Here is a 55,710-nt window from a genome sequence, read left to right as displayed (position 1 = left end):
AGGCCAACAAATCAAGGATGGGCCGTGGCAGCCAAGAGTCAACTGACCTTCCGAGTTATCTGTCTCGCTCGCGGCTAGCGAGTTTCACAACCCACTCGGGTCGTTGTGCGAGGCGCGTCGCACCAGCCGGGCGCGTCGGCTTCGATCGATGTTCGGGTCGTTCCTGGGTCAGAAGCCGCACGTCCTCTTGCCTCGGGGAAGGTCCGGAAGAGGTCGTACTCGGTCGTTCAGAGTGACTGGATTTTGACCCTAGTCCAAAGTAGGCGGAAGCTTCCGCTCAGCCTGTCAGATGTACCACATCACTGCGTGTCGGCATGGGCTCTCAATTCTGCCCTCTTCTCGTCGGAGACGACGGCGAGGTCGAGCACCTTCTGCAGTTCGGCGGCATGGTGGAATGACGGTTCGGCCTGCACGCCGTTGCGCACCGCATCGACAAAGCGCTGGTAGTTGGTCGGCACCGTTCCGGCGTCGAGAACCTGCCATTTGGCGTTCTCGATATCCTCGCCCATGCACGCTCTCAGCTCCGAGCCGGTCAGATTGTGCACGACTTCGATGCCGCCCTTGTCGCCATAGATGCGCAGCCGCAATTCATTGAGATGGCCGGTTGCCCAGCGGCTGGCATGGACGACGCCGAAGGCGCCGTTGCTGAAATCCAGCGCCATGGTGAAACTGTCGTTGGCGTCGAGCTCGTACTCGCCGATCCGGTTGCCGGGCGCCTTGTCGAATGACCTGAGGCGGCAGAACACATGATCGATGTCGAGCGCGGCGCCATAGCTGGCGAAATCGAGGATGTGGATGCCGACATCGCCCAGCACGCCATTGGAGCCGTGGCCGCGCGACAGCCGCCACAGCCATTTCGGGTCAGTACGCCAGTCGCCCCAGAATTTGGAAACCAGCCAGCTCTGCAGATAGGACGCCTCGACATGCCTGATCTGACCGATCTCGCCGGCAAGCACCATGGCGCGCGCCTTCTGCAACGGCGCGACGTTGCGATAGGTCAGGTTGACCATGTTAATGATGCCGGCTTGCTCGGCGGCATCGGCCATCTCGCTGGCCCTCTGGTAATTTTCGGCCAGCGGTTTTTCGCACAGCACCGGCTTGCCCGCCGCGACCAGCATCATGGTGGTCGGATGGTGGATGCGATCCGGCGTCACGTTCGCCACTGCGTCGAACTTGTCCCATGCGAGCGCGTCTTCCAGCGACGCGAACCGGTTGGGGATACCGTAGCGGCCCGAAAACTTGTCGACACGCGCGCGGTCGAGATCGACGGCGCCGACGAGTTCGACGCCCTCGATCTTGCTGAACTGCCTGGCGTGCTCTTCCGCCATCCAGCCGGTGCCGAGTATCAGGAGACGCATGATTCTTATCCTTAGGATGAGGCTTTATCTTCTTGTTCGACCGTGGATTTTCCGAACCGAAGGTTCGGGATCATGGTCTAGCGATAGCCGGCTTCGCCCTCGGCATGGAGTTTTCCGCCGCGCTCGACGATCGGCTCGAGCGCCTTTTCCACCGGCACGTTCGGCGCATCGAGGATGGCTGGATGCGAGCCCTGCGGATTGTGCGCCCATTTCACCGCATTGCGCAGCACCTTTTGGACATTCGCGTCGTGATACGTCGGATAGGTCTCGTGACCTGGCCTGAAATAGAAGATGTTGCCGGCGCCGCGACGCCAGGTCAGCCCCGACCGGAACACTTCGCCGCCTTGGAACCAGGAGATGAACACCGTTTCCAGCGGCTCCGGCACGGCGAACTGCTCGCCATACATCTCCTCGTTCTCGATCTCGAAATACTCGCCGATCCCGGCAGCGATCGGGTGGTTGGGGCTCGTCACCCAGAGCCGCTCGCGCTCGCCCGCCTCGCGCCATTTCAGCGTGCAGGGCGTGCCCATCAGCGTCTTGAAGATCTTCGAGAAATGGCCGGAATGAAGGACGATCAGGCCCATGCCTTCCCAGACGCGGCGCGCCACGCGCTCGACGACTTCGTCGGCGACGGCGCCATGGTCCTTGTGTCCCCACCACACGAGCACATCGGTTTGCGCCAGACGGTCGGCCGGCAGGCCATGCTCCGGCTGCTCAAGGGTCGCCCACGATACGGAAATTTCGGGGTCGAGCTTCAGGGCGTCGGCGATCGTTCCGTGCATGCCCTCGGGGTAGATCCCCGCCACCACCTCATTGGTCCGCTCGTGGATATTCTCGCCCCAAACGACAGCGCGTAAAGTCATGACATCCTCTCGATTGGTTGAAGCCGCCGCCCGGTACCGGCCAGTCATAGTATCCTCGGCCGCGAATGAAAACGCTTTCGAGGCCAGCTGCTGACAATCTGTTGGAAATCCGGCGATGCCGGCGGGACAGAGGGGGCGCGAAGGATCGCGACAGAACGGCCTTAATTGTGCGCCGCCACAGATGGCTCAGGCTCCGCGCCCTTCCGATGCGACCTGCATCAGCGGCTTGGTCAGCCCCGCACGACGAGGCGTTTGATCTTGCCTTTCTTGAAGGCAGCGAGGAAGCGGGCATAGTCCTTGAAAACGACGCAGCCGCTCGATTCCGCGCGGCCGCCGCGCAGCAGGTAGGTGTGCGCAAGAAAGCCGTCGCGGCCATATTTGTTTTTGCCGTCGATAGGAGTGAGACGCAGCGCCTCGACGCCATGGAAGCGCGATTCGCGCAGCCTCAAATCGTAGGTGTGGGGCGGCGTCGGGCCTGAATTCTTCCGGTTGGCGTAGCGTGGCTGGTCGGCCATCGAGCCCAGTCCCGAATGCGCCTCGAGCCGCGAACCGTCCGGCATATAGACGGTTTTCGCCGAGATGTCGTAGACGGCGACGCCGCTGCCCATGCTGGGTCTGGTGAACAGGTTGCGGAAGACCCCACCGCCGCCGCCCGCCGGGCTGTCGGGTTTGGCATAGGCCAGCATGTCTGCGGCCTTCGACCGCTTGGCCGGCTTGCCCTGGCTGCCCTGCATGCCCTGGCTGCCTTGCATGCTTGGTATCGCCGGTGCCGAACTCCTCGGTGACAAGGCTGGCGCCCGGGGCGTATCGACCTGCGGAGCGTCGGCGGTCTGCACCTTGTTGGCTTTGGATGGCTGAGATTGGGCCTTGGCGGCCTTCGATGCCTGGACCTTGGGCGCTTTGGCCTTGGGTGCCTCGACCTCGGGCGCCTCGGCTGGCTGGTCGATTTCCGCCTGCGGGCGGAAGGTCGGCAAGGGAACGCTATCGGGCATCTCGTCCTGCGGCGGCAGCGAGGCCATCTGCACCTCGCCCTCTTGCGGGGCAGCAGGGTCGGCTGTCGCCACCTCCGGCAGCACATCGATCATCTGTTCCGGCAATGCATTCGCTAGCGCCAGCGCCAGACGCGAGGATCGTTCGATCTCAGCGATCTCCGGCCCGAAGCGCACCGAGGCGGGACCATGCTGATCGGGCAGACGCACCGGCTCGGCCGTTGGCAGACTGGCGACAGCAACAGGGGCTGCCGCGCCGGAGGCTCGGGCAAAGGCTGCAGCAAGCTTTTGCGGCGATAGCGCCGCTTTCGCCACCACGCTGTCGAAGCGCGATTGCGGGGAGATTTCGTCGACAAGCTGCACAGTATCCGGCCGCGCTAACGGCTTGAGACGCGCCACCTTGCCTTCATGCACGAAGCTCGCGGCGGCCTGCGCGCAACCGGCATCACATCGGCTGAGCAGCGACGCCTGACGCTGCCGGCTTGCCAGTGATGGCGCCCACGAATTGGCCCATGAATTGGCCGATGAATTGGCAAGCGTGCGCTGGGGATCGGCGAGCGCGATGGTGCGCGGCGCGAGCAGGCTTGGCGGAAGACTGTTGGAGGCGGCGGTCAGCGAGGTTCCCACCGAATGGAGGCCGGCCACGGTCGCCACCGACCACAGAGCGATCGCCACGCCAACAATGGGAATCGCGGCCCAGCGCAGGCCGGGCCTCATCGAAGTAACTGCAGTATCAGGATTGTCACCCCGGTTTTTCAAACGCACAAACGCCATACAACCAACCTCAATCGGCCACGCGGCATGCGGGGCTCGCAGCCGTCACAATCACAGTCGCCTAGTGCCCCCTGCACGCTTCGCGTCTGTTGCCGATTGATTCAAAAGATGGACAAACTTGGTTAACCAATCCCTCTACCGATCGCCGATTGGGCGAAGGTCGATATCAAAAAAGCTCCCTCCACGAGCATGAAAATGGCGGAAATGCCCGCCGTATCAGGCTTTGCTGCCCGTTTTTGCCGGCCGAGTCAAGAAACCGAAAGGATTAGACCTTGCCTGGGCGGGCGCCAGGTAGAGGTGAATTCAGGTCAAAAATACCGGGTCATCCATGATCGTTTGCGCGCGGCAATGCCGCCTGCAGCCTGGCCGGTATCGGGAAAGGTGATCGCGCTTCCAGCGGCATCCGACCCGTTCAGACCTTGACAAGGACCAGCGCATGACCGGCCTCCCGTCGCGTCCGACCTACAGCGCCGCGTGGCCGTTTGGACGCGCAAAGGACGCTATAGCACTTGGATCTTGCGCATGATCCTTTCCGAATCGAAGGTCAGCGCAGCAAAAATCGATTTCGATTTTCGGGGGTCATGAACTGGAACTACTGTATACTTGGCGGAAGGCACGGAGATCGCAATGGGCGCAGAATGCTGCGGACAGGATCACGAACCGTCGAAGCAGGAGGACGCTTCGTATAGGCGTGTTCTTTGGGCGGTATTGGGTATCAACGTGGCAATGTTTGCGGTCGAAATCGGCGCCGGCGTGGCGGCGGGATCTGCCTCGCTCCAGGCTGACGCTCTCGACTTCCTGGGCGACGCCGGCAACCACGCCATCAGCCTGTTTGTGGTCGGCATGGCTTTGCGGCATCGCGCTATGGCGGCGTTTGCCAAGGGCGCGACCATGGGCGTTTTCGGCCTCTGGGTGATCGGCGTCGCCATCTGGCACGCAATGCACGCAACCCTTCCGGAAGCGTCTACAATGGGTGCGGTCGGGCTTGCCGCGCTGCTGGCCAATGCTGCATCGTTCGGGCTCCTGTGGGCCTACAGGGGCGGTGACGCCAACATGCGCTCGGCATGGATTTGCACCCGCAACGACGTGCTGGGCAATCTGGCGGTGCTGTTGGCCGCACTGGGTGTTTTCGGTACCGGCGCTGGTTGGCCGGACATCATCGTCGCAGCCATCATGGCGGGATTGGCTCTCCAGGGCGCGATTGTCGTCCTGCAGCAGTCGCGCGCCGAACTTGATACGGGCAAGCGTGATCTTTACGAAAAGAGAACCGGTTAGATTTCAAACTGAGACACGACCGCATTATGATCCGCGTGACGCAACTCACATCCATCCTTACCTGTCCCCACTGCGGACATCGGGTTTCCGAAGTGATGCCTACCGATGCCTGCCGGTTCTTCTACGAGTGCAAGGGCTGCGGGACACTGCTTCGGCCGAAGGCAGGGGACTGTTGCGTCTTCTGCTCCTACGGCGATGTGCCATGTCCGCCGGTCCAGGAGGCGTCTGCAGGAGGATAGGGCGTCCTGCTGTGACGGAGTTTGCCATGACTGACGAATGCATCCTGTCCAAATGCCCGTCAAGGGATGGGCCTGAACGTCGCGGCTCAGCGTTTCGGCTTGCAAATGCCGCTTTTTTAAGGCCAGCCTAGGCGGATGATGGCACGCTGGTCGCCAAAGCAATTCCTGGTCATGCTGCTCGCGGTCTTCCTGACCGCCGGGTTCAGCCTGTCCGCCGCCCAAGCCACCATCATGTCGGCGAAGATGGCGACGATGACCGGGATGACCATGGCTGGCGACGCAGGCATGGCGACAGACGCGGCAAGCACCATGGACAGCGATTGCGGCGCGTGCCTCGTGGGCGCTGACGACAATGGCAACCCGATGCAGTGTCCACCGACCTGTATCGCTCCGGTGCTGGCGGTGCTGCCGCAGGGCCTCGCCGCGACGATGATGCTGCGGGCACAGCAACCGGAGCCATCGCCCTACCCACTGCTTTGCGGGCATGCCCCCCTGCCCGACCCATCCCCTCCAAAACCCAGCGATCACGCCTGACGCCACGTCTCCTGCATTGAGCGGGTGATGTCTGCGTCCGGTTGTCTTTGCGCGTTCGGCGCGCCGAGACCAATTCGCACATGGCACCGACGGCGCTCTGCGCCATCGGTTGCGTGGTTTACAAAAGGGTCGAAGAGTGAACAGCGATTTCAGTTTTGTCGTTTCGCGCCGGAGATTTCTCCAGGTGGCGAGCGCCGCTGCGGCTGCCGCAATGCAGCCGTCGTCGTTGCGGGCCGCGCCTGTCGAAGACCGGCGTATTGCGGTCGCGCCAGGCCAGGCCTCGTTGACCGGCGGCGGTGGCCAGACCGCCGTCTGGGCCTATGACGGCACCGTCCCCGGTCCGACGCTGCGCCTGCGGCAGCACGAACCGGTTCGCATCACCGTCGAAAACGGACTGGACGAAGACACCACGGTTCACTGGCATGGCATCCGCCTGCCAAACGCCATGGACGGAGTGCCGGGCCTGACCCAGCCGCCGATCAAGCCGGGGCAAAGTTTCGTCTATGAGTTCACGCCGCCCGATGCCGGCACCTTCTGGTACCATCCGCATGCCGACAGCCTCGTGCAGCTCGGCCGCGGGCTTGCCGGCGCGCTCATCGTCGAGGAGCGTGAGCCGGTCTCCGTCGATCGCGAGCTGTTGTGGCTTCTGCAGGACTGGCGGCTCACCAAGGATGGGCAAATCGCTCCCGGCTTCGGCAACATGATGGATGCGGCGATGTCGGGCCGCGTCGGCAATGTCGTCACCATCAATGGCGGGCCGCCGGCAGACCAGAAGGTGCGGGTCGGCGAGCGCGTCAGGCTGCGGCTGGCCAATGCGTCGCTCGCCCGCATCATAGCCTTGCGCTTCGAAGGTCATCGCCCGATTGTCGTCGCGATCGACGGCCAGCCCTGCGACCCGCACGAACCGGATGGCGGGCGTCTTGTGCTGGCGCCGGCCATGCGCATCGACATCGTGCTCGACATGCAGGGCGATCCGAGCAAGCGCTATGCGGTGACCGACGACTTCTATGACAGCCTCGCCTACTCGCTGGCCAATCTCGTCTATGACACCGGTCCGCCGCTGCGCCCCCATCCTCTCGACGCGCCCCTGCGCTTGCCGGCCAATCCGCTGCCGGCCCCCGATCTCGCCGAGGCGGAGCGCCAGGAGATCGTGCTGCAAGGCGGCATGATGGGTGGCGGCAAGCTCGCCGGCGTTGGTGGCATGATGGGCATGGGGATGCCCGGCATGAATGGCGAGGCCGCCTGGGCGATCAACGGCGTATCGATGACCGGCGACGGCCACGCCGGCATGGCGCCGCAGTTCACGCTGAAACGCGGAACGACCTGTCATCTCACCATGCGCAACCAAACCGCCTGGTGGCACCCCATGCACATCCACGGTTTCAGCATGTTGGTGCTGTCGCGCAACGGTTCGCCGGTGCCGCATCGGCAATGGCAGGACACGGTGCTGCTTGCCCCCAAGGACATGATCGAATGCGCCTTCGTCGCCGACAATCCCGGCGACTGGATGCTGCACTGCCATGTCGCCGACCACCAGATGGCCGGCCTCATGACCGTGTTCCGCGTGACGTAAAGCTTTTTTCATTCAACCAAGGAGAACTGCCATGAAACCGATCTACGCCTTCGCCGCCTTCGCGGTCGCAATCGCAACGCCAATGCCCGCGCTTGCCGCGACGATCGACGCCATCATGTACAAGAACCCGCAATGCAGCTGTTGCGAGGCGTATGCCGCCTATCTCGAACAGAACGGTTTCAAGGTTGGTATCAAGCCGGTCAACAATCTGTCGCAGATCAGTAGCGATGCCGGCGTGCCTGCCGACCTCGAAGGCTGCCACACGCTGATGGTCAACGGCTACGTCGTCGACGGCTTGGTGCCGGTCGATATCGTCAAGCAGCTTTTGACCGAACGGCCTGCCATATCAGGCATCACGCTCGCCGGCATGCCGACGGGCGCACCCGGCATGGGCGGCGAGAAGGCAGGGACCTGGACGATCTACGCCTTCACCAAGGACGGCAAGGCACCCACCGTCTACGCGACGGAGTGAGGGCATCGTGAGCAAACTGGCCATGGCCCTGGTTGGCGTGCTGCTGGCGTTTTCGCGGTCGGCATCGGCTACCGAACCGCCGCAGAATTTTGCCGTTCACGAAACCCCGGTGCCGGTGCCGGAAATCCGGTTTGAGGACGGTAACGGCCAACCGAAAACGCTTGCGGATTTCCGCGGCAAGGTCGTGCTGCTCAACATCTGGGCGACATGGTGCGCGCCCTGCCGGAAGGAGATGCCGACCCTCGACCGGCTGCAAGCAGAACTCGGCGGTCCGGATTTCGAGGTCGTCGCGCTGTCGATGGACCGCGCCGGCCCGGACATCGTGAAGAAGTTCTTCGCCGAGATCGGCATCAAGCATCTCGCCCTCAATATCGATACCTCCGGCAAGGCCATGTTCGCCATCGGCACCGTCGGCCTTCCGGCAACCTTGCTGGTCGATCGCGACGGCAAGGAAATTGGCCGGCTGATCGGGCCGGCCGAATGGGATGCGCCTGAAATGGTCGACTTCATCCGCAGCCGCATCGCCGCCAACTGAGAAAGGAAAGGATATGTCCGCAACAGAACTGACCCGGGCCAGCGAGACCTCGCCGACCAAGTTGAAAGGCAGTGACTTGATGCTTATCCGGGTCCAAGACGAGCCGCAGGCTCGTCGCGTTGCATTGGCATTCGGCGAATGGATGCGTTTGCTGCGAAGCCTGATCGCAATCGCGGCGTTGATCGCGGGCTTTGTGCATCCGGCGCAGGCGCACTCGCTCGACGAAATCGACGCCATGCTTCAGAGCGACGAGAAATATTTCCAGCCGATCGACAAGCCGGCGCCCGATTTCACGCTGCGCACCGCCGATGGGCGCGTCGTGCGAACGGCCGATCTGCGCAGCAAGGTCGTCATCCTCCACTTCATCTACACATCCTGCCCCGATGTGTGCCCCCTGCATACCGAGAAGATCGCCGAGATCCAGACGATGGTGAATGCCACGCCGATGAAGGACCGGGTCACCTTTGTGAGTATCACCACCGACTCGACGAGGGACACGCCGGACGTGCTGCGCAATTACGGGCCGGCGCACGGGCTCGACCCGGTCAATTGGCTGTTCCTGACCACGACCGCGGATCAGCCGGAGGATGCGACCCGAAAGCTCGCGGAAACCTTCGGCCACAAGTTCGCCTTGACCGATGACGGTTACCAGATGCACGGCACCGTCACCCATGTGATCGACAAGGAAGGCCGCTGGCGGGCGAATTTCCACGGCCTGAGTTTCGCGGCGGTCAATCTCGTCACCTTCGTCAATGCGCTCACCAACAATGTCGAGCGTCCCCACCATGAGCAGGAAACGGGGTGGTGGGCGACAATCAAGGGCATGTTCTGAGGCATGACCACTATTCGGCGGTGCCGGCTGTCCGGCGAAACAAAAGGAAGGAGAACCCTGTGATCCACAAGTCCAAGCCATTGGGCAGAGCCATCGGTAAAATGGCCCGTGCCCTCATGCTGGCCTGCGCAACGGCCTGGCTCGCGCTCGGTCCCGGACTGCAGAGTCAGGCCATCGCCGCAGGCGAGACGTCTCAAGACCAGTTCGATCAGCGCATCCACGACTATATCCTCGCCCACCCCGAGGTGATCATGGAGGCCCTGCAGAGCCTGGATGCCCGCCAGCGCGAGGCCGAGGCAAAAGCGGCGAAAGCCGCCTTGGCGGCCAGGGCCGACGAGGCTTTCCGTGACCCGGACAGTCCTGTCGGCGGCAACGCCAGCGGCGATGTCACCATCGTCGAATTCTTCGACTACAATTGCCCCTATTGCCGCCAGGTGGCGCCGATCATGGCGCAGGCGGCCGCCGACGACCCGCAGCTCAGGATCGTTTACAAGGAATTCCCCATCCTCGGCCCCGATTCCGTATTTGCGGCCAAGGCGGCGCTCGCTGCTCAGCGCCAGGGCAAATATGCGGAGTTCCACAAGGCCTTGTATGACGCCAGGACCCGAGTGACCGAGGCGGTCGTGCTCAGGATCGCGGCCGAGTTAGGCCTCGACGTACCCCGCCTGAAGACCGACATGCAGCTTCCGGATATCCAGGCGGCCATAGACAAGAATGCGCAACTGGCTCAGGCGCTGAAAATCAGCGGAACGCCGGGCTTCGTCGTTGGCGACCAGATTTTCCCCGGCGCCACCGACCTTGCGACGATGAAGAAATTGATCGACCATGCAAGGACCAGCAAATGAGCGAGATATCGCCTCCAAATCGACGAACGGTTGTTCTGGGCGGCGTTTTTGGCACCGCTGTCATTGTGAGCTTCCTCAATGGGCCGGATTTGGCAATCGCCGCTGAGGATCCCGAGCTAGTGCGCCGTTTCAAAGATCTCAGCCAGAATGGCAACAGCACCTGCTCGGCCAAGTTCACGGAGTCCATCGCAACCTTGCCGAGCACGGCGCGGATCACGGGCTCCTGCTGCAGCCCGATGGAGATGAAGCGCTATGTCGAGCAGGTGAACGGCCTGACCAAGTACCGCGACATCGCGATGATCCCAAGCGATCCGTACGATATTCCGGCGGGCGTCGCGCAGAAGGTGATGCCTTACTACGATCTGAAACTCACCGCAGCCGAACAGCAGGCCTACGATTATGCGATGGCAAATTCCGACGAGAAGGGACCATGCTGCTGCCAATGCTGGCGATGGGAAGTGTACGGCGGACTGGCGAAGTTCCTGATCCGCGAGCATGGGTTCACCGGCGAGAAGGTCGTCGACGTCTGGGACCTGTCAGACGGCTGCGGCGGGGGTATATAAAAACGACCAAGGCGACAGGCGGCCGATCGGGGTTCCCTACCGTCTTGACCGAAGTGTAGGGCGAACTAATTCACCTCGGAATCGCCGATGCGTACCGGCGCACCGACCTTAGAGATGAAATGATGAATGGTCCAATGGGTATGTGGATGATGGGCGGCATGGCGCTCATCTGGGTCCTAGTGTTTGTCACCCTTGTGCTCGCGATTGCGGCGCTCGTCAAATACCTGCGAAGCTGACGGGGTTGGCGATCGCCGTCTGAAGAGCGGCAAGGACCACTTCCGGAATTCCCATACAGCCAATTACTTGCGCTTGTGCTAATATACTTTGGTCATGCAATTTCGTTCGTGACCAACAAAAGGGAGGATGCGATGGAAACTATGAATCGCAGGTCTGCAATTGCGCTCGGTGTCACGGCCGCCGCGGTAACGCCTTTATTCGCTTTGGCGAGATCCGCAACGGCCAAGGAGTACGGCCCGAATGAAGGCAAGGAGATTGCGCCCGGCGTCAGACTGGTGGAGGTCGGCACCGGGACCTCCGACATTCCCGCTTACAAGAGCATCTCAATTGTCGACATTGTCTTTCAGCCCGGAGCAGTGGCTCCTGAAGCGGTCATGGACAACGACATGGTCTGCACGATCGCTGCCGGCGAATTCACGATCAAAAAAGCGGACAAGGAATTCAAACTCAAAGAAGGCGACATGTACACGTGCGCCAAGGGCAAGACCGACGGTGCCACGAACACAAGTGCTGCGGTCGGCGTGCATCGCATTGCGATCTTGATGGCTGCCTAGAGCAATTCCAGGAAAAGTGTGCAACGGTTTTCCGCCCGGAATTGCGCAAAAACAAATAGCTAGAGCGGTTCAGCGAACCGCTCTAGCGCATGACCCGAAAAGCGGCCCGCATCGTCCTTCGGAGGCGCGGGCCTTGTCATTGCATGCGCAGCCTATGCCGCCCGCTGCGTTTTCACCGGCCGCAAGTTCTGGTTCATGCGGAACAGGTTCAGCGGGTCATAACGCTGCTTGATTTCCAGAAGCCGCCGATAGTTGCCGCCATAGGCTGCCTCGACCCGGTCGACCTCGTCCTCCGGCATGAAGTTCACGTAAGCCGTGCCGGCGGCATAGGGCCTGGTCGCCTCGTAAACACCGCGCGCCCAGTCGATGCAGGCGCGGTCCATTTCCGGTTCGCGCCAGCGGGCGTGAACATTCATGACGAAATGCGCGCTGCGTTGCGGAAACGCCGTTGCATCCGCTGTCACGCGGCCCGCGGCACCGCCGACATGGGCGAAGAATATCTCGCATTCAGGCCCGGGAAGCCCGGGTATCGCGGCCGTGACGACCTTGATCGCACTGTCGGAAAGCTCGGTGAAGTCATGGCTCTTCCAGTAGTTGCGGGCGCCGGGCGTCAGCAACGGATCGAATGCCTGCTCCCAGCCGGTGAACGGGTTGGGGCCGACCACATCGGCAATCGGTGTGCCGATGGCGCGAAGCCTTTGCGTCGCTTTCTCGCCCTCCTGAAGGTTGCCGCAATAGCACATGGCCAGGACCAGAACCTCCTTGCCATGCCATTCGGCCGGCAGGAACGGCAGCGGCGGTGCCTGCCGCATGACCACCCAGCAGGTCAGCTCATTGGGTGCTGCTTCGAGCGCCGCTCGGTATTCCCGCAACACGTTTTCGGCATCGGCGAAGGGATGAACGACAAGCCCCGACAGCACCTGCGGACCGACTTGATGGAGTCTGAACTCGAAAGCCGTGACGACGCCGAAATTGCCGCCGCCACCGCGCAGCGCCCAGAACAGGTCCGGATTTTCGGTCTGGCTGGCGCGCAGCAGCTTGCCGTCGGCGGTAACCACATCTGCGCACAGAAGATTGTCGATGGTCAGGCCGAATTTCCGCGTGATCCAGCCGAAGCCGCCGCCCAGCGTCAGGCCTGAAATGCCGGTGGTTGAGTTGATGCCGGTCGGCACTGCCAGTTCGAAGGCCTGCGTTTCCGCGTCGACATCGGCGAGCGTCGCTCCAGGTTCCACCCATGCCCGCCGCGTCGCCGGATCGACCCGCACCGATCTCATCGGCGACAGATCGATCATCAGGCCGCCATCGCAGACAGCGCTGCCGGCGATGTTGTGGCCACCGCCGCGAACCGCGACGAGTAGCCTGTTTTCCCTGGCAAAATTGACGGCGGCGATAACGTCGGCGGCGCCGGCGCAGCGCACGATCAGCCCGGGCCGCCGGTCGATCATGGCATTCCAGATGCTGCGTGCGACGTCATAAGCGGCGTCGCCCTCCCTCAGCACAGAGCCGCGCAATTGTGCCGAAAGCGCGTCCAGGGCCGCGGCATCGACCGTCGTCTTGCCGCGATCAAGCGTGGTGAGGCTCATGCTATCCATGGCTTTCCTCCCGATTGTTTTTGAGCCGTTTTTCCCTACACCCGTTTCGAAGTGTGCCCTTATATTAGAAGCCGCGCAAGTTCCTAGTCGCTTGCTGAACGGTATCGCGCAACGCGCCTGACGTCAGCTCTCATTGAGACTAGGGCCTGGGTAAAAGCCCCGCCGGTAGGCCAAGCCGAGATGGATGCTGGATCGCCGTAAGGCGGTCTCCGCCGGTTCGATCGAGGAACTACGCAGCGGTCCGCGGAGTTAGGCATATAAGCAACCAATGCATAGGAGAGCTCTGATGGCACCGCGCAGAAAACCCGACGATCCGTCCGAAGGCCCGACCATCGAACAGCAGGATTGGGACGCGATCAAAGGCAGTAAAATTCTACCAGACAGCGTACCCGGAAACGGCGACATCCGTTACGACGTCGAGAAGGAGGCTGAACTGCTCGAGGAAGACGACGACAATCCGTACCAGGAAAGTGACGAGGCGCTGCCGGATGACGAGGAGGAACGCGCCATCTCACGCAACCCCTCGAAGCAAGATATCGACGAGCCTTGAACGGCGGCATTCAACAGCGCGCCTAGCGGGCCCGTTTCGGGTGGGCTCCAAATTCCGTGAAAGTTCCTGCAGCGACAGAAAAGACCCCGCGGGGAGGAAGCGCGGGGCCTTTGTCCGAACGCCGTGCGAACGGCTTTCATAGTCGCTGGAGTAGAACGACTGCGCTTCCAACCATGGCCGGCGGATCTTGTTCCATCGAAACCGAAAAAAGACGGCGCCCGTTTGCCGTTTTCGCCAGCATTGCTGCTTAGGTTATTATCGGCCCCAACCTGTCAATCACTTGGGTTGCGCAATGCGCCGCACTTGTTAGACAAAGCCGGGAACCGGCTTTGTCTTGCCGCTCAATTGCGCGCCCAATGTCAGTGCCTGCGGGAAATTCCGGACAATTGCCGCCATCAAGGTGGCGCTACCGGGGCGAAGGACAATTCCGGCAACGGCTGCAGCGGCATAGACCCGCGTCGAAAACAGTCTTTTCCAGGCCGCCCCGTAGCGTCTGCCGGCAGCCTCGCGCCCTGCACGGCCCTCTGGCGCGCATGCAAGTTCCGAGGCCAGCAGCCAGCCGGACTGAAGCGCCATCGAGATGCCCTCGGCGATAACAGGATGAGACTCTCCGGCTGCATTGCCGACGCGGAAGATGTCCCGTTCGTAGCAGGAGCGAACTCCCGGCCGGATCGGGCCTGCGGCAAGCCACGGACCGTCGGGGTGAGCTGACTCCAGGGCATCCCTGACACCCCGGCACGACTCCATCAGATGGCGGGAGACCGCATCGGCGGCCGACACATGGCTGTGGTTTGCGCCACGGTGTTTACGCAACCGCGCGAGCATATCGCGCCGAATGCAGCACGAGATCGACAGCCGGCCATGATCCGCCGAGACCATGCCGCCATAACCGCCGGGGAATACCAGCAGGGGCATCAAATCAGGCGCCAGGGACGACCCGATGAAATGCGCCTTGAAGCCGAGCAGGTCCGAAGGGCGGTTGGTCTTCCCGAGCTGACTGGGCAGCGGTCCTGGTTCCCAGGAGCCGTGTGCGGCGACAATCACCGGCGCACGCAACATCGTCGTTTCGTCTCCGGCTTGAATTCGCACCATTTGCATCTCGCCATCACGATCGATGGCGACGGCGCGGCAAGGCTGAAAGATTTCGACGCCCGCCGATCGCGCCGCCTGCAAAAGCAGACAGTCGAGAATGTCTCGGCCGAGCGCCCGGCCGAAGCCATCTTTTGCATGGGGCCCATCTTTTGCGCGAGGCCCGTCTTTTGAACGAGGCATTGGCGCCTCGACGCAGGTCTCGCCGGAAAAGAAGCCGACGCGTCGGATTTCGGGGCCGGCATTGGCACGCCATGCATCGCCGATTTCCAGCTGGTCCAGAAGCGCAAGATTGCTTGCCGATATATATTCGCCGCAGACCTTGTGGCGCGGGAACACGCTCTTTTCCACAATAGCCACGGCCCATCCGCGCCGGGCCAGCGTCAGCGCGACGGACGTGCCCGCCGGGCCGGCGCCTATGATGATCGCGTCATGGGTCGACAATCGCGTCATAGGTCATGACCGGCGCTGGCGCCGACGAAAATGTGGGAAAAAAGGCCGGCGCGCCGTTCCTCGACCGGTTTGCCGTTTGCTGCGAGCCAGAGACCGGAAAGCTCGTTGCCGCGAAAGCCGGCGCGCACGCTTAGAGCCGCGTCGTTTCGTGTGACGTCATTGGCGCCGATTGCGGGGAGGAGACGGGTCGCGGCCAGCGCCAGTTTCGCCCGCAACGGCTCTGTCGCCAGGAGCAACGGGGCCTTCGGCTTTATCAGCGAAAAGAGACGCACGAGCTCGGCATCATCGAAATGATGCAGGAACAGATTGACGGTGATCGCGTCGAACCGCGTGCCCTCATTCTTTCTTGCCCAGTCGAAGACATCGGCGGTGACGCCTTCGACCGTCCATCCCAGCACGTCGAAATCACCACGCAATTGCGCGGTGATGAGGTCGACGCGGTCGAGCATTACCAGTTCAACCTCAGGCCAATGCCCGGCCATGCGCCGCGCTACCGCCAGCATGAAGGAGCCATCGCCGGCGCCGATCTCCAGAATGCGGCGTGGCGGCCTTGGCACAAATTCCCTGAGCAGCGACGCCATGATCTTCGCCTGAAACATCAGCGCGTTGATGCGACGGAGGTCGCGGCGCGCGGCAAGCGCTCGCGGATCGTCAGCCGCAAGTCCGTCGAGGATTTCCGGCGCAAGCTGGCGGTGCTCCAGGCCACTCATGACACCGTTCGAAAAAGCATGGTTTCGGCCGTCAGCCCGGGTCCGAACGACATGCCGCAGCCGAGCAGACCTGGTGGCGCCTTCAACATCTCTTTCATCACGAACATGACGGTCGCGGATGACATGTTTCCGTACTGGCGCAACACCTCGCGCGATGGCGCCAGTGCGGTGGGCGCGAGGTTCAGGGCCCTTTCGACGGCGTCGAGAACCGAACGTCCACCCGGGTGCACGGCCCAAAGGTCGATCGCCTCGGTCGTGCGGCCTCCGAGGATGGCGTCCTGGCTGCTCCGCAACGCTTCATGAATCGCTGCCGGGACCTGGCCGGAAAGAACCATCTCGAAGCCGTGGTCGCGAATGCTCCAGCTCATCAGGTCCCGCCGCTCATGCGCCACGATACAATGAAAGCTATCGAGCTCGATGCCGACCGGCTCTGCGGTGACGAGCGCGGCCGCGCAGCCGTCGCCCCAGAGGCAGAACGACAGCAGCTTTTCCAGCTCGGTGGTTTCGCGCAGATGCATCGTGCAAAGTTCGATATTGACCAGCAGGACCCTGGCCTGCGGGTCGGAGCGGACGATGTGTCGGGCAAGCTTGAGGCCGTTGATCGCCGCGTAGCAACCCATGAACCCGATCATCGTGCGCTCGACCCTGTCCGGCAGACCGCATCGCGCAACCAGCTCCAGATCGATACCCGGTGCTGAAAAACCGGTGCAGGTGGTGACGATGAGATGGGTGATGCGGGAAGCGCCGTCACCAAGCTCCAATCCGTCGACGCCTTTTTGCGCCAGAACAGGTGCGGCATCTCCGAACATTGCCATTCTCACGGCCGTTCCGGGAAAGGCGCCCCGGATAAAAGTCCCGGCAAGATCTGCTGATGGTCCTTCGGGGTCGATGGCAGGTGCAAAGCAGGAATAGCGCCGCTCGATCCCGGCAACATCGGCCATGCGTTCGAAAATCCTTCGGCGATCGGCCGCGAGCATGGAGGCTGCGAAACGCAGATAGAATTGATGAACCTCGTGCTCCGGCACCGCTGTCGCGATCCGGTTGATATACGCTTTGGCCGGCATATTCTGTCTCCTCGGCGTTGTGCACGGTATACTTTGGGCCACCGCCGGAGGTTGTTTGGTCATCAGCACCAGATGTGGACATCAGGTTTTGAGTGTTATTCGATGAACGTTTCAGAGAACTGATTTCATCCCAAGGTTCAGCATGTGCTGTTTGCCAGGCGATGCTTCGGTTCGCCGGCAGTAGGAACATAGGATCCATCACCGAGGCGTCCACCGAAGAGCCCGCGCTTCGGGCCGAGACGCCATTGCGTCCAGCCCCCACTGGGCGCGGTCTTTTTGCTGATCGATGGAACATTTAGCGAATACTAACAGTCGTAAGATGACAGCGAATATCTCCCGGATATTGGCTGCTGGATCGGGGCCTGTACCCCCGGTCGGCCCGCGCTCCTCCAGAGGCGCGGGCTTCCCCGATCCTAAGAACAATTGCCGGCCGGCGCGCCAGGCGTGTGTGGCGAGAAGACAGAGACCTGACTACGCTTTCACCAAGGACGGCAAGGTGCCGACCGTCTACGCTCCGTCTACTGGGCGCAGTAAAAGCAGTCGCGGGGAGCGCCCGACATGGCCGCGTTCATCCGCAGCCGTTTTGCCGCCCATTGAGAAAGGGCTGTGGCGTGAAAATCACCACGGCGGTTGACCTTCCAGCAGCTGGAAGGTCTATTTTCCATGCAAACGGAGATTTTCATCATGAACATTGGCATCGCATCCGAGAAATCCGGCCTGCCGTCCAAGACGATACGCTACTACGAGGACATCGGGCTTTTGCGCCCGGCCCGGACAGATAATGGCTATCGTGACTATTCGGTAGCCGACATCCACCGCCTCCGGTTTCTGCAGCGCTCGCGCAGCCTTGGTTTTTCGGTCGACGAATGCCGCCAGTTGCTGTCCCTCTATCAAGACAAAGACCGCGAGAGCGCCGACGTCAAATCTATCGCCGAAGCCAAGCTGGTGGAGATCGACAGGAAGATCGCCGAACTCGTGGGATTGCGCGGCCTGCTTCATCATTTGGTCGAGCACTGCCAGGGCGATGAGAGGCCGGACTGCCCGATCATCGACGAACTGGCGGGAGAGGGCATGGTTCAGTGAAATGGACCGCCGCAGCGGTGATGCTGTCGCTTGCCTGCGCCTCCGCTGTGCTGGCCGCGGCCGGACCTGACCCAATCGTCGCGACGCGCCAGGCCTCGATGAAGGAGATGGCCGCCGCCGCGAAGACGATCGCGGGAATGTTCGAGGGCAAGCTGGCCTATGACGCCGCGGCCTTCAAGGCGGCGGCCGGAACCATTCGCGCCCGCACCGGCCCTGCCCTCATTGCGGAATTTCCCAGCGCGACTTTGGGCGCGCCTTCGAGCGCCAAGTTGGAGATTGATCAAGCCCGTTCGGAATTCGAGGCGCTGGCCCGTCACATCGGGACGCTGGCCAGCACGCTGGCCGCCAAGGCCGAGCGGGCGCCCGCCAGCATTACCGACGATATGAGGATGGGTTCCGGCCCGGCGATGGGCGGCGGCAGCCTGCTTGGCAAGCGGCCGGCAGCGGCGGAAGCCGATCCTGCCAAGGCTCCCGCCGAGCACCTCCTGCATCTTATCCTGCAGGATTGCTCAAGCTGTCATTCGAAGTTCCGGCAGAAGGTCCTGTGAAGGCCGACCGATCCGCGAGATCTGTTGCAGGACCGGATGGCTGATTGGCCGGGTGCGGCGCTGATTGACGCTGCGGTGCCTTTTCTTCATTGTCCTGTTGCTGCCTCCGAGGTTCAGCAATGAAGCGCAGTCTCGCTTTCGGTGTGATTGTGATCGCCGTCGTCGGCCTGCTGGGCGGCAGCGCACTTTTGATCGCTGGTCAGTCCAGAGTCTCGCAAGGTGCAATCCAGTCATTGGTTATCCGCACCCCCTGAATTGATTGACAGCGCCTGGAAGCTGCCCGTGGCTGCCACTTTCAATGCCGACGTCACATGGCAATCAAACGGATCAAGGTGCGGCCCGGCAAGTGTCGCGAACACATTCCGCTCCATCGGCGAGGAGGAGACAACCGAAGCCGAAGTCCTCGCGGGAACGGGAAAGTGCTGGACAGGCTTCTGCATCATCGGGCTCACGCTGGACGAGCTTGCCGAGGTCGCTCGAATGAACACCAAGCGGAAGGTCTCCGTACTTCGGAATCTGAGCGCCGATGCGTTTCGCGAGCACAGGAGGCGCGCCAACGATCCCGGCCGCCGTTACATCGTCAACTTTACCCGTGAGAAGATTTTCGGCGCCGGCGCTGGCCATTTTTCCCCGGTCGGAGGGTATCTGGAGGCCGAGGACATGGTCTTCGTCCTCGACGTAAACGAGGACTACAAGCCCTGGCTGATCGAGCGTGAGCGCCTGTTCTCAGCCATGAACACAATCGATAGCGATGGCGACAAAAAGCGCGGCTTGCTGCTGATCGAGTAGCACTGTCCGCAAAGAGTTGCAGACCGCCAATGAGCGCGGTGCCTCTCGGTGCGGGCGCCGAGGCCGAGCTTGAGGAATTTCGTACGTATCTGGAAGCGATTGCCTTGCCTTCAATCGACGAGCACAGCGACCACGGCGGTGCAGTCACCCGCCTTGACCAGTCCGGGAAAATGCCGCGCGGCCAATAGACCCGACATCGTCGCCCTGATCTCCTGAGGTGCGGCACCGGTGCGGCCGATGGAGTGGATGCGCGCCAGGACCTGGCCCTCTTCGACCGGCTCGCCCAGATCGATCATCGTCTCGATCATCCCGTCGTCCTCGGCGAATGAGAAGCAATCGCCCGACGGCATGTCCAGCCAGCGGGTCGGCTGCATCTCGACCGCACCGGCGACAATGCCGGCATGGCGCAGCACATTGAGCACGCCGCGACGCGCGATCCGCACCGTTTCGGCGCGGGAAGTCCCACCGCCGCCAAGCTCGGTTGTGATGAACAGCTTGCCCATCTCTTCGGCGGCAGTGTCGAACATGCCGACCGCATCGATTTCCAGCATCTTCATCGACCACGGCGCCGAGAACGCTTCGACCGCCGCGAACCCCTTCGCTTCCAGCACCTTGTCGGGCCGGATATGGGCGGCGCAGAACGGCACGAAGTCGAGCGTCTTGCCGCCGGAATGGAAGTCGAGCGCGATGTCGGTGCGCGGCAGCAGTTCGCGCTGGAAGTAATCCGCGATCTTCTCGGTCACCGTACCGTCGGGCCGGCCGGGAAAGCTGCGGTTGAGATTGCCCTTGTCGATCGGCGAGGTGCGGGTGCCGGCACGGAAGGCCGGATAGTTCATCGCCGGCACGATAATCACCGTGCCGCTGACTTGCTTCGGATCGAGCGTGCGGGCGAGATCGTAAAGCGCCAGCGGCCCCTCATATTCGTCGCCATGATTGCCGCCGGTGAGCAATGCGCTCGGCCCGCTGCCGTTGCGGATCACGCAGATCGGGATCATCACCGATCCCCAGGCGGAATCGTCACGGCTATAGGGCAGTCGCAGGAACCCGTGCTGCACGCCGTCGCGTTCGAAATCGACGGTCGGCGTAATCGGTGATGGGCGGAGGTGGGACATCGGGCTCAATCCTTCACCACCAGTTTACGCGGCACATTGGCCAGGCACTCGACCCCTGTCTCGGTGATCAGGATGGATTCGGTGATCTCGAGCCCCATCGTCTCCAGCCACAGGCCGGTCATGAAATGGAAGGTCATGCCCGGCTTCAGCTCGGTGCGGTCGCCGGGGCGCAGGCTCATCGTGCGCTCGCCCCAATCCGGCGGATAGGAAAGCCCGATCGGATAGCCGGTGCGGTTGTCCTTGACGATGCCGTATTTCTTCAGCACCGCGAAGAAGGCGTTGGCGATGTCTTCGCATGTATTGCCGGGCTTTGCCGCCGCAAGCCCGGCCTCCATACCTTCCAGCGTCGCCTTTTCGGCATCGAGGAATTCCTGCGTGGGTTTACCAAGGAACACAGTCCGGGAAAGAGGACAATGGTAGCGGTTATAGCAGCCGGCGATCTCGAAGAAGGTGCCCTCGCCCGATTTCATCGGCCTGTCGTCCCAGGTCAGATGCGGCGCCGACGCATCGGCGCCCGACGGCAGCAGCGGTACGATCGCCGGATAGTCGCCGCCAATCTTTCCCTCTGGCCCGTCGACACCGCGGGTGCCGGCATCATAAATCTCGGCGACCAGGTCGCATTTGCGCATGCCGACCTCGATCTTGTCGACGATGCGCTGGTGCATCACTTCCACGATGCGGGCGGCTTTGCGCATATAATCGATCTCGGTCGGGCTCTTCACCGCGCGCTGCCAGTTGACGAGTGCAGTGGCGTCGACGAAGCGGGCGCTGGGCATGTGTTTCTGCAGCGACGCGAAGGCAGCGGCCGAGAACCAGTAATTGTCCATCTCGACGCCGATGCTGAGCTTGCCCCAGCCGCGATCGGCCAGTACCTGCGAGAGAAAATCCATCGGGTGGCGCTCGGTCGACTGCACATAGTGGTCGGCATAGCCGACGATGTTGTCGTGCGCGAGATAGGCGGTGCGCTTGGCACCGTTGGCGTCCTGGCCGCGCCCGTACCACACCGGTTCGCCCGACGGCGGCACGATGACGGCCTGGTGCACGTAGAACGACCAGCCGTCATAGCCGGTCAGCCAGGCCATATTGGACGGATCGCTGACAACAAGGAGATCGACACCCTTGGCCTCCATGGCCTTCCGTGTCTTGGCGAGGCGCTCCGCATATTCGCCGCGCGAGAATTTCAAATTAGGCTGCATTGTTCTTGGTCCTCGTTTGTTGGGCCTCGCGGCCGGCATCAGCTTTCGAAAATCGTACCCGTCTTGGCCGCCCGGGCACGGTCGCGGGCGAGCGTGGCGATCGCCGTGTCCTGCACGCCGGTGCCGGTGAGGTCGGCGATGGTGATGTCGCTGTCCGAACGCCGGCCATGTCTTTCGCCGGCGATGATCTGGCCGAGCTCGGTAATCTCGGCATCGGCCGCCATCACGCCCGCCGCGATGGCATGATGCAGCTCGCCCAGCAGCCGCGTCTGTTTCGCGCTGTCGGCGACGTAGAGATCGGCCATGCGCAAGATCGCCGGCGCGATCTCGTTCTTGTGCTCGGCGTCCGAGCCCATAGCGGTGATGTGCTGGCCGGCAGAGACGAAGCCGGCTTTGATCAGCGGCTCGGTCGACGGCGTAGTGGTGACGATGATGTCGGCGCCGGCCGCCGCCGTGGCCGCGTCGGGCTCGGTGCGCACGACGATGCCCAGCTTTTCGCGCAATGCATCCGCCGCGGCTTCGGCCTTCGCGGCATCCCTCGCCCAGATCCGCGCCTCGGCGATCGGCCGCACCAGCATAAGGGCCTCGAGCTGCAGCCCCGCCTGGACGCCGGCGCCGAAGATCGCGGCGACAGAGGAGTCGGTTCGCGAAAGATGTTTCGCCGCGACCGCTCCGGCCGCCGCCGTGCGGACATCGGTAAGATAACCGTTGTCGAGCAGCAGAGCCTCGACCAGCCCTGTTTTTGACGACAGCAGCACCATCATGCCGTTGACGCTGGGCAGGCCGAGCTTCGGATTGTCGAAGAAGCCGGGACTGATCTTGATGGCAAAACCGTCGATCCCTGGCACATAGGCGGTCTTGACGTCGACCTCGCCGCGATGCTCGGGAATGTCGAGCCGCAGGATCGGCGGCATCGCCACCGGCAATGTGGCAAGCGCTCGGAACGCATTTTCGACGCAGGCGACGGCATCGAGATCGAGCTTCACGATCGCGCGCAGTTCGGCTTCGGTGAGTATCGTCATCCGGCTCATGCGGCGCTCTCCTCAATTGCTTCGCCACAAACGACTTTCCTGTGCAGCGTCATGTCGATGTTGCGGCCCGACAGAATGAGCACAGTGGGGCCGCTCGCCCTGACCTTGCCGGCAAGCACGGCGGCGATGCAAACCGCGCCGGCGCCTTCGACGATCTCGCGCTCCTGTTCATAGGCATGGCGGATACCGGCGGCGATCTCGTCCTCGCTGAGCAGGATTACGTCGTGGAGCAGGTCGCGGCACATCGAGAAGGTCAGCCGGTTGTCGAGGCCGACGCCGCCGCCGAGCGAATCCGCCAGCGTTGGCAGTTCCTCGACCAAAACTGGATGTCCGGCGTCGAGGCTCGCCTTCATCGCCGCACCCCGCGCCATCGAAACGCCGATGACCTTCGTGCCGGGGCTGACGCCCTTCACGGCAGCGGCGACACCAGCCGCCAGCCCGCCGCCTGACAGAGGCACCAGCACGAGGGCGGCGTCCGCAACCTGCTCGATGAGCTCCAGCCCAAGCGTGCCTTGCCCGGCGATGATATCAGGATGATCGAAGGGCGGCAGCATGATCAGCCCCTCTTCCGCGACCAGCCGGTCGACCTCCTGCTGCGCATCGTCCTGGCTGTTGCCGACGATGCGGATCTCGGCGCCAAGCCGGCGGATTTCATCGAGCTTATTCTGCGGCACCAGTCGCGACATGCAGATCGTCGCACGCATGCCTTCGAGCTTTGCCGCATGAGCCAGCGCCCGGCCGTGATTGCCGGTCGAGGCGGCGACCACGCCGCGCGCCTTCTCCTCGGCGTTCAGCGACGCGATGGCGTTCGAGGCGCCGCGCAACTTGAAGCTGCCGGTGGTCTGCCGATGTTCGAGCTTGAGATAAACGGGCGCGCCCAAGTGCCCGGAAAGACTCGGGGAAAGCACGGTCGGCGTGCGCTCGACCTTGCCTGCGACGCGCTCGCGCGCCGCGCGGATATCGGAGAGGGTGACGTCGTTCGCGGTCATGACCTTTGCTCTGCAATCAATTCAAAGGCAGCGTCATCAGACGGCCGAATTCGGCACGCGGCTCGTCGTCGCCGCAAAGCCGCAGGCAGTTCCAGGCCGTTGCCTGGTTGCTGGTCACGACCGGACGGCCGATTGCCTCTTCCATGCCGACCACGGCAAGTGCTGCCCGCAGCGCTGTGCAGGAGACGAACAGCGCGTCCGCCTGCGCATCGGTCGCCTCGCGCGCCAGATCGACCAGCGACGCCGGCGCAATCCGCGCCATCTCGCGGTCGTCGTCGAAGCCGAGACAGGTGAAGCTGGCGATCTCGAAACCGTGCGCCGCGAAATAGGCCGCCATCGGCCGGCTGGTCTCGACCGTGTAAGGGGTGAGAATGCTGATCGTCCTGGCGCCCAGCGCCTTCAAGCCGCGCACCCCTGCCATCGGCGGTGTGACCACGGGCACGCCGGGCTTGGCCGCCTGCACCGCCGCCTCGATCTCGGCATCGCCGATGACCACGGAGGCCGAGGTGCAGGAATAGCAGATCGCGTCGAGTGGCTCATCGGGCAGGATGAGCGCGGCGCCCGCCGTCAGCGACGGCTGCATCTTGCGCAAATTGTCCGGCGTCGTCGGATTGGCGTAGGGAATGCGCGCGACATAGACGCCGATCCGGTCGCTTGCCACCATGCGGCGAAAATCCGGTTCGGTCGTATGGTCGGTGGCAAGGATGATCAATCCGATGCGCTTTTCCAGCGGACGCGCGTCGAGCGCCGGCCGTGTCGGCGTCAATCTGATTTCGGGCAAGTGTTTCATGAAAGACTATCTCTCGATCTTGCCGTAGCGGCGTTCCAGCCAGCGCAGCAGCACGACCGAGAATAGGCTGATGACGAGGAAGAAGGCGCCGACCAAAGTCATCGGCTCGACATAGCGGTAATAGGTGTTGGCGACGCTCTTGGCCTGGTTCATCAGTTCCAGCACGGTGATCGCCGACAGCAGCGGGGTCTCCTTGAACATCGCGATGAAATAGTTGGCAAGCGCCGGGATCATCGGCGGAATCGCCTGCGGCATGATGATGTTGGTCCAGGTCTGCCTGGCGTTCAGATTGCAGGCCTTGGCGGCTTCCCATTGGCCGCGCGGCACATTGTCGATACCGGCGCGATAGACCTCGGCCGTGTAGGTGCCGTAATGCAGGCCGAGGCCGATGACGCCGGCCACCAGCGGCGGCAGCAGGATACCGATATCCGGCAGCACGTAGAAGATGAAGTAGAGCTGCACCAGCAGCGGCGTGCCGCGGATGAACTCGGCGAGGAAGCCGACGGTGCGCGACAAGGCCTTGTTCGGCGAGCGTCGCGCCAGCGCGATGGCCAAGCCGACGATCGCTGCCAGAACCGAGCCGAGCAGCGTCGCCAGGATGGTGATCTTCACGCCCTGGATCAGCGTCGGCATGATCTCCCAGACGAAATTCCAATCCCACTCCATTATGAGACCCGATCCATCAGACGCGCACCCCGTCGAGGCCGCGCGCCATACGGCGTTCCAGCGAACGCACGCCCCACGAGATGATCAGCGCAAGGGCGAAATAGATGATGAGAATTGTAGTGAACGGCACCATCGTATTGCCGGTCTGCGAGCGCACGACCTGGGCCTGGAAGGTCAGGTCGGTGAGCGAAATCAGCGAAACGACGGCGGTGGCCTTGAGCAATTCGATGGCGTTGTTGCCGAAGGTCGGCAGCATGACCAGCAGCGCCTGCGGCAGGATGACATGGCGCATGGCTTGCCAGCGGCCGAGATTGACCGCGATGCAGGCCTCATACTGTTCGCGGCCGATCGACTGGATGGCGCCGCGCACCACCTCCGCCGCATAGGCGCCGACATTGAGGCCGAGCGCCAGCACGCCGGCCTGCAGCGGCGTCAGCGAAATGCCGATGAACGGCAGCACGAAATAAGCCCAGAACAGCTGGACGAAGATCGAGGTGCCGCGGAAGAATTCGATATAGGCGGTGGCCAGCGCCCGAATGGCGAAAAAACGCGACAGCCGTCCCAGCCCGGCGAGAAAGGCCATTATCAGGGCAAGCACCGACCCCATCAGCGTCAGCTCGATGGTAACAAGCGCTCCCTGCAATATCAGGCCGAAATAGCCGGACCATTGGGTCATGAAGTCAAGAGTTTCCAAAGTTTACAGTCGTGCGAGGCGGTAGTCCTGGCCCCTTCTCCCGTTCACGGGGAGAAGATGCCGGCAGGCAGATGAGGGGCGGCGCGAACCAACCAAAGTATGGCGCTGCCCCTCATCCGGCCTTGTTTGTGCATGTCGTTATCCCAAAACCGCTGCGCACTTTTGGGCGACATGCATTCGGGCCACCTTCTCCCCGTGAACGGGGAGAAGGAAAAGGCGCCTACTTCGCCGAGCAGAGCTTGTCGCGGCTCGTCGACATCGCTGCCGCTGCCGAGAAGCCGTAAGGCTCGATGATCTTGGCGAATTCGCCGGACTCCTTCAGCTTGGCCAGCTCGACGTCATAGGCGTCGCGCAGCGCCTCGTCGCCTTTCTTGAAGGCCGCGCCGTCGCAATAGACCGGTGCGCCGACCACCGGGGCGACGACTTCGAGGTTCGGATCGTTGGCCTTCTTGACCAGATCGTTGATCGACAGCACCGGCAGCGAATAGGCGTCGATGCGGCCGTCCTGCAGCATCTTCAAGCCGCTCTGGCCGTCCGGCACGACGATGACGCGGTCACGCGGTACGCCGGCAGTGAGCGCCAGCTTCTCCTCGGTACCGCCGCCCGGCGCCCCGATCGTCGCGGTGGCATCCTTGGCGACATCCTCGTAGCTCTTGAAGCCCTTCGGGTTGCCCTTCTTGACCAGCATCGCCTCGGCGTCGCACAGCACCGGCTCCGAATAGGCGACCGCCGCGCAGCGCTCCGGTTTCATGAACAGGCCGGCGGTGACGACGTCGAAACGGCCCGCCTGCAGGCCGGGGATCATGGCGCCATATTCCGAGATCGAGGCGACGATGTCGTTGACGCCGAGGCGCTTGAAGATTTCACGCGCTACGTCGGGCGCCGCACCCGAAACCTTGCCGTCGGCCGCAACCGCCGTATAGGGCGGTTCATTGGCGATGGCGACGCGGGCGAAGCCCTGTGCCTTGAGCTCTTCGAGCTTGCTGTCGTCGGCCGATCCCGCGGTCGAGGCGGCCAGAATCGCGGTCAGTGCAACACCGGCCAGGCCGGCCAGAATGCCAAGTTTCTTCATTGTTCCCAACTCCTTGCTTCTCTTCTTGGTTCGCTTTGGTCGAGACGGCTTCGCCGCCCTTTGAGGACGGCGTCGCCGCCTTGGCATGGCAGTCAGACGCGATGTCCGGCCGCGATGATCTTCTTCAGGAAGCTTTGCGTGCGCTCCTGCTTGGGATTGCGGAAAATCTCGTCGGGCTTGCCTTCTTCGACAATCTTGCCGCGGTCGAAGAACAAAACCCGGTCGGCGAAATCATGGGCAAAACCCATTTCGTGGGTGACGAGCAGCATGGTCATGTCGGTCTCGGAGCAAAGCCGCCACAAAACATTCAGCACCTCCTCGACCAGTTCCGGATCGAGTGCCGATGTCACCTCGTCGAACAGCATGATCCTGGGCTGCAGCGCCAGTGCCCGGGCGATCGCCACACGCTGCTTCTGCCCGCCGGAAAGCTGCGCCGGCATCGCTTTGGCCTTGTCGGCCATGCCGACCATGTCGAGCAGTTCCATCGCCCGTTTTTCGGCGGCGGCGCGCGGCATGCCCTTGGTCAGGATCGGCGCCAGCGTGACGTTGTCGATGACGCTCTTGTGCGGAAACAGGTTGAACAGTTGGAAGACCATGCCGATCTTCTGGCGCATTCTTGCCAGATGCCGTTCGTCGGCGGCCAGCAACTGGCCGTTGCGCTCCATGTGGTAAAGCTGCTCGCCGTCGATCTGGATGTGGCCACTGTCGATCCGCTCCAGCGTCATCAGGATGCGCAGGATCGTCGTCTTGCCCGAGCCGGACGGGCCGATCAGCGCCAGCTTCTCGCGCGGCATGACCTGCATCGACAGGCCGTCCAGCACCTTGAAGGTGCCGAAGCTTTTCGAAATGCCGTCGATCTTGATGATGGGCGCGGACAATGAATTCCCCGTGCTGGAGAAGCTTGGTGCCTTCAACGATGCGGAACGCGCCAAATCATGTCAATCAGAAAATAAACTCATGACAATGTTTCTAGCTCCGCACAATTTCGCGGCAATATCTGCCTAGATCGCCAGCAGGAGATGCTCCGGATCGCCGAGCAGAAGTTTGGTGACAACGCTCAGGCCGGCGCGCAGTTCCCCCTCGGTGGTCGAGCCCAGCGAGATCCGAACCGCTGGCTGCCAGGGCGCCGCCGAGATACGGAACGATGTGCCTGGTGCGATCGCCACGCCCTGCAGGCGGGCCTGCGAGACGAAACTCTCCTCGGCGCGGTCGCCGGGCAGCTGCAGCCACAGATGCAATCCGTCGCGATGGACACGATAGTCGACCCCGGCAAGCACCTGGGCGGCAATCTCCTGCCGCCGCCGTAGTGCTAAACGCTGCCAGCGGACGAGCTCCATCGCCGTGCCGTCGGTCACCCATTTTGTCGCGATCTCGGCCACCAGCGGCGTCGCCATCCAGTTGGAGACGAGATGCCGGTTGGCGACGGCGGCGGCATAGCGGTCGGGTGCCGCGAGATAGCCGATGCGCAGGCCCGGCACGACGATCTTGGTGAAGGAGGTGACGTAGAGCGTGCGCTCGGGCGCGAAGGCGGCGATCGGCGGCGGACGGCCCTCGACCAGGGGGCCGAGCACGTCGTTTTCGATGATGGCGATGTCGTACCGGCGCGCCACCGCAGCGATCTGCTCGCGCCGCGCGGCATCCATAAGCGTTGCGGTCGGGTTGATCACCGAAGGCTGCACGAACACGGCGCGGATGTCGGAAAGCCGGCACGCCTCGTCCAGCGCCTCCGGGATCAAGCCGTTGTCGTCGATCGGCAGGCCCTCGAGGTTGAAGCCGAGATAGCGCGCCAGCGGGATCAGCGTGTGGTGGCCGATCGCCTCGGTGGCGACGGTCGAACCGGGCGGCGCCACGCTCATCAGCGCCACCGTCATGCCGGCCGTGGCGCCGTTGGTCAGGCTGACATTCTGCGCGGACACGTCGAGACCGCAGTGCCGCAGCCATTCGACCGCCACCGCGCGGTGGCGTGGGAACACCATGTTCGGCCTGAACGACAGCGCAGAGCTCGACGGCAGGTTTTCGGCAAGCCAGCCCAGCGCCTGCTTCAGCCGCTCCAGATGCATCGGCTCGCAGACCGGCTTCAGGATCGAGAGGTCGATGACCTCGCCAAGGCGTTCCGGCAGATAGGGCGGCTCCGGCTCGCGGCGCTGCGTCTGCACGAAGCTGCCGCGGCCGATCTCGCCGGAGACCAGGCCCCGGCGGATCAGTTCCTCATAGGCGCGGCTGACTGTCTGCACCGAAAGCTTCAATTCGTCGGCCAGCCGGCGATGCGTCGGCAGCCGCGCGCCATTGGCCAGCCGCCCATCATGGATGGCGCGCGCGAACTGATCGGCGAGCGATTGATAGGCCGGCCGCCGGATGAGCGCGGGATCTGGACGCCACAATGTCATGACATATTAGAGATCGAAATCAGTGCAATTGACAATCGAAATAATGCGCCGTCATGGTGTCGGGGACGAAAAAGTGGACGCTCATGGCCGCACCAAAACTCGATCAGATCGACCTCAAAATCCTCGACGCGGTCCAGCGCGACGGGCGCATCACCAAGCTGGCGCTCGCCGACAAGGTCGGCCTGTCGCCGACGCCGTGCTGGATGCGGCTGCGCAAGCTGGAAAAAGCCGGCATCGTCGCCGGCTATCACGCCAAGGTTGCGATGCGCGCCGTCGCGCCGGTCGCAACCGTACTGATGGAGGTGACGCTGGCCAGCCACCGCCAGGCCGATTTCGACCGTTTCGAGCGCGTCATCCGCGACGTCCCCGAAATCGTCGCCTGCTGGTCGGTGGGCGGCGGCGTCGACTATCTGCTGAAGGTGATGGCGCGCGACATCGACGCCTACCAGCGGCTGGTAGACGCCCTGCTCGAACGCGAGATCGGCATCGATCGCTATTTCACCTACATCGTCACCAAGACGGTGAAGGAGGAGGTCGCCTTGCCGGTGGCGGATCTGTTGCCGGTGTCATCGTGACACTAGAGAGATCGTCTGCCCGAGCGATGCAATAGAGACAATCTCTCTACGGGCGGGCGCCCAAACAGCCTCTCTGTCTGCTGCACGCGGATAGTCTTCCCGTATCACTCCGAACCGGGAGACCTCGAACATGTCCGCGCATTTTGCCCGCCCACAACGCCACGAAGCGCTTGACCGCCTCGCCGATCGCCGGCTGCTGCGCGAACTCGCCTATGTTGACGGCCACTGGACGGCGAGTGAGGCCGCCGAGAGTTTTGAGGTGACCGACCCTGCCACGGGCGCCACCGTTGCCTGGGTTGCCGCGCTCGATAGCAGGCAGACGAGCAAGGCGATCGACGCTGCGTCGCGTGCCTTTCCCGCTTGGCGCGCGGCTCTCCCACAGGAACGCGCAAGAATCCTGCGAAAATGGTTCGACCAGATCATCGCCGCCAAAGAGGACCTGGCGCTGTTGATGACGCTGGAACAGGGCAAGCCGCTTAGGGAATCGCTTGGCGAGATCGACTACGCCGCCTCCTTCGTCGAGTGGTATGCCGAGGAGGCAAAACGCCTCAACGCCGAAAGCGTCACCAGCCATTTGCCGAACGCCGAGATGATGGTGCGACGCGAACCGCTCGGCGTCGTCGGCGTCGTCACGCCATGGAATTTTCCCGCGGCCATGCTGACCCGCAAGGCCGCGGCCGCCCTTGCCGCCGGCTGCACGATCGTGGCGCATCCTTCGTCGGAAACGCCGCTGTCGGCATTGGCGCTGGCCGAGCTCGGCGAACGCGCCGGCCTGCCGGCTGGCGTCTTCAACGTTCTCACCGGCAAGGCTTCGACCATCGTTGGGCGGATGTGCGAAGACGCTCGCGTCCGCGCCATGAGCTTCACCGGCTCGACCGAGATCGGCAGGCTGATCGCCGCGCAAAGTGCGCCGACGATGAAGCGGCTGGTGATGGAGCTTGGCGGTCATGCCCCGCTGATCGTCTTTGCCGACGCCGATCTCGACAAGGCCGTGACCATCGCCGTCGATGCCAAATTCGCCACTTCCGGCCAGGATTGCCTCGCCGCCAACCGCATCTATGTCCAGCGCCCGATCTACGACCGTTTCTGCGCCGCTTTCGCCAGGCGCATCGAAGCGTTGCGGACCGGCAATGGCCTGGCTGATGATACCGACATCGGGCCCTTGATGCACGAGCGCGGCGTCAAGAAGGTCGAGGAGCAGGTCGCCGATGCGCTGTCCCATGGCGCACGCTGCCTTACCGGCGGCAGCCGCCATGTGGCCGGGCCGCTGTTCTACCAGCCGACCCTGCTCGCCGACGTCACTGACGACGCGCTGATCATGCGTGAGGAAACCTTTGGTCCGGTCGCTGCGGTGACGCCCTTCGACAGCGAAGGCGAGGTCGTCGCCCGCGCCAATGCCACCGAATACGGCCTCGTCGCCTATGTCGTCACCGAGAACGGCGGCCGCCAATTGCGCATGGGCCGTGCGCTCGACTACGGTATGGTCGCCATCAACCGCGTGAAAATCACCGGCGCGCCGATCCCATTCGGCGGCGTCAAACAGTCCGGTATCGGCCGCGAGGGCTCGCGCCACGGGCTCGAAGCCTTTACCGATCTTAGATATCTCTGCCTGGACGTGGCCTAAACCGCGCCCGATACTTCCTTAGGAGTAAAAAAGATGCTCGACCAGTCCAACGAACTCGCCGCCTGGGATCGCGACCATTTCTTCCATCCCTCGACCCATATGGGCACCCACGCGCGCGGCGAGAGCCCGACCCGCATCATCGCCGGCGGCGAAGGCGTCACCATCTGGGACAATAATGGGCGCAAGAGCATCGATGCCTTCGCCGGGCTTTACTGCGTCAATGTCGGCTATGGCCGCCAGAAGATTGCCGACGCCATCGCCGCCCAGGCCAAGAACCTTGCCTATTACCACGCCTATGTCGGCCACGGCACCGAGGCCTCGATTACGCTTTCCAAGATGATCATCGACCGGGCGCCGCAAGGCATGTCGAGGGTCTATTTCGGCCTCTCCGGCTCCGACGCCAACGAAACCAACATCAAGCTGATCTGGTACTACAACAACGTGCTCGGCCGGCCGGAGAAGAAGAAGATCATCTCGCGCTGGCGCGGCTATCACGGCTCCGGCGTGATGACGGGATCACTGACCGGGCTCGACCTGTTCCACAACGCCTTCGACCTGCCGCGTGCGCCGATCCTGCACACTGAGGCACCCTACTACTTCCGCCGCGCCGACCGCTCGATGAGCGAAGAACAGTTCTCGCAATACTGCGCCGACAAGCTCGAGGAGATGATCCTCGCCGAAGGTCCGGACACGGTCGCCGCCTTCATCGGTGAGCCGATCCTCGGCACCGGCGGCATTGTGCCGCCGCCCGCTCTCTACTGGGAAATGATCCAGGCGGTGCTGAAGAAATACGATGTGCTGCTGGTCGCCGACGAAGTGGTCACCGGTTTTGGCCGGCTGGGCACCATGTTCGGCTCCGACCATTACGGCATCAAGCCCGACCTGATCACCATCGCCAAGGGCTTGACCTCGGCCTATGCGCCGCTCTCGGGCGTCATCGTCTCGGACAAAGTCTGGCAGGTGCTGGTGCAGGGTTCCGACAAGCTCGGATCGCTCGGCCATGGCTGGACCTATTCAGCGCATCCGATCTGCGTTGCCGCCGGTGTCGCCAATCTTGAACTGATCGACGAGATGGACCTGGTGACCAACGCCGGTGAAACCGGCGCCTATTTCCGTGCCGAACTGGCGAAAGCCGTCGGCGGCCACAAAAACGTCGGCGAGGTGCGCGGCGACGGCATGCTGGCGGCGGTCGAGTTCGTCGCCGACAAGGACGACCGCGTGTTCTTCGACGCCTCACAGAAAATCGGACCACAAGTCGCGACAGCCCTTGCAGAGCGCGGCGTCATCGGCCGCGCCATGCCGCAGGGCGACATTCTCGGCTTCGCGCCGCCGCTCTGCCTCACCCGCGAAGAGGCAGACATCGTCGTCTCCAAGACGGCCGATGCGGTGAAGAGCGTGTTTGCAAACATCTGAAAACTGACATGAACGCCATGACCAAAACCCTCCCCGCCACCATGGCCGCCGTGCAGCTGACCGGCCACGGCGGACCGGAAAAGCTCGTCTACCGCACCGACGTGAAAGTGCCCTCGCCCGCCCCGGGCGAGGTGCTGGTCAAAGTCACCGCTTGCGGCATGAACAACACCGATGTCTGGGTGCGACAGGGCGCCTACGGCACGGAAGAGGACGCAGCCGCGGTATCGACCTGGCGGCGGCAAGGCAACACGCTGACCTTCCCGCGCATCCAGGGCACCGACACGGTCGGCCACATCGTTGCCGTCGGCGCTGGTGTATCGCCAGCTCGCATCGGCGAGCGGGTGATGGTCGATTTCTCGATCTACAACCGCGACGACGATTCACTCGCCGACATCGACTATATGGGCCACGGCCGCGACGGCGGCTATGCCGAGTACCAGACCGTGCCGGCCGAGAACGCCCATGTCGTCGCCACCGAGCTGACCGATGTCGAACTCGCCACTTTCTGCTGCGCTTATCTCACCGGCGAACAGATGCTGGAACGCGCCGCATTGAAGGCCGGCGAACGCGTGCTGGTCACCGGCGCGTCGGGCGGCGTCGGCTCCGGCATCGTGCAGCTGGCGCGGGCGCGCGGCGCCATCCCCTATGCCGTCGTCGGCAAGGGCAAGGAACAGGCCGTGCTCGACATCGGAGCCGAGGCGGTGATCACCCGTGGCGCCGCCGATCTGCCTGCTGCCGTGAACGACGCGACCGACGGCCAGCCGATCGACGTGGTTGCCGACCTCGTCGGCGGTGCGATCTTCAATGACCTCTTGCGCATCCTTCGGCCCGAAGGCCGCTACACCACCGCCGGCGCGATTGCCGGCCCGGTCGTGCAGCTCGATCTGCGCACCATGTATCTCAAGCAATTGCAGCTGCACGGGTCCAGCCAGGGCACGCGACACGATTTCCGCCGAATCGTCCGCTACATCGAGGAGAAGAAGATCCGGCCGCTGGTCGGCGGTGTCTACAGGCTCTCCGATTTCCACCGCGCCCAGGCGGATTTCATTGCCAAGGATTTTGTCGGCAAGCTGGTGGTCGTTCCGGATGCCGTTTCGGATCGCCGATAAGAGCCAGGGCGTGTTGGGATTCAGGTCAGGCCGAGCCGAATGGTGGATTCCGAGAACCGGAACGGAGCGTAACGTTTGGGTGCGAGTACCGGAAGCGCAGGAGACCGCCGTTCGCAAGCCGGCATCACCTGAATATCGACACGCCCTAACGAGGGCTCGGGCTGTTCGCCGATACGGTGAGATCGAGTGCGACATGGCCTTGCGGCGCGCCGAAGCGAAGGAAGGCTTCCGACAGCGTCGCGAACACCGGCCCGGCGTCGCCTCTCAGCTTGGTGCAAAAATTCTTCGACCTGTCGAAGACGCCCGAAGTCTTGAGGAAGTCGATGCAGCCATAGATCTCGTCCATGTGATGGCCCTCGCCGAGCGGATAGAGCGAGAACTGCGCGGCGACCTCTTGTCCGAGCTTTTTCGCGCCGTCGACATGCGCCCGCGCCGCGCCGATGCGCTCGGCCAGGGAGAGCTCGTGACCGCTGCCGGAAATCGGTGTGCAGATCGGATCGTCGGGCTCGCCCGGGCAGCCGCGCGACACCGTCGCCGACAAGACGCAATGCGCGCCACCTGCCGCCGCCGAGGCGAACAGATCGCGCATGGCAGGGAAAAGCTGTTCGGGCGGGCCGACGATCAGCGTCGAGATGTCGTCGGTCTCGATGCGGAAATTCGGCCGATAGGAATCCATCGCCGAAATAGCTTTGAGGATGACGCCGACGAAATCGTCGCACATCGGATACAGGGAAATCTGTGCACCTGAAAACATAGTCGCCTCGCTCCGCTGGCATTACCCAGATCAGCTTGAGGGACCGAAGGCTTGGCACCTTCCATCTCAGCCCCGACAATACGGAGCGCCCCTGTCGATATGGGCGACGTAGCACCGGCGCAAAGGATGTTCAAGTATGGTTTAGGCAGTCGCTTTAGCGAAGCTGCCGATCTCCCCCCTTGCGGGGGAGATGCCCGGCAGAGCAGAGGGGGGTGCTGTCCCTCGAACCTCTCAAGACCTGGGTTCCTCGCCCACCGCGAAGCGGGGGAGAGGTGGCCGCGAAGCGGCCGGAGAGGGGGGCTTTCGTAGGGCGCGGTTCCCCCTCTCCGTCTCGGCTTCGCCGAGCCACCTCTCCCCCACTCCGGTGGGGGCGAGGAACCCAACCTGGAATGAAGCCGCGATCTCACCGCCTCCTGCCGGACATCTCCCCGCAAGGGGGGAGATTGGACATCGCTTCGGCTTCGCCAATCACCAGCGCGCATTCAGCCTCTGCGTTTTCGATGACCTGTTCAGCGCGGTGATCCGACCTGCCCGGCGGCGGCTTCAAGCGATCTTTCGAACGCGTCGATCATCTCATCGACCTGTGGCTCGGTGATGATCAGCGGCGGGCAGAAGGCCACCGCGTCGCCCATGTTGCGCGAGATGACGCCGTTCTGCTGCATGAAACAGTTGACGAGCCCGCCCAGCGCGCCGGCCGTCTCCCACGGCGTCTTGTTCGCCTTGTCGCCGACCAGTTCGACCGCCGCGATCAGGCCGACGCCGCGCACCTCGCCGACAAGCGGGTGCGAAGCGAGCTCGCGCAGCCGCTTCTGCATATGCGCGCCGACCCTGCGCGCATTGCCGACAAGGTCGCGCTCCTCGATCAGCTTCAGGTTCTCGAACGCGACCGCCGCCGCGACGGGGTGGCCGCCGCCGGTGAAGCCGTGGCCGAAGGTGCCGATGCGATTGCTTTCGTCGGCAATCGGCTCGAACATTTTTTCGTTGATCAGCAGGGCCGAGATCGGCAGATAGGACGAAGAAATCTGCTTCGACAGCACCATGATGTCAGGCCTGATGCCGAAGGTCTGGGAACCGAACATCTCGCCGGTTCGACCAAAGCCGCAGATCACCTCGTCGGCGACGAGCAGGATGTCGTATTTCGACAGCACCGCCTGGATCTTCTCCCAGTAGCGGGCCGGCGGCACGATGACGCCGCCGGCGCCCATGATCGGCTCGCCGAAGAAGGCAGCGATGGTTTCCGGTCCTTCGGCCAGGATCAGCTTTTCCAAGTCGTCGGCAAGCCGGCTCGAAAACTGCTCTTCGCTTTCATTTGGCAACCCCTCGCGCCAATGGTGCGGCGTCGCCGTATGCAGCACATTGGCGATCGGCAGGTCGAAGGAAATGTGGTTGTTGGGCAGGCCGGTCAGGCTTGCCGAGGCAATGGTGACGCCGTGATAACCGCGAATGCGGCTGATGATCTTCTTGCGTGCCGGTTGGCCGATCGCATTCGACCGGTACCAGATCATCTTCATGGCCGTATCGTTGGCCTCGGAGCCGGAATTGGTGAAATACGCCTTGCTCATCGGCACTGGCGCCATCTGCACCAGCTTCTCGGCGAGATCGATCAGCGGCGAATGCGATTTGGAGCCGAAGTCGTGATAGTAAGGCAGCTTGGACATCTGGCGCACCGCCGCATCGACCAGCCGCTTCTCCGAAAAGCCGACCGCGACGCTCCAAAGCCCGGCCATCGCCTCGATATAGCGGTTGCCGGCGAGATCCTCGACATAGATGCCGTCGCCCTTCTCGATGACGAGTGGCCCTGCTTCCTCATGCTTGCGGGCATTGGTGTAGCCGTGCATGTGGTAGCTGATGTCGCGGGCTTCGGGAGAATTCGGTCGAGCGTCCATGATGGCTCCTGTCCTGCATGCCGGGACGTGCGTCCTGCCGCCGTTCGGCGCGCGCATCGGCCTCTGGATTAATGCTGTTTGGTGCATCCGTTTCTTGTAAGGGTGTCAAGCCCTTTCGGAAGGGCTGGCGGATGGACGGAAGACATGCAGAATTTCAGCTTCGAGGCTGCTAAACGCCGGAACCTGCGCCAAGCCGGCGGTGCGCGTCGCCAAGACTTGATCCCCGAACGGGTCACCAGCAGGCACAACAACAAGGCTGAGGTGGCCTGATCGTGGACCATGTCGACTGCATCGTCGCCGGCGCCGGCGTCATTGGCCTCGCGATCGCGCGAGAGATGGCGCGGCGTGGCATGGATACCCTGATCCTCGAGGCCGAGAACGCCATCGGCACCGGGACCAGTTCGCGCAATTCCGAGGTCATCCATGCCGGCATCTACTATCCGGCCGGATCGCTGAAGGCCCGGCTCTGCGTGCCAGGCCGGGAAAAGCTCTACCGTTATTGCCAGGAGCGGGCGGTCCCGCATGCTCGCTGCGGCAAGCTCATCGTCGCCACGGATGCCGAACAGGAGCCGGTGCTCGCTTCCATCCTGGCCAACGCCTCTGCTTGCGGCGCGGGCGATTTGACGCCCTTGACCGCAGCAGAGGCGCGCAGGCTGGAGCCGAAGCTGCGGTGCACGGCCGCCCTTTTGTCTCCCGCCACCGGCATCATCGACAGCCACGCTCTGATGCTTGCGCTGCGGGGCGATGCCGAGGAGCACGGGGCGGCGCTCAGCCTCAACACCCGCATCGTCTCTGGCCGGATCGATCGGGGCCGCATCGAGGGTGGGCGCATCGTGCTCGACACGATCGACGGCACCAGCGGCGAGCGCTTTGAAATCGCCACCACGCGCTTCGTCAACGCCGCCGGGCTTGGCGCCACGGCACTTGCCGGCTCGCTTGACGGGTTCGACCCGCAATTCGTGCCAGATCTTCGCTATGCCAAGGGCAATTATTTTTCGATCGCCGGCCGGGCGCCGTTCTCGCGGCTGGTCTATCCCGTGCCCGAACCCGGCGGGCTCGGTGTGCATCTGACGCTCGACCTCGATGGCGTCGCCCGCTTCGGGCCCGACGTCGAATGGACCGATAAACTCGACTATCGCGTCGATCCAACGCGTGGCGAGCGCTTCTACGACGAGATCCGCAAATACTGGCCGGACCTGGCCGATGGCAGTCTGCAGCCGGCCTACAGCGGCATTCGGCCGAAGCTCTCCGGTCCCGGCGAAGCCAATGCCGACTTCGTCATCCAGGACGCGGCGGTGCACGGCGTGGAGGGCCTGGTCAATTTGTTCGGCATCGAGAGCCCCGGCCTGACGTCAAGCCTGGCGATCGCCGACCATGTCGCGCAGCGCCTCGCGCCGAAGGCCAGCTAGCCGAGGGCCACCCGCGCGAGCGCGCCCGCTGCCAAAAGCAGAATCCAAAACGCCCGTAAGCCATCCGTAAGTCGGGGTCGCGGAACCTTGGTCCGTCGATCACCGGGACCATCGATATGAAGAACCGTTTCGAAGCCATACCGAACCCAAGCTGCCGGTTCGAGATCTGGGACAATGAGACCGGCGAGCCCGTGGTCCATCACGATCGGCTGCTCACCTTCGCCTCGGCGAAGTCGGCGGCAAGGGTCGCCGACTTCCTCAACGGCAGCCGCAGCCATCGGCGCCGCGCCGGCGCCGCCGAATGGCGCGTTGGGGACCGCGATGTCGGCTGGGGAGGATGATCGCCAAGCTGCTCTACCTGGCGATGGGCTTATCGCAGAGCTTCGCCGCAACACGGCGGCTCGCCTTCCAACGAAACTTGACGCAGGATCGAACGCTTTGGTACCGAGCGTCGGAGGAGTCTCGCCATGACCGATGAACCAAGCCGTGAATCGGCGCGTGATCCCCAGGATCTGGAGCGCCTGCTGATCTTCCGGCAGTGGGCGGGAGACATCGACGGCATGGCCGCGCTTTTTGAGTCGCATGCCGTCGTCGACAGCGGTGACGGCCGACTGACGCGTGGCCGCGAAGCGATCCGGGCACTCTTCGCGGAGATCACCGCAACGGGCCGAAAATTTGCTGCCGGAGATCAGGCCCCGGCTGTTGTCAGCGGAGACTTGGCACTCACGTCAACCCGTCTTCCCGATGGCACCGTAACCGCCGAGGTCGCCCGCCGCCAAGGCGACGGGACATGGCTGTGGGTCATCGATCGATTCTCCATTGCGTAGCGTCGGGCCGACGCATGACCCCGGAAATCGGAATCGATTTTTCGCTGGGGATCATGCGCAAACCAAGCGCCACAGCGTCCTTCCGCGTCCGAACGAACGCACGGCGCTGTGGCGCAAAGGAGTGAACCCAGTGCGGTTTTGGATCCGAACTTCCTGAACGCAGATGCCGTCGATCGAGCAGGAACCTCAAATCTGGTATGATGCATCAGTGCGCCGTTTGCGAATGGTTGCCGCCCGGCTGCGAGATGCCGCCCAGCGCTTCGCCGGCCCAGGCGGGCTCGCCATTCGTGGCGAGGTCGCCGAGCGAGACAATGCCAACCAATCGCCGGTCGCGGCTGATCACCGGCATTCGCCGCAGTTTGAGATCGCGCATATTCTGAAGGACATCGCCGACTTCCTGGTCATCAAAGCAGCATTGTACCTCCGCGCTCATCACGTCCCTGATCTTGGCGTCGGGACCTCTGCCCTCCGCGATCCCACGCACTGCAATGTCGCGGTCCGTGACCATACCGACCAGCCGGTCATTCTCCCCGACGGGCAGAACACCGGCGTCAAGATCGGCCATGGCTCGTGCGGCGTCCCGCAAGGACTGGTCCGGACTGGCGACCTTAACATTCTGTGTCATGCACTCGCTGATTCTCATGGCTTTCTCCTCGAGGTGCAGCGCCCCGCCGATCCTGTGATCAAGGTGTGATCAGGGGAGAATGAACGCCTGTCGGAATCGTTCCATCTTTCGACCAAGCGCGACGGGATAGGCTCCACCATGGCCATATCCGTGACGGACGGGAACCATAATCCGGCACAATGGTTGTGTGGTCACCAAGTGATCCTCCCCGAGCAAAATGGAAAACGGAAGGAACGATCATGCGCATGTTGACGACAATTGCCGCCCTTTCGGGATTGGCCTTGGCGCAGCCAATCCACGCGCAATCCACCGACCCGCAGCTTCCCCAAATCGCACCCCCGGAAGCCCTGCCCGATCCAGCTCTGCCTGACCAAACGCCGCCTGACCAAGCCCTGCCGGATCAAGCCCTGCCGGATCAAGGTTTCACCGACCAGAACTTTACTGGCATTGCGATCGTCGCCCTCGAGGATTTGCCTCCGGAACTCAAGACACAAGCCGAGGCCGTGATCACCCAGACCAGCGTTGAAGATCTGCTTACCCTGCAGAGCTCGATCGATGCGTCGCCGCAGGCAGCAACGGCGCTGGCGGCGAGCGGACTGGATTCCTCGCAAGTTGTTGCCGCCAACATCGATGGCGACGGCATGCTGACGCTGATCATCCAGACAACGACCTGATCGGCGGTCCGGGCGTGGCTGACCGGACCGCTCGGCTTCAGCCGTAAAAACCCAGTACAGCGGGAACACCGTCATGGTCGAAGCCGCAGTTCGCAACTTCACCCTCAACTTCGGGCCGCAGCATCCCTCGGCTCACGGCGTCCTGCGGCTGGTGCTGGAACTGGACGGCGAGATCGTCGAGCGTGCCGATCCCCATATCGGCCTGCTCCACCGCGGCACGGAAAAACTCATCGAGTACAAGAACTATCTGCAGGCCCTGCCCTATTTCGACCGGCTCGACTATGTCGCGCCGATGAACCAGGAGCATGCGTTCTGCCTCGCCGCCGAGAAGCTGCTCGAAATATCGGTTCCCAGGCGCGGACAGCTCATCCGTGTCCTCTTTTGCGAAATCGGCCGGCTTCTGTCGCATCTCCTCAACGTCACGACGCAGGCCATGGATATCGGCGCGCTGACCCCGCCCCTCTGGGGTTTCGCCGAGCGCGAGAAGCTGATGGTCTTCTACGAGCGCGCCTCCGGCGCCCGCATGCATGCGAATTATTTCAGGGTCGGCGGCGTGCACCAGGACCTGCCTCCGAAGCTCTTGGACGACATCTGGAATTTCTGCGATCCGTTCCTCAAGGTCTGCGGCAACCTCGACGAGTTGCTCACCGAAAACCGCATCTTCAAGCAGCGCAACGTCGATGTCGGCGTGATCGGCCTCGACGACGCCTGGGCCTGGGGCTTCTCCGGCCCGATGGTGCGCGGATCGGGCGCGGCATGGGATTTGCGCAAGGCGCAGCCATATGAGTGCTACCCCGAGATGGATTTCGACATTCCCATCGGCAAGAACGGCGACTGCTATGACCGCTATCTCGTCCGCATGGAGGAAATGCGCCAATCGGTGCGGATCATGAGGCAATGTCTGGAGAAATTGCGATCGCCGGAAGGCCAAGGGCCGGTGGCGATTCCGAACCACAAGATCACGCCGCCGCCGCGGGCAACGATGAAACGCTCGATGGAAGCGACCATCCACCATTTCAAACTCTATACGGAGGGCGTTCGCGTGCCCGCCGGAGAGGTCTATGCCGCGGTGGAGGCGCCGAAGGGCGAGTTCGGCGTCTATCTGGTTTCGAACGGCAGCAATATTCCCTATCGATGCAAGATCCGCGCGCCGTCCTTTGCCCATCTGCAAGCAATGGATTTTCTGTCGCGGGGGCACATGATCGCCGATGTCGCCGCGATCATCGGGTCGCTCGATATAGTGTTCGGCGAGATCGACCGCTAGCAGCCAAGTGGAATCACTTGGCGTCGCAGAAATGCGGCTAAAACAAACAGATAGAGCGGGATGTCTAGTTCAACTTAAACGTGTCCCGCTCTAACCACGCGCAGGGTGTTTCAGATTTCGAGTAAAGCGTAGGGACGGCCGGTCGGCTTCGCCACGTGCATGGCGACGTTGTAGACCGGGGCACCGCCGGGCGTGCGACCTTCATAGACGCCGCGATGCGCGTGGCCATGCACCACGGCGCTGACCTTGAACCGATCGATCGTCTCCGCCAGCCGCGACGAGCCCAGGAACGGAAAAATCTCCAATGGTTCGCCGGCGACCGTCTCGACCACCGGAGCGTAGTGCAGGACGACAACCGTACGATTGGTGCGAACCTGCCGCATTGCGTTTTCGAGCCGCATCGACTCGCTGACGCTTTCGGCGACCATCGCCTTGATCGCCGGCTCGCCGAAGGAGCCGAGCATGCGTGATCCAAAACCGCCAATAAAACCTTTCACGCCGACAAAGCCGACCTCCTTGATTTCCGTCGTCTGGCCGTCAAGAAGATGGACGCCCGCCTGCCGAAGAATGTGGGCGACGTCCTCGACCGCACCGGATTCATAGTCATGGTTGCCGAGCACGGCGACGACCGGGATTGCGCAGGCGCGCAAATCCTCCGCAAGGATTTCGGCCTCACGCGGCTTGCCGAGATTGGTAAGGTCGCCAGTGAGCACGAGGACGTCCGCTTCGCGCGAGACCTCGCCGAAGAGATCACGACAAGAGGCCTGGGCGTCTTCCTTCACATGCAGGTCGCCGACAGCCGCAATCTTGACGGTGCCGCCGTTCCCAACCGTTGCCGTGGCAGTTGTGCGCTTCTCAGCCATCACGAAATTCTCCTGTTCCGCCGACGCCGGCAAATCCCCATTCCTTGACGTCGATCTCGTAGTCGGTCGGCGAAAGCAGGCGCCCGCGGCAGATCTTCATTCGGGGAGTAGGCAACTCCCTCTGCTTGGCGAGCCGGTCAAGCAATTCGTCCAGCAGCCAGGCGGGAATGTGATCGCGCTCGCTCGGATAGATCCATCGAAAATTCAGAAGCTGCATCAACAGCACCTCCCAGTGAACTTCGAGGTAGGAAAGCAGCCGGTGCCAATCGATCTGATCCTGCGCCTTGAGGATGGTATGAGCGATGTCGGCGCCGTCGTGGCGGCGTCTGTCCTGGATGAAGCATTTGGACCAGATAAGCTCGGTCGGACCTACGATCCGCACCTGACTGCCCAGCAGCTCGATCTGCCGTGCATGCTCCAGCCACTGGTCGCCGACCGGCATGGTGCCATTTGCCGATGCGAATATGACGTCAAAAAAATGCGTGCTTTTGAAGACCTTTCCAAGCCATCGGTCGTCCACGATCTCGACCGCATAGCCGGCTTGCTTGAAATGGGCGAGGATGCGGGCGTAGTCGCCGGCCTTGCAGAAGATGTCGAGGTCCTTCGTCTGGCGCGTGACGCCCGTATAGGCGCTCACCGCGTAGGTGCCGGCGACAAGAAAGGGAATGTCCGTCGCGGCGAGTTCGCGGATCGCCTCTGTATAAAAGACCTCGGCCTCGGCGTGCTGAAGCGTCGGCGCCGCTTTCGCATCGATCGTCGGAACGGATGCCGGGATGGCGCCTCCCGTTGGAGAATCGTTGGTCATGAAATCGTGGCTCCGAAGCCCAGCAACCTGCAGCTGTCCGTCCTTAACAAAGCCGCCGCCGCATGGTTCCGTCGCCGACATCATGCGGACGGACGTCTCCATCGGACTGCCGGGCAGCCGAATTCGTTAAAAATGTGATGGCGGAGCCTTTTCCGCCGCTGGTGAGTTGAAGGTGTGAGAAACCAGCAGCACGGAGGTGACCATGGCGGACGAGCGCAAGGCGGTACGCGTCAGGCTCAATGGAAGGGTGCAAGGCGTCTCTTTTCGCGTTTGGACACGCACCGAGGCCGAGAAGCTCGGTCTGTCCGGATGGGTTCGCAACGAGGATGACGGATCCGTAACGGCACTGATCGTCGGAGCCGAGGGCGCGGTTTCGACGATGATGAGCCGGTTGTGGAAAGGGCCGACCGGGGCGTCGGTCTCCGGCGTGACATCCCAAGACGTCGATCCCGGCCAGGAGCCAAACGGATTCAGGATCATCGGCTAGCAAGCGGATACCGGCTTTGGGAAAAGCCGATGCTCAACCAAAAGCCAGGCCTCCGCGACGCCTGCCTTGCGCCGCCGGGAACAATCGACAGCCAGCGCCGTTTGGATCAATCAGCCATCATTACGGGCGGCCAGACAAACGATGACGGGAATCGGCCAATGGACGTCACCCGAGCAGACGGCTTTCCGCCCAGAAAGCATTTCGGTTCGGCTTTCGGACTGCCGACTACAATTCGATGTATGCTCTTGCACTAGCCACTGACTACGACGGCACACTCGCGGAAAACGGGATCGTTTCCGATGCGACCCGTGCTGCGCTCGAACGGCTGAAGGAAACCGGCCGCAAGTTGATAATGGTGACCGGTCGCGAGCTTGCCGACCTCGAAAGCGTTTTCCCGGAGCTTGGCATTTTCGACAAGGTCGTCGCCGAGAACGGCGCGCTCGTCTACACGCCGGCTTCGAAGGAGGAGCGCATCCTGGCGCCGGCCCCTCCGGCGGAATTCGTCGACAGGCTGATGATGCGCAAGATCGCGCCCCTGTCGATTGGACGTTCCGTCGTCGCCACCAGGGAGCCCAACGAGACCATCGTGCTGGAAGTGATCAAGGACCTTGGCCTGGAGCTGGAGATCATCTTCAACAAGGGTGCCGTCATGGTGCTGCCGAGCGGGGTCAACAAGGCGACCGGTCTTGCGGCCGCCCTTGAGGATCTGGAATTGTCCGCCCACAATGTCGTCGGCATCGGCGATGCGGAGAACGATCACGCCTTTCTGCGCGCCGTCGGCTTCGGAGTTGCAGTCGCCAATGCACTGCCGAAGGTAAGGGAGACGGCGGGCCACGTGACGAATGGTGCCCGCGGCGCGGGCGTGAGGGAGTTGATCGAGGGCCTCATCTCGCATGACGCCGCCTTGCTAGACACGGCGCGGCAACGCATCAAGATTGGCGCGGACGACGGATCGGGCGCGGTGATGCATCTTTCACCGCGCGGCGGCGGCGTGCTGCTGGCCGGCACGTCGGGAATCGGGAAATCCACCCTCGCCACCGCCCTGACCGAGCGCTTCGTCGAGCAAGGCTTCCAGTTTTGCGTGCTCGACCCGGAGGGCGACTACGAGGACCTGGAGGACGTGCTGGTGGTTGGCGACGCAAAAAGCCCGCCGAGCTCGCGCGAAATCTTCGATCTCTTGTCGAAGCCGTCCAACAATGTCGCCGTCAACATGCTCGGGATCAAGACCGCGGAGCGGCCAAACGCCTTCGCCAAGCTGCTGCCGGAGCTTGCCGCGCTTCGCGCCCGCACCGGACGCCCGCACTGGCTGATCATCGACGAGGCACACCACCTGTTGCCGCACGCGCGCGATGGCACATCCTTTGCGCTTCCAAAAAGCTTTTCGGCGACCATTCTGGTCACAGTACATCCCGATCTGGTTTCGCGGGATGTGCTGGCAGGTGTCGACACGGTGCTGGCTCTTGGCCCGGAAGCCGACAAGGTCATCGAAAGCTTCTGTGCCGCAATTGGCGAGGGCGTACCGCAGGGCGTCGTGCCGCCACCGGAAAACAAGGTCTTGTATTGGAACCGGTCGACGGCCGGTCCCGCAAGACCGATCTCAATCGAGCGTCCCCGGCAGGAACGCAAGCGCCATATCCGCAAGTATGCCGAGGGCGATCTTGGCGACAACAGTTTCTATTTCCGCGGCGCGGACGGCAGGCTCAACCTGAAAGCGCAAAATCTCATGATGTTCCTCCATATCGCCGAGGGGATCGACGACCGCACCTGGGAGCATCACTTGCGCGCCGGCGACTATTCGGCCTGGTTCCGCGACCAGGTCAAGGACCAGGGACTTGCGGAGGAAGCGGCTGTCATCGAGGATGACGATAGTCTCGATCCGCATAGAAGCCGCGCCGCCATCGCGGAAGCGGTCCATCGCCGCTACACCGCGCCCGCCGACTGAAATCCGCCCATGCCTGTGGTATCGAGGCCGATTGGATCGAGCTTCGCCGATGGCGGATCGCCGCCGAACGGCATATCCGCACATCAACGACCACTGATGCGAGGCGTGGAAATCGCTTCGCCGCCTCCATCACCTGAACGTGCCGGCCCCTAGCGTGAATGCCGGCAGCGTCAATGCTGCGTCAATGCATGAATGTTCCTCGCAGCCAGGCGAAGAAGCCGAACCTCTCGGACATTGCCGCACGGACGCGAGAGGCAGCCCATCGCGCTCGTATCGTGGCGCCGACATGGCAATGGCAGACGATTTCGTGCAACTGCCAGTCGGTCAGTTCGAAGAAGCGCCTGGCTTCACCGTAGGTGTCGTCTCTCAAGCCTTGTGCGCGAAAGATCGGGTCCTCGAAGGCAACCGTGAGAGGCGAGTCGTTGTAACGCATTTTTTCGCGTATCTCAGGGGACTTGTATTCGGTGCCCGTCAGCGCTTCGAGACGCCGATCGGGATTTTTCTCCAGCAGTTTCGCCCAACGTTCGAGACGCTGGCTTCGGGTCGCTACGAGGTCTGTTGCTTCAGCGTGAACGTCGGCAACGGTATGCAGTTGGTCAAGTGTTTGGTGCTTCACGGCCGCCTCCTATTCAGTAGGTGAGTTCGTCCCACCCTGAAATGGAAATTATGGCGCTCCACGACGCCGACAAGGCCCTCATGCGCGTACCATTCGATCACTTTTCTGACGGCGCCGTCCTGCCACGAGTGCCTGATGCCTGCGGGATCATCGGAGGTTGCCATCGGAACCATAGGCACGCGTGGTCGTTCTGCGTGCATCAGCCCGTAGAGCGAAACCGGTCGAAACGGGTGGCGTCAAATCCCGGCCGACGTCAGCGACGCGCCAAGGCAGAGTGCAGCGAGGAAGGAAATCACGCCATGGCCATTCTTCCCACTCCCGAACCAACGCCCACTCCGGCGCCCACGCCACCGCCGCTTCCTGAACCGAAGCCGGTGCGCGAGCCGGACCCGGACAGACTTCCCGACGAGGCTCCCGTTCCCAATCCGGATGAAAATGATGCGCCGCTGAAAATCGGTCCTAAAACATCCAATCCCGGCATTTGACGGAGCGGATTGGCGTGAAGCGATCGGCGGGACGCTCGCTCCAGATCGCCCAATTCCCGATGGAGGCCGGTGTCGGCGCATTGCGCGGCCATCGAGCGCGTGACGCTCAGGCGGCGCGGAATGATGATGGAATGATGCTCACCGTGGCAGGCATCAGATCGAGCGCTGCGGCGAAGCGAACTCGGAGGCCTGCCGTAGATGCTGGCGCAGCAGCGCCTCGGCCCATTCGATCTCGCCCGCTTCGACAGCATCGAGGATGGCCAGATGTTCCCGGCAGGACTGCTCGATGCGTTCCGCCGGCAGTTCCTCGAAACCTGCCGATTCCTGCAACCGGCGCAGATTGTTCTGCTGGCGCACCGCATCCGCCAGGAACCGGTTGCCGGAACAGGCCGCAAGCCCTTCGTGAAACGATGCGTTGATCCGGAACCATTCGTCGCCGCCGATCAGCGTCTTGCCCGTCGACACGATCGCCAGGATGCGCTCGTGAGCGCGCCGGACCGGCGCCAGCTGCTGGGGATCCGCATTGAACATGGGCGACCGCAGCGCCGCGCATTCGACGGCCATCCGGAATTCATAGCTTTCCCGGTAGGCGTCCTCGCCGACAAGTGTGTCGGCGAAACGCCAGCCATGCCCCGGCAGGCGCTGCACCAGCCCTTCGGCGGCAAAGCGGAGCAAAAGCTTGCGCACGACGCCGCGCGACACTTGATAGCGCGGCATCAATTCCGCCTCGGACACCTCCTGGGGCAACTGACCGAGCGCGCGCTCCCGCATCATCCTGCGGTAAAGCTCCTCGAGCGGAGAACTGGGCAGGATATCCTCAGGGTCGAGGTCGGCGACATCGCGTGCCAATTGCAGCCCCCTCGTCTCGAAGGGGCTTAAGATGCCCTGGGCGACCAGCAGTTCCAGCGCCGCGCTGACGGGGGAACGCGAAACGCCGAACGTGCGGGCAAGGTCCGGCACCGAGACGCGGGTTCCAACCGTCCAGCCCGAATCCCTGATCCGCTCCAGGATCCGCCGCGCCAGATCGATCTGCAGCGGACTGGCTACCTCGCTGCGTGCCGGCCGGTCGATGATCGTTTCGTTCATAGGCACTTCCTCAAGCGTTCGCATTATAGATATGCGCCACGCAGTTCGAACTGGCAATCTAGCGAATTTTCCTGCTTTTCATTCGATCAAAATGCATTAATATCCAAGCTCACACGAGTTGAGGCCTCCCTTTAATGACAACAGTCGCACCTTTTCCGCTTGTCGAGATCGATGGAGCGCCAAGAGCGCGCGGCATGGCCTATGGCGAACAGGCGCGCGGGCGTATCGGCGCTTCGGTAGCGCTCTATGCCGGCCAACTCGACCGTTTCGGCTTCAGGCGGGACGATGTCGCGCGGTTCTCCGGCATCTTTCTGCCTCGCTTGCGGCAATGGGCGCCCGATCTCGTCGAGGAAATGGAAGGGATTGCGTCAGGCGCCAACCTCGACCTGTCCTCGATCGTCCTGGTCAATGCGCGTACCGAAATCCTGCAGCTTGCCCGGCGCGAGAAAGGCATTTCCGACGACGAGCCCGACGGATGCACGGGCGCGGCGATCCTGCCGGAGGCAACCCGGAACGGCAGGCTCATCCACGGCCAGAACTGGGATTGGAAGGCCGAGTGCGCCGAGACCTCGGTGGTGCTGCGCATCCGGCGAACGGACGGGCCGGACCTCCTCACCTTCACCGAAGCCGGCGGACTGGCGCGCAGCGGCTTCAACGCGGCCGGCATCGGCATCACCGCGAACTATCTCGAATCGGACCGCGACTATCGCGAGATCGGAATTCCGCTTCCCTTCGTCCGGCGCCGGGCTCTTGAGGCGCAGCATTTCGCCCATGCCATCAAGGTGGTGGCGACGACGCCGAAATCCGGCTCCAACAACATGATCCTGAGCACCGCCGAGGGGTTCACGGTCGATTTCGAATGCGCGCCGGACGAGGCCTTCGCCATCTATCCGGACAACGACATGATCGTCCACGCCAATCACTGGCAGAGCCCCGTGGCATTGTCGAAGCTGCGCGAAACCGGACTTCGCGACGTGCCGGACAGTCTCTATCGCGACCACCGCGTGCGCCGTCACCTGTCGGCGCGGCATGGGGACATTACCATCGACGACCTGAAGGAAGCCTTGTTCGACGACTTCGCTTCGCCGTTCAGCGTGTGCCGTCCGCAGATCAGGAAGGAAGGCGGCAATCTCTCGGCGACGGTGGCGATGATCGTCTTCGAACCAGCCGCCGGCGTCATGGAGATCGCGCCGTTGCCGGCCAAGAACCGCGAATTCACCCGCTACGAACTCACCATCGAAGACGAGATCCTCGAGCGCGCGGAGAAGGCAGTGCCGGCGCGGGAGAGACCTTCGATATCACAGGAGAAACGATGGTCCGCTTTGTCCTGACCCGGATCGCCAGCGCCATACCGACCCTCATCCTGGTGTCGGTTGCGGTGTTTGTGATGATGCGCTTCGTCCCCGGCGATCCCGCGACGCTGATGCTGGGAGACCTCGCGCAGCCCGGACAGGTCGATGCGATGCGGCATCAGATGGGGCTCGACCAGCCTGTGGTGGTGCAATATCTGATCTGGGCCGGCAACGTCCTTTCAGGCGATTTCGGACGCTCGATCGGCAGCGGGCAAGAGGTGCTGCCGCTGATCCTCGACCGTTTCGCCGTCTCCTCGACCATCGTTTTTCTCGCCGTGCTTGTTGCCTCGGCGATCGCCGTGCCTGCCGGCATGCTGGCCGCCTGGAAGCAGGACAGTCTCCGCGACGTCACTGTCGTCGCCACCTCGACCATCCTGCTCTCGATCCCCAGTTTCTGGCTGGGGCTGATGCTGATGCTGATCTTCGGCCTCTATCTCGGCTGGCTGCCGGTCGTCGGCTATGTGCCCTTCAGCCGCGACTTCGCCCAAGCCGCTCTCTATGTGATCCTGCCCGTGGTTACCCTGGTGCTCGTCGAATCCGGCCCGATTGCACGCATGGCCAGGGCCAGCACGATCGAGGTGGCGCGCCTGGAATACATCACCCATGCGCGGGCGAAGGGGCTTTCGGAAAGCGCGGTGATGTGGCGACACGCTTTCAAGAATGCCTTCGCGCCCACCTTGACCCTGATCGGCTTGGTGCTCGGCAGCCTGCTTTCCAGCATCGTCGTCATCGAGACCGTCTTCACCATTCCCGGCCTCGGCCGGCTGCTGGTCGATGCGATCTATGCCCGCAACTATCCCGTGATTCAGGGTACGATGCTGTTCGTTGCCTTCATCTACGTCGTGGTCAACCTTCTCGTTGACCTCGTCTATCCGCTGCTCGATCCGAGGGTCGCCGCATGATCGCCCGTGTGCTCGGCCGGCCCGGCCTGAAATTCAACGCGATCTTCGGGATCGCCGTCACCGGGACATTGATCCTTCTGGCCGTGTTCGGCCCGTGGATCGCGCCCTACGATCCGCTCAAGCTCGATCTGCCGTCGCGCCTCAGCGGGCCCTCGCCTCTGCACCTGCTCGGCGCCGACGAGTTCGGACGCGATGTGCTCAGCCGCCTCGCCAGCGGCGCGCGGACCAGCGCCTGGATCGCTTTTGCGACGGTCGCCTTCGCATTGATCCTCGGCATCGTGTTCGGCGTTCTCGCCGGTTTCCTGCGGGGCTGGGTCGATGGCGTCATCATGATGGTCAACGACGCCTTCCTCGCCTTCCCCGGCCTACTTCTGGCGCTCGGCCTGATGGCGGTGATCGGCGCCAGCCGCGAGGGCATCATCGTTGCGCTCGGCCTTGCCTACATGCCGATCGTGGTGCGCGTGGTGCGGGCCTCCGTGATGTCCATTCGCGAGCGGGAATATGTCGAGGCCTCCCGCGTGATGGGCAACAGCGAGATCATCACCATGGCGCGGCATGTGCTGCCCAATTGCGTCGCTCCGATCATCGTGCTCGCCACCACAATGTTCGGCTGGATCATCCTGTCGGAGAGCGCGCTGAGCTTTCTGGGGCTGGGCGTCCCGCCTCCGGCGCCGAGTTGGGGCAACATGCTGTCGACCGCACGGCCCTATATCGGCCAGGCGCCGCATCTGATCATCCTGCCGGGTCTCTGCATCTCGATCACGCTGCTCGGCATCAACATGCTGGGCGACGCGGTGCGCGACTGGCTCGACCCGAAAATGTAGGTGCTGGAAACATGCTCGTGCCGACCGGGGACAACAACACGATGCTTTCAGTGCGCAACCTGTCGATCTCGGTCGGGCCATCGGGAAAGCGGATCGTCGACGGGCTGAATTTCGACCTCGCCCCCAGTGACATGATGGCGCTGGTCGGCGAATCCGGTTCGGGCAAGACGATGGCGGCCCGTTCGATCGTGAGCTTGCTCCCTGCCCCGCTGGTCACGACGCCGGACAGCAGCATCCGCTTCGAAGGACAGGAGCTCACCGGCCTCGCCCCAAAGGCGCTGCGCCAGATACGCGGTGCGCAGATCGGCATGGTTTTCCAGGAGCCGATGGTCTCGCTCAATCCAGCCGTTACCATCGGCGAGCAGATGGCCGAAGGGCTTCGCCTGCATCGCGACATGTCGCGCGCCGAGATAAAGGATCGCTCGCTGGCAATGCTGGAGAGGATCCAGATCAAGGATCCCGGCAAATGCCTCGCGGCCTATCCGCACGAATTCTCCGGCGGCATGCGCCAACGCATCATGCTCGCATCGGTCATGCTGCTCAAACCGCGCCTGCTGATCGCCGACGAGCCGACCACCGCGCTCGACACGTTGGTGCAGCGCGACGTGCTCGACCTGATGGTCGAGCTGACGCGGGAGAACGGAACCGCCGTCCTGCTGATCAGCCACGACCTCGGCATGGTGTCGCACTATGTGAACAACGTGACGGTGATGTGCGAAGGCAAGGCCGTCGAACAGGGAAGCAGCGCCCAGGTCCTTCACGCACCGCAGCACGATTACACCAAGCGGTTGGTGGATGCGCTTCCCAAGCGCAGTGCCGGCGGATCGAGAAAAACCGTCGACGGCCCGCCCCTGGTAGAGATCAGCAATGTCGTCATCGACTATCCGGGCCGTCCCAGGCTGTTTGCGCGCGCGGCGCCGAAGCGCGCCGTCGACGGCGTCGACCTGACCATCCGGCGCGGCGAAACCCTGGCGCTGGTCGGCGCATCGGGCTCCGGCAAGACGACGCTCGGACGCGCCATTGTCGGCCTCGTCAGGCCGTCCGGTGGAACGATCTCGTTTCTTGGCAAGGAAATTGCGAATGGACGATCGGCTGACACGCGCTTGCAGCGTCGCGACATGCAGATCGTCTTCCAGGACCCCTATTCGTCGCTCGACCCTCGCCAGTCGATTGCCGAGATCGTCACCGAGCCGTTGAAGCTCGACACCGAATTGGACCGCAAGCGACGGACCGCGCGCATGGGTGAGGTCATTGAGGAAGTGGGGCTGACGCGCGACCTTCTCGAGCGTTTCCCGCATCAGCTGTCGGGCGGCCAACGCCAGCGCGTCGCGATCGCGCGGGCGATCGTCAGGCGACCGGCCTTCGTCGTTGCCGACGAGCCGGTTTCGGCGCTGGACATGACGGTGCAGAAACAAGTCCTGCTTCTCATCCGGTCGTTGCAGGAACGCTACGGCTTCGCCTGCCTGTTCGTCTCGCATGATCTGGGTGCGGTGGAGCAGGTTGCCGATCGGGTCGCGGTCATGCAGGACGGAATGATCGTCGAGATCGGCGACCGCGACGACGTCTTCGATCGACCGCGCCACGCCTACACACGCGCTCTTCTCGATGCGGCGATGCTGATCGATCGCCGTTTCGCCGATGGCGCGGGCGCACGCAAGGCAGTGGCGCAATGACGGCGACACGGATCGTCTCCCAATCATGACACCGTTCGGCCATATCAAGGAGATCTGGCGATATCCCGTCAGTTCGATGGGCGGCGAACGGCTGGACGGGACGGAGCTTGTGGAGGGCGGGATACCTGGCGACCGGATCTGGGGCATCGTCGACCGGCGCGATGGAATTGTTGCCGCGCCGGAGAAGCGAAAACATTGGCGGCCGCTGCCGAACCTTCTTGCAAGGCTGAAGGGCGACCGGCCAGAAATCGGATCGGATGATGGCTCCTGGATCGATGCCGGCTCCAGCCTGGCAGGCGAGATGGTTTCGGCCTTCCTCGATTTCCCGGCGTCGCTGCACCCACACGTCCCCTTCGGCTCGGAAGCCCAGGATCATATCGCGCCACGCTATCAGCGCGCCGACATCCACATCGTCACGACAGCCTCGATGAACAGGCTTGCCGGCCTGCTTGCGGATCCGTCGCAAGTGGATTCCAGGCGGTTCCGGCCCAACATCGTCATCGAGACCGACGCTTCGCAGGACGGTTTTGTCGAGCAGCAGATCATCGGCAAAGTGCTTTCGATCGGCGAGGCGCGCATCGTGATTTCGGAATCGTGCGCGCGCTGCACCTTCACGGCGCTGGCGCAACGCGATCTCGCCTTCGAACCGGCAGTGCTGCAAACCATAGCGCGCCATGGCGAAGGCGGCTTCGGCGCGCTCTGTCAGATCGTGCAGCCGGGCAAGATCAGGCTGGGCGACCAGGTCACCTTGAACGAAGCCTGACCTTCTTCCAGTTTTCGATGATGCCGGACGGCGCTACGTCATGGCGCTAGCGGTCAAAACCTGACGCTTGGTACCCGAAACGGAATACCGCCTTTGCCCCCCACCATTCGTCGGCGTACAAAATCGAATCCTAAGCAGACACCCGACCGGCTGAGCCTTCTGAAAACGCGGAAAAAATTGCAACTTCGCCGAGAATAATTCTGGTTCGTCCACGTTCTCCCTCCCGCATCGCGCCCCTCGGGCGCCTATTGAGGAGACCACTATGGAAATTCTCGACTCCGCACGCATTGCCAAGGCCAAACGGGCTTTCACGACCCGCCGTATACCCGTCGAGCGCATGCAGATGTTGCTTCCGCCTCCCACCGAACCGAAGGCAGGCGACCTGGTGCTCGCGCGGATTGAGGCGCTCGGTCACCATAAGGCAGTCGAGCTGCTCTCGGGGCGCAAGGCGGCACTTGCCACAACGGACGAAATCGTCCTGGCCTACGGCAACCGCTACGCCCCCGATCAGTTCGAGGCGATCGTGCCGCGAGATCTCGGGCCGTGCCATATGGTGGCGGCAGGCGGAGTGGCCTCGCGGGCGACGGCGTGGCACGACAAAACTATGTTTCCGACCGCGATCGTGCCGCTCGGCCTCGTCACCGATTTGAGCGGCCGCGTTCTGAACGTTGCTGACTTTGCGGTCGCGCCGCAGCCGGCGCGGCTCACGCCGCCGGCAATCGTTATTTACGGAACTTCGATGAATTCGGGCAAGACGACAACAGCTGCAAGCCTCGTGCAGGGGCTCGTCAAGGCAGGTTTCGCGGTTGGTGCGGCAAAGGTGACCGGAACCGGCGCCGGCAATGACCTCTGGGCCATGGTGGATGCCGGAGCGTGCGCCGCGCTCGATTTCACCGATGCCGGCTTTGCCACGACCTACCTTGCTCCGATCGATGCCCTCGTGCAGGGCGCGCAGGAGTTGCTCAACTCGCTTGCCGCTGCCGGAGCAGAAATCACGGTCCTGGAGGTCGCGGACGGATTATTCCAGCCCGAGACGGCCGCTCTGTCGAAGTCTCTGGAATTCCGCAAGCTGACCAGCGGTGTGCTGTTTGCCGCCGGAGATGCGATGGGGGCGGTTGCTGGCTGCGAATGGCTGCGCGACCTCGGCCACGACGTGCTCGGGATCAGTGGGCTGCTGACGCGCTCGCCATTGGCACGGAGAGAGGCTGGCGTTGCCAACGTCCCTGTCTATGGTGTCGAGGAACTCTCCGATCCGGCGACTGCGGCAAGCATCGTCTCCGGGATTTCGAAGCCGCGCCTGATGGTGATCGCTGGAGGTGCCCAATGCGCCTTCCAGGAATCCTGACCCGCGCACGAATGGGCGCTTTGGCGGTTCTCATAGCCAACGGCTTTGCCCAGGCGGCCGCTTCGCTCGCGCTTGTCGCGATCGTCGGCGCGGCGGTTTCCGGGGGGCGGCAGGCGATCGATCAAGGCTGGCTGATCGGTGCGGCCAGCCTTTCGCTCGGCATCACCCTGTTCTCACTCAGGGTGCTGCAACGACGGCAAGGGGCGGCTTTTGCGCTGGACTATGTGCGCGAGGTCCGCGGGCTGCTGGTCGAGCAACTCTTCACGCTGCCGCCGACGGCCGGCCGGACCCGTCTCGGCCTCGTCATGACTCGCCTGATCACCGACCTTTCCGCCATCAGGTCCTGGCTGGCGGACGGCGTCGCCTCCCTCTTTGTCGCGGGCCCCTCCGTTGTCCTCATCGTGCTTGGCGCTTTTTGGCTTGCGCCCGGCGTTGCGTCGTTCCTGCTTGCCGGCGTTCTTGTCTGGTCCGCTGTCACCCTTGTCGCCCTGCCGTTCCTGCATCGTGCCATTCGCGAAAGCCGCCGTCGGCGGGGACGCCTTGCCGGCCGTCTCGGAGATGTCGTCCTCACCCGAGCAACATTTGCCCACTTCGGAAGAAGCGGACCGGCCGCGCGCAAGATCGACCGGATGTCGGAGGCTCTCAACGAGTGGCTCGTTCGCCGGGCCGGGTGGTCGGGTGCCGCCCGTGCATCCAGCGATTTCGTCATACCGGTCATCATCGCGATCCTTGCGGCCTATGCGGCACCGAGCGGTCCGGTGATGCCTGCCGGCGAGCTCAGCACTCTCCTGCTCCTTGCCGGCTTGACGGTTGCACAACTTTCCGACCTTGCTCGCGCCGCCGACTATCGGCTGGCCTATGTCGAGTCACGTCGCCGGATTGCGTCGGTCCTTGCAATGCCAGTCCTTCCGGATCCTGAGGATCCGGTTCCTCTGCCGCGATTGGCGGT

The 55,710-nt window shown here is 63.1% G+C and carries 57 protein-coding genes, 1 pseudogene and 1 riboswitch (1 of these 59 running past the window's edge); of the genes and pseudogenes, 34 read left to right on the top strand and 24 right to left on the bottom strand.

Going from position 1 to position 55,710, the window contains the following annotated elements:
• Nucleotides 1-299 precede the first annotated feature (299 nt).
• From CIT26_RS33150 to CIT26_RS33140, 3 genes are all read right to left on the bottom strand, one after another.
• Nucleotides 300-1,358, bottom strand: coding sequence for a Gfo/Idh/MocA family protein (locus CIT26_RS33150; RefSeq protein ID WP_095496477.1), 1,059 nt, complete (start codon nt 1,356-1,358; stop codon nt 300-302).
• A gap of 77 nt (nt 1,359-1,435) precedes the next feature.
• A complete protein-coding gene (locus CIT26_RS33145) occupies nt 1,436-2,221 on the bottom strand; it encodes a ThuA domain-containing protein (protein WP_095496476.1) in 786 nt (261 codons plus the stop codon).
• Nucleotides 2,222-2,451: 230 nt separating this feature from the next.
• Nucleotides 2,452-3,927, bottom strand: coding sequence for a tlde1 domain-containing protein (locus tag CIT26_RS33140; RefSeq protein ID WP_095496475.1), 1,476 nt, complete (start codon nt 3,925-3,927; stop codon nt 2,452-2,454).
• A gap of 684 nt (nt 3,928-4,611) precedes the next feature.
• Between CIT26_RS33140 and CIT26_RS33135 the strand changes: the two genes are divergently transcribed.
• The 10 genes from CIT26_RS33135 (at nt 4,612) to CIT26_RS33090 (ending at nt 11,643) form a co-directional block, all read left to right on the top strand.
• Complete coding sequence (locus CIT26_RS33135; protein WP_095496474.1) at nt 4,612-5,259, top strand: cation efflux transmembrane domain-containing protein; 648 nt, start codon at nt 4,612-4,614, stop codon at nt 5,257-5,259.
• A 26-nt stretch (nt 5,260-5,285) separates the two neighbouring features.
• Nucleotides 5,286-5,498, top strand: a complete 213-nt coding sequence (locus tag CIT26_RS38095) for a GDCCVxC domain-containing (seleno)protein (RefSeq protein WP_236377261.1) — start codon at nt 5,286-5,288, stop codon at nt 5,496-5,498.
• Between the two features lie 171 nt (nt 5,499-5,669).
• Nucleotides 5,670-6,032: a hypothetical protein gene (locus CIT26_RS33125; RefSeq protein ID WP_245319649.1), complete on the top strand. Its 363-nt coding sequence runs from the start codon at nt 5,670-5,672 to the stop codon at nt 6,030-6,032.
• A 136-nt stretch (nt 6,033-6,168) separates the two neighbouring features.
• Nucleotides 6,169-7,605 (top strand): multicopper oxidase family protein, encoded by a 1,437-nt coding sequence (locus tag CIT26_RS33120; RefSeq protein WP_245319648.1) that lies wholly within the window; start codon nt 6,169-6,171, stop codon nt 7,603-7,605.
• Nucleotides 7,606-7,636: 31 nt separating this feature from the next.
• Nucleotides 7,637-8,077, top strand: coding sequence for a DUF411 domain-containing protein (locus CIT26_RS33115; protein ID WP_095496473.1), 441 nt, complete (start codon nt 7,637-7,639; stop codon nt 8,075-8,077).
• Nucleotides 8,078-8,084: 7 nt separating this feature from the next.
• A complete protein-coding gene (locus tag CIT26_RS33110) occupies nt 8,085-8,612 on the top strand; it encodes a TlpA family protein disulfide reductase (protein WP_095496472.1) in 528 nt (175 codons plus the stop codon).
• Nucleotides 8,613-8,625: 13 nt separating this feature from the next.
• On the top strand, nt 8,626-9,444 hold the full coding sequence (locus CIT26_RS33105) for an SCO family protein (protein WP_342587046.1): 819 nt from the start codon (nt 8,626-8,628) through the stop codon (nt 9,442-9,444).
• A 59-nt stretch (nt 9,445-9,503) separates the two neighbouring features.
• Nucleotides 9,504-10,289, top strand: coding sequence for a DsbA family protein (locus CIT26_RS33100; protein WP_245319647.1), 786 nt, complete (start codon nt 9,504-9,506; stop codon nt 10,287-10,289).
• Nucleotides 10,286-10,852 (top strand): hypothetical protein, encoded by a 567-nt coding sequence (locus CIT26_RS33095; RefSeq protein ID WP_095496471.1) that lies wholly within the window; start codon nt 10,286-10,288, stop codon nt 10,850-10,852. Before CIT26_RS33100 ends, CIT26_RS33095 begins: the two co-directional genes overlap by 4 nt.
• Before the next feature lie 344 nt (nt 10,853-11,196).
• On the top strand, nt 11,197-11,643 hold the full coding sequence (locus CIT26_RS33090) for a hypothetical protein (RefSeq protein WP_342587045.1): 447 nt from the start codon (nt 11,197-11,199) through the stop codon (nt 11,641-11,643).
• A gap of 152 nt (nt 11,644-11,795) precedes the next feature.
• Here the strand turns inward: CIT26_RS33090 and CIT26_RS33085 are convergent, their stop codons facing one another.
• Nucleotides 11,796-13,235 carry an FAD-binding oxidoreductase gene (locus CIT26_RS33085; RefSeq protein WP_095496469.1) on the bottom strand — a complete coding sequence of 480 codons (1,440 nt, stop codon included), beginning with the start codon at nt 13,233-13,235 and terminating at the stop codon, nt 11,796-11,798.
• Nucleotides 13,236-13,521: 286 nt separating this feature from the next.
• Here CIT26_RS33085 and CIT26_RS33080 point away from each other — a divergent pair, with 286 nt between their 5' ends.
• Nucleotides 13,522-13,785, top strand: a complete 264-nt coding sequence (locus tag CIT26_RS33080) for a hypothetical protein (protein ID WP_095496468.1) — start codon at nt 13,522-13,524, stop codon at nt 13,783-13,785.
• Between the two features lie 306 nt (nt 13,786-14,091).
• Here the strand turns inward: CIT26_RS33080 and CIT26_RS33075 are convergent, their stop codons facing one another.
• From CIT26_RS33075 to CIT26_RS33065, 3 genes are read right to left on the bottom strand one after another with little or no spacing between them, the layout of a single operon-like run.
• On the bottom strand, nt 14,092-15,327 hold the full coding sequence (locus CIT26_RS33075; RefSeq protein WP_095496467.1) for an NAD(P)/FAD-dependent oxidoreductase: 1,236 nt from the start codon (nt 15,325-15,327) through the stop codon (nt 14,092-14,094).
• Nucleotides 15,324-16,037, bottom strand: coding sequence for a methyltransferase domain-containing protein (locus CIT26_RS33070; protein ID WP_095496466.1), 714 nt, complete (start codon nt 16,035-16,037; stop codon nt 15,324-15,326). Before CIT26_RS33070 ends, CIT26_RS33075 begins: the two co-directional genes overlap by 4 nt.
• Nucleotides 16,034-17,101, bottom strand: coding sequence for a type III polyketide synthase (locus CIT26_RS33065; RefSeq protein ID WP_095496465.1), 1,068 nt, complete (start codon nt 17,099-17,101; stop codon nt 16,034-16,036). Before CIT26_RS33065 ends, CIT26_RS33070 begins: the two co-directional genes overlap by 4 nt.
• Nucleotides 17,102-17,785: 684 nt before the next feature.
• Between CIT26_RS33065 and cueR the strand changes: the two genes are divergently transcribed.
• The 3 genes and pseudogenes from cueR (at nt 17,786) to CIT26_RS33050 (ending at nt 19,521) form a co-directional block, all read left to right on the top strand.
• Nucleotides 17,786-18,184: a Cu(I)-responsive transcriptional regulator gene (gene cueR, locus CIT26_RS33060; RefSeq protein WP_095496554.1), complete on the top strand. Its 399-nt coding sequence runs from the start codon at nt 17,786-17,788 to the stop codon at nt 18,182-18,184.
• Nucleotides 18,181-18,732, top strand: coding sequence for a cytochrome c (locus tag CIT26_RS33055; protein ID WP_245319646.1), 552 nt, complete (start codon nt 18,181-18,183; stop codon nt 18,730-18,732). Before cueR ends, CIT26_RS33055 begins: the two co-directional genes overlap by 4 nt.
• Before the next feature lie 119 nt (nt 18,733-18,851).
• Nucleotides 18,852-19,521, top strand: a pseudogene (locus tag CIT26_RS33050) (phytochelatin synthase family protein).
• A 110-nt stretch (nt 19,522-19,631) separates the two neighbouring features.
• Here CIT26_RS33050 and doeB read toward each other — a convergent pair.
• From doeB to ehuR, 10 genes are all read right to left on the bottom strand, one after another.
• Complete coding sequence (doeB, locus tag CIT26_RS33045) at nt 19,632-20,633, bottom strand: N(2)-acetyl-L-2,4-diaminobutanoate deacetylase DoeB (protein WP_095496464.1); 1,002 nt, start codon at nt 20,631-20,633, stop codon at nt 19,632-19,634.
• Between the two features lie 5 nt (nt 20,634-20,638).
• A complete protein-coding gene (doeA, locus tag CIT26_RS33040; RefSeq protein WP_095496463.1) occupies nt 20,639-21,829 on the bottom strand; it encodes an ectoine hydrolase DoeA in 1,191 nt (396 codons plus the stop codon).
• A gap of 38 nt (nt 21,830-21,867) precedes the next feature.
• A complete protein-coding gene (eutC, locus tag CIT26_RS33035) occupies nt 21,868-22,860 on the bottom strand; it encodes an ectoine utilization protein EutC (RefSeq protein ID WP_095496462.1) in 993 nt (330 codons plus the stop codon).
• Nucleotides 22,857-23,849: a hydroxyectoine utilization dehydratase EutB gene (eutB, locus tag CIT26_RS33030; RefSeq protein ID WP_095496461.1), complete on the bottom strand. Its 993-nt coding sequence runs from the start codon at nt 23,847-23,849 to the stop codon at nt 22,857-22,859. The genes eutC and eutB overlap by 4 nt, the downstream gene beginning before the upstream one ends.
• A gap of 16 nt (nt 23,850-23,865) precedes the next feature.
• Complete coding sequence (eutA, locus tag CIT26_RS33025; protein WP_095496460.1) at nt 23,866-24,639, bottom strand: ectoine utilization protein EutA; 774 nt, start codon at nt 24,637-24,639, stop codon at nt 23,866-23,868.
• A 6-nt stretch (nt 24,640-24,645) separates the two neighbouring features.
• Entirely contained in the window at nt 24,646-25,305 is a 660-nt protein-coding gene (gene ehuD / locus CIT26_RS33020) for an ectoine/hydroxyectoine ABC transporter permease subunit EhuD (RefSeq protein WP_095496459.1), read from the bottom strand.
• 16 nt (nt 25,306-25,321) lie between these two features.
• Nucleotides 25,322-25,981: an ectoine/hydroxyectoine ABC transporter permease subunit EhuC gene (ehuC, locus tag CIT26_RS33015; protein WP_095496458.1), complete on the bottom strand. Its 660-nt coding sequence runs from the start codon at nt 25,979-25,981 to the stop codon at nt 25,322-25,324.
• Nucleotides 25,982-26,219: 238 nt separating this feature from the next.
• Complete coding sequence (gene ehuB / locus CIT26_RS33010) at nt 26,220-27,071, bottom strand: ectoine/hydroxyectoine ABC transporter substrate-binding protein EhuB (RefSeq protein ID WP_095496457.1); 852 nt, start codon at nt 27,069-27,071, stop codon at nt 26,220-26,222.
• A 92-nt stretch (nt 27,072-27,163) separates the two neighbouring features.
• On the bottom strand, nt 27,164-27,949 hold the full coding sequence (gene ehuA, locus CIT26_RS33005) for an ectoine/hydroxyectoine ABC transporter ATP-binding protein EhuA (RefSeq protein WP_095496456.1): 786 nt from the start codon (nt 27,947-27,949) through the stop codon (nt 27,164-27,166).
• A gap of 123 nt (nt 27,950-28,072) precedes the next feature.
• Nucleotides 28,073-29,458, bottom strand: a complete 1,386-nt coding sequence (gene ehuR, locus CIT26_RS33000; protein WP_095496455.1) for a MocR-like ectoine utilization transcription factor EhuR — start codon at nt 29,456-29,458, stop codon at nt 28,073-28,075.
• Between the two features lie 83 nt (nt 29,459-29,541).
• Between ehuR and CIT26_RS32995 the strand changes: the two genes are divergently transcribed.
• From CIT26_RS32995 to CIT26_RS32980, 4 genes are all read left to right on the top strand, one after another.
• Entirely contained in the window at nt 29,542-30,033 is a 492-nt protein-coding gene (locus CIT26_RS32995) for an Lrp/AsnC family transcriptional regulator (RefSeq protein ID WP_095496454.1), read from the top strand.
• A gap of 130 nt (nt 30,034-30,163) precedes the next feature.
• Nucleotides 30,164-31,657, top strand: a complete 1,494-nt coding sequence (locus tag CIT26_RS32990) for an NAD-dependent succinate-semialdehyde dehydrogenase (protein ID WP_095496453.1) — start codon at nt 30,164-30,166, stop codon at nt 31,655-31,657.
• 33 nt (nt 31,658-31,690) lie between these two features.
• On the top strand, nt 31,691-33,070 hold the full coding sequence (locus CIT26_RS32985) for an aspartate aminotransferase family protein (protein WP_095496452.1): 1,380 nt from the start codon (nt 31,691-31,693) through the stop codon (nt 33,068-33,070).
• A gap of 8 nt (nt 33,071-33,078) precedes the next feature.
• On the top strand, nt 33,079-34,179 hold the full coding sequence (locus CIT26_RS32980) for an alcohol dehydrogenase family protein (RefSeq protein ID WP_095496451.1): 1,101 nt from the start codon (nt 33,079-33,081) through the stop codon (nt 34,177-34,179).
• 145 nt (nt 34,180-34,324) lie between these two features.
• On the opposite strand, the gene CIT26_RS32975 is transcribed toward CIT26_RS32980, so the two are convergent.
• Both CIT26_RS32975 and CIT26_RS32970 read right to left on the bottom strand, forming a co-directional pair.
• Nucleotides 34,325-34,933, bottom strand: coding sequence for a YkoF family thiamine/hydroxymethylpyrimidine-binding protein (locus CIT26_RS32975; RefSeq protein WP_095496450.1), 609 nt, complete (start codon nt 34,931-34,933; stop codon nt 34,325-34,327).
• Nucleotides 34,924-35,036, bottom strand: a riboswitch (TPP riboswitch). It overlaps the preceding gene by 10 nt.
• 406 nt (nt 35,037-35,442) lie before the next feature.
• Entirely contained in the window at nt 35,443-36,819 is a 1,377-nt protein-coding gene (locus CIT26_RS32970) for an aspartate aminotransferase family protein (protein WP_095496449.1), read from the bottom strand.
• A gap of 144 nt (nt 36,820-36,963) precedes the next feature.
• Here CIT26_RS32970 and CIT26_RS38385 point away from each other — a divergent pair, with 144 nt between their 5' ends.
• The 4 genes from CIT26_RS38385 to CIT26_RS32955 all read left to right on the top strand — a co-directional run bounded on the left by CIT26_RS38385 (nt 36,964) and on the right by CIT26_RS32955 (nt 39,055).
• Nucleotides 36,964-37,089 carry a hypothetical protein gene (locus CIT26_RS38385; RefSeq protein ID WP_280951150.1) on the top strand — a complete coding sequence of 42 codons (126 nt, stop codon included), beginning with the start codon at nt 36,964-36,966 and terminating at the stop codon, nt 37,087-37,089.
• Between the two features lie 2 nt (nt 37,090-37,091).
• Nucleotides 37,092-38,228 (top strand): NAD(P)/FAD-dependent oxidoreductase, encoded by a 1,137-nt coding sequence (locus CIT26_RS32965; RefSeq protein ID WP_095496448.1) that lies wholly within the window; start codon nt 37,092-37,094, stop codon nt 38,226-38,228.
• Nucleotides 38,229-38,344: 116 nt separating this feature from the next.
• Nucleotides 38,345-38,569: a hypothetical protein gene (locus CIT26_RS32960; RefSeq protein WP_095496447.1), complete on the top strand. Its 225-nt coding sequence runs from the start codon at nt 38,345-38,347 to the stop codon at nt 38,567-38,569.
• A 126-nt stretch (nt 38,570-38,695) separates the two neighbouring features.
• Nucleotides 38,696-39,055, top strand: a complete 360-nt coding sequence (locus CIT26_RS32955) for a YybH family protein (protein WP_095496446.1) — start codon at nt 38,696-38,698, stop codon at nt 39,053-39,055.
• A 205-nt stretch (nt 39,056-39,260) separates the two neighbouring features.
• Here CIT26_RS32955 and CIT26_RS32950 read toward each other — a convergent pair whose 3' ends face one another.
• Nucleotides 39,261-39,698, bottom strand: coding sequence for a CBS domain-containing protein (locus CIT26_RS32950; RefSeq protein ID WP_095496445.1), 438 nt, complete (start codon nt 39,696-39,698; stop codon nt 39,261-39,263).
• Nucleotides 39,699-39,919: 221 nt separating this feature from the next.
• Here CIT26_RS32950 and CIT26_RS32945 point away from each other — a divergent pair, with 221 nt between their 5' ends.
• On the top strand, nt 39,920-40,354 hold the full coding sequence (locus CIT26_RS32945) for a hypothetical protein (protein ID WP_095496444.1): 435 nt from the start codon (nt 39,920-39,922) through the stop codon (nt 40,352-40,354).
• Nucleotides 40,355-40,427: 73 nt separating this feature from the next.
• Complete coding sequence (locus tag CIT26_RS32940) at nt 40,428-41,618, top strand: NADH-quinone oxidoreductase subunit D (RefSeq protein ID WP_095496443.1); 1,191 nt, start codon at nt 40,428-40,430, stop codon at nt 41,616-41,618.
• Nucleotides 41,619-41,728: 110 nt separating this feature from the next.
• On the opposite strand, the gene CIT26_RS32935 is transcribed toward CIT26_RS32940, so the two are convergent.
• Nucleotides 41,729-42,481: a metallophosphoesterase family protein gene (locus CIT26_RS32935; RefSeq protein ID WP_095496442.1), complete on the bottom strand. Its 753-nt coding sequence runs from the start codon at nt 42,479-42,481 to the stop codon at nt 41,729-41,731.
• On the bottom strand, nt 42,474-43,286 hold the full coding sequence (locus tag CIT26_RS32930) for a nucleotidyltransferase family protein (protein ID WP_095496552.1): 813 nt from the start codon (nt 43,284-43,286) through the stop codon (nt 42,474-42,476). Before CIT26_RS32930 ends, CIT26_RS32935 begins: the two co-directional genes overlap by 8 nt.
• 202 nt (nt 43,287-43,488) lie before the next feature.
• On the opposite strand from CIT26_RS32930, the gene CIT26_RS32925 reads away from it, so the two are divergent.
• Nucleotides 43,489-43,773, top strand: a complete 285-nt coding sequence (locus CIT26_RS32925) for an acylphosphatase (RefSeq protein ID WP_095496441.1) — start codon at nt 43,489-43,491, stop codon at nt 43,771-43,773.
• 235 nt (nt 43,774-44,008) lie between these two features.
• Nucleotides 44,009-45,715: an HAD family hydrolase gene (locus CIT26_RS32920; protein ID WP_095496440.1), complete on the top strand. Its 1,707-nt coding sequence runs from the start codon at nt 44,009-44,011 to the stop codon at nt 45,713-45,715.
• A gap of 181 nt (nt 45,716-45,896) precedes the next feature.
• On the opposite strand, the gene CIT26_RS32915 is transcribed toward CIT26_RS32920, so the two are convergent.
• Nucleotides 45,897-46,331, bottom strand: a complete 435-nt coding sequence (locus tag CIT26_RS32915; protein ID WP_082982175.1) for a hypothetical protein — start codon at nt 46,329-46,331, stop codon at nt 45,897-45,899.
• 299 nt (nt 46,332-46,630) lie between these two features.
• Here CIT26_RS32915 and CIT26_RS32910 point away from each other — a divergent pair, with 299 nt between their 5' ends.
• On the top strand, nt 46,631-46,816 hold the full coding sequence (locus CIT26_RS32910) for a hypothetical protein (RefSeq protein ID WP_095496439.1): 186 nt from the start codon (nt 46,631-46,633) through the stop codon (nt 46,814-46,816).
• 153 nt (nt 46,817-46,969) lie between these two features.
• Here the strand turns inward: CIT26_RS32910 and CIT26_RS32905 are convergent, their stop codons facing one another.
• Nucleotides 46,970-47,902 carry a GntR family transcriptional regulator gene (locus CIT26_RS32905; protein ID WP_167391621.1) on the bottom strand — a complete coding sequence of 311 codons (933 nt, stop codon included), beginning with the start codon at nt 47,900-47,902 and terminating at the stop codon, nt 46,970-46,972.
• Nucleotides 47,903-48,036: 134 nt separating this feature from the next.
• On the opposite strand from CIT26_RS32905, the gene CIT26_RS32900 reads away from it, so the two are divergent.
• From CIT26_RS32900 to CIT26_RS32870, 7 genes are all read left to right on the top strand, one after another.
• Nucleotides 48,037-49,233: a C45 family autoproteolytic acyltransferase/hydrolase gene (locus CIT26_RS32900; RefSeq protein ID WP_095496437.1), complete on the top strand. Its 1,197-nt coding sequence runs from the start codon at nt 48,037-48,039 to the stop codon at nt 49,231-49,233.
• Complete coding sequence (locus CIT26_RS32895; protein WP_095496436.1) at nt 49,215-50,156, top strand: ABC transporter permease; 942 nt, start codon at nt 49,215-49,217, stop codon at nt 50,154-50,156. The genes CIT26_RS32900 and CIT26_RS32895 overlap by 19 nt, the downstream gene beginning before the upstream one ends.
• Nucleotides 50,153-50,980, top strand: coding sequence for an ABC transporter permease (locus tag CIT26_RS32890; protein WP_095496435.1), 828 nt, complete (start codon nt 50,153-50,155; stop codon nt 50,978-50,980). The genes CIT26_RS32895 and CIT26_RS32890 overlap by 4 nt, the downstream gene beginning before the upstream one ends.
• Nucleotides 50,981-50,991: 11 nt before the next feature.
• Complete coding sequence (locus tag CIT26_RS32885) at nt 50,992-52,653, top strand: ABC transporter ATP-binding protein (RefSeq protein ID WP_095496434.1); 1,662 nt, start codon at nt 50,992-50,994, stop codon at nt 52,651-52,653.
• A gap of 25 nt (nt 52,654-52,678) precedes the next feature.
• Complete coding sequence (locus CIT26_RS32880) at nt 52,679-53,416, top strand: MOSC domain-containing protein (RefSeq protein ID WP_167391620.1); 738 nt, start codon at nt 52,679-52,681, stop codon at nt 53,414-53,416.
• A 262-nt stretch (nt 53,417-53,678) separates the two neighbouring features.
• Entirely contained in the window at nt 53,679-54,761 is a 1,083-nt protein-coding gene (locus tag CIT26_RS32875; protein ID WP_095496432.1) for a P-loop NTPase family protein, read from the top strand.
• Nucleotides 54,740-55,710, top strand: partial view of an ABC transporter transmembrane domain-containing protein gene (locus CIT26_RS32870; RefSeq protein ID WP_143747972.1) — the 5' portion only. Its footprint extends 637 nt past the window's final position; 971 of the gene's 1,608 nt are visible here — the first part of the coding sequence; it begins with the start codon at nt 54,740-54,742; the stop codon falls past the right edge of the window. The genes CIT26_RS32875 and CIT26_RS32870 overlap by 22 nt, the downstream gene beginning before the upstream one ends.

Origin of the sequence: Mesorhizobium temperatum, assembly GCF_002284575.1 — a bacterium.
Taxonomy (GTDB): Bacteria; Pseudomonadota; Alphaproteobacteria; order Rhizobiales; family Rhizobiaceae; genus Mesorhizobium; species Mesorhizobium temperatum.
The sequence above is the reverse complement of the archived record's forward strand: the minus strand, read 5'-3'. Positions and strand labels throughout refer to the sequence as shown.

Coding starts and splice junctions, on each gene's coding strand:
- CIT26_RS32875 (WP_095496432.1), top strand. CDS start 53,679: ATGGAAATTCTCGACTCCGCACGCATTGCCAAGGCCAAACGGGCTTTC.
- eutB (WP_095496461.1), bottom strand. CDS start 23,849: ATGACCGCGAACGACGTCACCCTCTCCGATATCCGCGCGGCGCGCGAG.
- CIT26_RS33065 (WP_095496465.1), bottom strand. CDS start 17,101: ATGCCGGCCAAAGCGTATATCAACCGGATCGCGACAGCGGTGCCGGAG.
- CIT26_RS32905 (WP_167391621.1), bottom strand. CDS start 47,902: ATGAACGAAACGATCATCGACCGGCCGGCACGCAGCGAGGTAGCCAGT.
- CIT26_RS32900 (WP_095496437.1), top strand. CDS start 48,037: ATGACAACAGTCGCACCTTTTCCGCTTGTCGAGATCGATGGAGCGCCA.
- CIT26_RS33080 (WP_095496468.1), top strand. CDS start 13,522: ATGGCACCGCGCAGAAAACCCGACGATCCGTCCGAAGGCCCGACCATC.
- CIT26_RS32975 (WP_095496450.1), bottom strand. CDS start 34,933: ATGTTTTCAGGTGCACAGATTTCCCTGTATCCGATGTGCGACGATTTC.
- ehuD (WP_095496459.1), bottom strand. CDS start 25,305: ATGGAGTGGGATTGGAATTTCGTCTGGGAGATCATGCCGACGCTGATC.
- CIT26_RS32985 (WP_095496452.1), top strand. CDS start 31,691: ATGCTCGACCAGTCCAACGAACTCGCCGCCTGGGATCGCGACCATTTC.
- CIT26_RS32880 (WP_167391620.1), top strand. CDS start 52,679: ATGACACCGTTCGGCCATATCAAGGAGATCTGGCGATATCCCGTCAGT.
- CIT26_RS32945 (WP_095496444.1), top strand. CDS start 39,920: ATGCGCATGTTGACGACAATTGCCGCCCTTTCGGGATTGGCCTTGGCG.
- CIT26_RS33085 (WP_095496469.1), bottom strand. CDS start 13,235: ATGGATAGCATGAGCCTCACCACGCTTGATCGCGGCAAGACGACGGTC.
- CIT26_RS32890 (WP_095496435.1), top strand. CDS start 50,153: ATGATCGCCCGTGTGCTCGGCCGGCCCGGCCTGAAATTCAACGCGATC.
- CIT26_RS33150 (WP_095496477.1), bottom strand. CDS start 1,358: ATGCGTCTCCTGATACTCGGCACCGGCTGGATGGCGGAAGAGCACGCC.
- CIT26_RS32950 (WP_095496445.1), bottom strand. CDS start 39,698: ATGAGAATCAGCGAGTGCATGACACAGAATGTTAAGGTCGCCAGTCCG.
- CIT26_RS32885 (WP_095496434.1), top strand. CDS start 50,992: ATGCTCGTGCCGACCGGGGACAACAACACGATGCTTTCAGTGCGCAAC.
- CIT26_RS32925 (WP_095496441.1), top strand. CDS start 43,489: ATGGCGGACGAGCGCAAGGCGGTACGCGTCAGGCTCAATGGAAGGGTG.
- doeA (WP_095496463.1), bottom strand. CDS start 21,829: ATGCAGCCTAATTTGAAATTCTCGCGCGGCGAATATGCGGAGCGCCTC.
- CIT26_RS32955 (WP_095496446.1), top strand. CDS start 38,696: ATGACCGATGAACCAAGCCGTGAATCGGCGCGTGATCCCCAGGATCTG.
- ehuR (WP_095496455.1), bottom strand. CDS start 29,458: ATGACATTGTGGCGTCCAGATCCCGCGCTCATCCGGCGGCCGGCCTAT.
- CIT26_RS33140 (WP_095496475.1), bottom strand. CDS start 3,927: ATGAGGCCCGGCCTGCGCTGGGCCGCGATTCCCATTGTTGGCGTGGCG.
- CIT26_RS33070 (WP_095496466.1), bottom strand. CDS start 16,037: ATGAGTGGCCTGGAGCACCGCCAGCTTGCGCCGGAAATCCTCGACGGA.
- CIT26_RS33135 (WP_095496474.1), top strand. CDS start 4,612: ATGGGCGCAGAATGCTGCGGACAGGATCACGAACCGTCGAAGCAGGAG.
- CIT26_RS32970 (WP_095496449.1), bottom strand. CDS start 36,819: ATGGACGCTCGACCGAATTCTCCCGAAGCCCGCGACATCAGCTACCAC.
- eutA (WP_095496460.1), bottom strand. CDS start 24,639: ATGAAACACTTGCCCGAAATCAGATTGACGCCGACACGGCCGGCGCTC.
- CIT26_RS33075 (WP_095496467.1), bottom strand. CDS start 15,327: ATGACGCGATTGTCGACCCATGACGCGATCATCATAGGCGCCGGCCCG.
- CIT26_RS33125 (WP_245319649.1), top strand. CDS start 5,670: ATGCTGCTCGCGGTCTTCCTGACCGCCGGGTTCAGCCTGTCCGCCGCC.
- doeB (WP_095496464.1), bottom strand. CDS start 20,633: ATGTCCCACCTCCGCCCATCACCGATTACGCCGACCGTCGATTTCGAA.
- CIT26_RS32990 (WP_095496453.1), top strand. CDS start 30,164: ATGTCCGCGCATTTTGCCCGCCCACAACGCCACGAAGCGCTTGACCGC.
- CIT26_RS33115 (WP_095496473.1), top strand. CDS start 7,637: ATGAAACCGATCTACGCCTTCGCCGCCTTCGCGGTCGCAATCGCAACG.
- CIT26_RS32895 (WP_095496436.1), top strand. CDS start 49,215: ATGGTCCGCTTTGTCCTGACCCGGATCGCCAGCGCCATACCGACCCTC.
- CIT26_RS32930 (WP_095496552.1), bottom strand. CDS start 43,286: ATGACCAACGATTCTCCAACGGGAGGCGCCATCCCGGCATCCGTTCCG.
- CIT26_RS32995 (WP_095496454.1), top strand. CDS start 29,542: ATGGCCGCACCAAAACTCGATCAGATCGACCTCAAAATCCTCGACGCG.
- ehuC (WP_095496458.1), bottom strand. CDS start 25,981: ATGACCCAATGGTCCGGCTATTTCGGCCTGATATTGCAGGGAGCGCTT.
- CIT26_RS32960 (WP_095496447.1), top strand. CDS start 38,345: ATGAAGAACCGTTTCGAAGCCATACCGAACCCAAGCTGCCGGTTCGAG.
- ehuB (WP_095496457.1), bottom strand. CDS start 27,071: ATGAAGAAACTTGGCATTCTGGCCGGCCTGGCCGGTGTTGCACTGACC.
- CIT26_RS38095 (WP_236377261.1), top strand. CDS start 5,286: ATGATCCGCGTGACGCAACTCACATCCATCCTTACCTGTCCCCACTGC.
- CIT26_RS38385 (WP_280951150.1), top strand. CDS start 36,964: ATGCAGAATTTCAGCTTCGAGGCTGCTAAACGCCGGAACCTGCGCCAA.
- CIT26_RS33145 (WP_095496476.1), bottom strand. CDS start 2,221: ATGACTTTACGCGCTGTCGTTTGGGGCGAGAATATCCACGAGCGGACC.
- CIT26_RS33105 (WP_342587046.1), top strand. CDS start 8,626: ATGTCCGCAACAGAACTGACCCGGGCCAGCGAGACCTCGCCGACCAAG.
- CIT26_RS32910 (WP_095496439.1), top strand. CDS start 46,631: ATGGCCATTCTTCCCACTCCCGAACCAACGCCCACTCCGGCGCCCACG.
- CIT26_RS32935 (WP_095496442.1), bottom strand. CDS start 42,481: ATGGCTGAGAAGCGCACAACTGCCACGGCAACGGTTGGGAACGGCGGC.
- CIT26_RS32940 (WP_095496443.1), top strand. CDS start 40,428: ATGGTCGAAGCCGCAGTTCGCAACTTCACCCTCAACTTCGGGCCGCAG.
- CIT26_RS33095 (WP_095496471.1), top strand. CDS start 10,286: ATGAGCGAGATATCGCCTCCAAATCGACGAACGGTTGTTCTGGGCGGC.
- cueR (WP_095496554.1), top strand. CDS start 17,786: ATGAACATTGGCATCGCATCCGAGAAATCCGGCCTGCCGTCCAAGACG.
- CIT26_RS32980 (WP_095496451.1), top strand. CDS start 33,079: ATGAACGCCATGACCAAAACCCTCCCCGCCACCATGGCCGCCGTGCAG.
- CIT26_RS32920 (WP_095496440.1), top strand. CDS start 44,009: ATGTATGCTCTTGCACTAGCCACTGACTACGACGGCACACTCGCGGAA.
- eutC (WP_095496462.1), bottom strand. CDS start 22,860: ATGAGCCGGATGACGATACTCACCGAAGCCGAACTGCGCGCGATCGTG.